At 44.7% G+C, this 57,671-nt stretch carries 58 protein-coding genes, 3 tRNA genes, 1 other RNA gene, 2 pseudogenes and 1 riboswitch (2 of these 65 cut by a window edge); of the genes and pseudogenes, 21 read left to right on the forward strand and 43 right to left on the reverse strand.

The window, feature by feature from the left end; genetic code table 11:
• The 7 genes in view from Q502_RS02370 to hpt are tightly spaced (at most 1 nt apart) and all read right to left on the reverse strand, a layout consistent with a single transcriptional unit that may run on beyond the window.
• A protein-coding gene (locus Q502_RS02370) for an ATP-binding protein (RefSeq protein ID WP_243392215.1) crosses the window boundary here: on the reverse strand, positions 1-234 show its start. It extends 2,481 nt beyond the left edge of the window; only the first 234 of its 2,715 coding nucleotides appear in the window; the start codon lies at positions 232-234; the stop codon falls past the left edge of the window.
• Positions 231-680: a Mut7-C RNAse domain-containing protein gene (locus Q502_RS02375; protein ID WP_099828779.1), complete on the reverse strand. Its 450-nt coding sequence runs from the start codon at positions 678-680 to the stop codon at positions 231-233. The genes Q502_RS02370 and Q502_RS02375 overlap by 4 nt, the downstream gene beginning before the upstream one ends.
• The gene (rsmD, locus tag Q502_RS02380) at positions 677-1,234 is read right to left on the reverse strand and encodes a 16S rRNA (guanine(966)-N(2))-methyltransferase RsmD (RefSeq protein WP_099828780.1); all 558 of its coding nucleotides are present in this window, start codon (positions 1,232-1,234) and stop codon (positions 677-679) included. The genes Q502_RS02375 and rsmD overlap by 4 nt, the downstream gene beginning before the upstream one ends.
• A 1-nt stretch (position 1,235) precedes the next feature.
• On the reverse strand, positions 1,236-3,593 hold the full coding sequence (recG, locus tag Q502_RS02385) for an ATP-dependent DNA helicase RecG (RefSeq protein WP_099828781.1): 2,358 nt from the start codon (positions 3,591-3,593) through the stop codon (positions 1,236-1,238).
• Positions 3,593-4,489 (reverse strand): DegV family protein, encoded by an 897-nt coding sequence (locus Q502_RS02390; protein WP_099828782.1) that lies wholly within the window; start codon positions 4,487-4,489, stop codon positions 3,593-3,595. The genes recG and Q502_RS02390 overlap by 1 nt, the downstream gene beginning before the upstream one ends.
• Positions 4,486-4,797, reverse strand: a complete 312-nt coding sequence (locus Q502_RS02395) for a hypothetical protein (protein ID WP_099828783.1) — start codon at positions 4,795-4,797, stop codon at positions 4,486-4,488. The genes Q502_RS02390 and Q502_RS02395 overlap by 4 nt, the downstream gene beginning before the upstream one ends.
• Positions 4,797-5,330 (reverse strand): hypoxanthine phosphoribosyltransferase, encoded by a 534-nt coding sequence (gene hpt / locus Q502_RS02400; RefSeq protein ID WP_099828784.1) that lies wholly within the window; start codon positions 5,328-5,330, stop codon positions 4,797-4,799. The genes Q502_RS02395 and hpt overlap by 1 nt, the downstream gene beginning before the upstream one ends.
• Before the next feature lie 171 nt (positions 5,331-5,501).
• On the opposite strand from hpt, the gene trmB reads away from it, so the two are divergent.
• Complete coding sequence (trmB, locus tag Q502_RS02405) at positions 5,502-6,443, forward strand: tRNA (guanosine(46)-N7)-methyltransferase TrmB (protein ID WP_099828785.1); 942 nt, start codon at positions 5,502-5,504, stop codon at positions 6,441-6,443.
• A 118-nt stretch (positions 6,444-6,561) separates the two neighbouring features.
• On the opposite strand, the gene fabF is transcribed toward trmB, so the two are convergent.
• From fabF to fabK, 4 genes are read right to left on the reverse strand one after another with little or no spacing between them, the layout of a single operon-like run.
• On the reverse strand, positions 6,562-7,785 hold the full coding sequence (fabF, locus tag Q502_RS02410) for a beta-ketoacyl-ACP synthase II (protein WP_099828786.1): 1,224 nt from the start codon (positions 7,783-7,785) through the stop codon (positions 6,562-6,564).
• A 1-nt stretch (position 7,786) separates the two neighbouring features.
• On the reverse strand, positions 7,787-8,035 hold the full coding sequence (acpP, locus tag Q502_RS02415) for an acyl carrier protein (protein ID WP_099828787.1): 249 nt from the start codon (positions 8,033-8,035) through the stop codon (positions 7,787-7,789).
• Between the two features lie 27 nt (positions 8,036-8,062).
• Positions 8,063-8,998: an ACP S-malonyltransferase gene (gene fabD, locus Q502_RS02420; RefSeq protein ID WP_099828788.1), complete on the reverse strand. Its 936-nt coding sequence runs from the start codon at positions 8,996-8,998 to the stop codon at positions 8,063-8,065.
• A complete protein-coding gene (fabK, locus tag Q502_RS02425) occupies positions 8,992-9,945 on the reverse strand; it encodes an enoyl-[acyl-carrier-protein] reductase FabK (RefSeq protein WP_099828789.1) in 954 nt (317 codons plus the stop codon). The genes fabD and fabK overlap by 7 nt, the downstream gene beginning before the upstream one ends.
• A gap of 132 nt (positions 9,946-10,077) precedes the next feature.
• On the opposite strand from fabK, the gene fabZ reads away from it, so the two are divergent.
• Complete coding sequence (fabZ, locus tag Q502_RS02430; RefSeq protein WP_099828790.1) at positions 10,078-10,485, forward strand: 3-hydroxyacyl-ACP dehydratase FabZ; 408 nt, start codon at positions 10,078-10,080, stop codon at positions 10,483-10,485.
• Positions 10,486-10,594: 109 nt separating this feature from the next.
• On the opposite strand, the pseudogene Q502_RS02435 reads toward fabZ, so the two are convergent.
• Positions 10,595-11,991, reverse strand: a pseudogene (locus Q502_RS02435) (Do family serine endopeptidase).
• A gap of 123 nt (positions 11,992-12,114) precedes the next feature.
• Between Q502_RS02435 and Q502_RS02440 the strand changes: the two are divergent.
• Positions 12,115-13,389: an SLC13 family permease gene (locus Q502_RS02440; protein WP_099828792.1), complete on the forward strand. Its 1,275-nt coding sequence runs from the start codon at positions 12,115-12,117 to the stop codon at positions 13,387-13,389.
• Here Q502_RS02440 and Q502_RS02445 read toward each other — a convergent pair.
• From Q502_RS02445 to Q502_RS02475, 7 genes are all read right to left on the reverse strand, one after another.
• Positions 13,321-15,063, reverse strand: a complete 1,743-nt coding sequence (locus Q502_RS02445; protein ID WP_099828793.1) for a YgiQ family radical SAM protein — start codon at positions 15,061-15,063, stop codon at positions 13,321-13,323. The genes Q502_RS02440 and Q502_RS02445 overlap by 69 nt on opposite strands.
• Before the next feature lie 20 nt (positions 15,064-15,083).
• An RNA gene (gene rnpB, locus Q502_RS02450) (RNase P RNA component class A) lies at positions 15,084-15,412 on the reverse strand.
• Between the two features lie 4 nt (positions 15,413-15,416).
• The gene (locus Q502_RS02455) at positions 15,417-16,322 is read right to left on the reverse strand and encodes a TIGR01212 family radical SAM protein (protein WP_099828794.1); all 906 of its coding nucleotides are present in this window, start codon (positions 16,320-16,322) and stop codon (positions 15,417-15,419) included.
• Positions 16,312-16,821 carry a hypothetical protein gene (locus Q502_RS02460; RefSeq protein ID WP_099828795.1) on the reverse strand — a complete coding sequence of 170 codons (510 nt, stop codon included), beginning with the start codon at positions 16,819-16,821 and terminating at the stop codon, positions 16,312-16,314. The genes Q502_RS02455 and Q502_RS02460 overlap by 11 nt, the downstream gene beginning before the upstream one ends.
• A complete protein-coding gene (gene folK / locus Q502_RS02465) occupies positions 16,818-17,348 on the reverse strand; it encodes a 2-amino-4-hydroxy-6-hydroxymethyldihydropteridine diphosphokinase (protein WP_099828796.1) in 531 nt (176 codons plus the stop codon). Before folK ends, Q502_RS02460 begins: the two co-directional genes overlap by 4 nt.
• The gene (locus tag Q502_RS02470) at positions 17,338-18,684 is read right to left on the reverse strand and encodes a radical SAM protein (protein WP_099828797.1); all 1,347 of its coding nucleotides are present in this window, start codon (positions 18,682-18,684) and stop codon (positions 17,338-17,340) included. The genes folK and Q502_RS02470 overlap by 11 nt, the downstream gene beginning before the upstream one ends.
• Positions 18,650-19,447, reverse strand: coding sequence for a type III pantothenate kinase (locus Q502_RS02475; RefSeq protein ID WP_099828798.1), 798 nt, complete (start codon positions 19,445-19,447; stop codon positions 18,650-18,652). The genes Q502_RS02470 and Q502_RS02475 overlap by 35 nt, the downstream gene beginning before the upstream one ends.
• Before the next feature lie 172 nt (positions 19,448-19,619).
• On the opposite strand from Q502_RS02475, the gene Q502_RS02480 reads away from it, so the two are divergent.
• From Q502_RS02480 to Q502_RS02490, 3 genes are all read left to right on the forward strand, one after another.
• Positions 19,620-19,695: transfer RNA gene (locus Q502_RS02480), tRNA-Lys, on the forward strand.
• Positions 19,696-19,780 (forward strand) — tRNA-Leu (locus tag Q502_RS02485).
• Between the two features lie 18 nt (positions 19,781-19,798).
• A tRNA-Gly gene (locus tag Q502_RS02490) sits at positions 19,799-19,873 on the forward strand.
• Positions 19,874-20,063: 190 nt separating this feature from the next.
• On the opposite strand, the gene guaA is transcribed toward Q502_RS02490, so the two are convergent.
• The 14 genes and pseudogenes from guaA to Q502_RS02560 all read right to left on the reverse strand — a co-directional run bounded on the left by guaA (position 20,064) and on the right by Q502_RS02560 (position 31,439).
• Positions 20,064-21,569 carry a glutamine-hydrolyzing GMP synthase gene (gene guaA, locus Q502_RS02495; protein ID WP_099828799.1) on the reverse strand — a complete coding sequence of 502 codons (1,506 nt, stop codon included), beginning with the start codon at positions 21,567-21,569 and terminating at the stop codon, positions 20,064-20,066.
• 31 nt (positions 21,570-21,600) lie between these two features.
• A riboswitch (purine riboswitch) is annotated at positions 21,601-21,699 on the reverse strand.
• A 38-nt stretch (positions 21,700-21,737) separates the two neighbouring features.
• Positions 21,738-22,565 (reverse strand): hypothetical protein, encoded by an 828-nt coding sequence (locus Q502_RS02500; protein ID WP_099828800.1) that lies wholly within the window; start codon positions 22,563-22,565, stop codon positions 21,738-21,740.
• A 4-nt stretch (positions 22,566-22,569) separates the two neighbouring features.
• Positions 22,570-23,715, reverse strand: a complete 1,146-nt coding sequence (tgt, locus tag Q502_RS02505) for a tRNA guanosine(34) transglycosylase Tgt (RefSeq protein ID WP_099828801.1) — start codon at positions 23,713-23,715, stop codon at positions 22,570-22,572.
• On the reverse strand, positions 23,708-24,337 hold the full coding sequence (locus Q502_RS02510; protein WP_099828802.1) for a cyclodeaminase/cyclohydrolase family protein: 630 nt from the start codon (positions 24,335-24,337) through the stop codon (positions 23,708-23,710). Before Q502_RS02510 ends, tgt begins: the two co-directional genes overlap by 8 nt.
• A gap of 1 nt (position 24,338) precedes the next feature.
• Complete coding sequence (gene deoC / locus Q502_RS02515) at positions 24,339-25,088, reverse strand: deoxyribose-phosphate aldolase (protein ID WP_099828803.1); 750 nt, start codon at positions 25,086-25,088, stop codon at positions 24,339-24,341.
• A gap of 36 nt (positions 25,089-25,124) precedes the next feature.
• A complete protein-coding gene (locus Q502_RS02520) occupies positions 25,125-25,673 on the reverse strand; it encodes an HDIG domain-containing metalloprotein (RefSeq protein ID WP_099828804.1) in 549 nt (182 codons plus the stop codon).
• A 40-nt stretch (positions 25,674-25,713) separates the two neighbouring features.
• A pseudogene (gene radC, locus Q502_RS02525) lies at positions 25,714-26,349 on the reverse strand (DNA repair protein RadC); the annotation flags it as partial.
• A gap of 1 nt (position 26,350) precedes the next feature.
• A complete protein-coding gene (locus Q502_RS02530; protein ID WP_099828806.1) occupies positions 26,351-26,914 on the reverse strand; it encodes a nucleoside triphosphate pyrophosphatase in 564 nt (187 codons plus the stop codon).
• The gene (locus Q502_RS02535; protein WP_099828807.1) at positions 26,902-27,411 is read right to left on the reverse strand and encodes a Gx transporter family protein; all 510 of its coding nucleotides are present in this window, start codon (positions 27,409-27,411) and stop codon (positions 26,902-26,904) included. Before Q502_RS02535 ends, Q502_RS02530 begins: the two co-directional genes overlap by 13 nt.
• Before the next feature lie 106 nt (positions 27,412-27,517).
• Positions 27,518-27,868, reverse strand: coding sequence for a NusG domain II-containing protein (locus Q502_RS02540; RefSeq protein ID WP_099828808.1), 351 nt, complete (start codon positions 27,866-27,868; stop codon positions 27,518-27,520).
• On the reverse strand, positions 27,865-28,905 hold the full coding sequence (locus Q502_RS02545) for an FAD:protein FMN transferase (protein WP_099828809.1): 1,041 nt from the start codon (positions 28,903-28,905) through the stop codon (positions 27,865-27,867). Before Q502_RS02545 ends, Q502_RS02540 begins: the two co-directional genes overlap by 4 nt.
• Positions 28,875-29,870: an AmmeMemoRadiSam system radical SAM enzyme gene (gene amrS / locus Q502_RS02550; RefSeq protein ID WP_099828810.1), complete on the reverse strand. Its 996-nt coding sequence runs from the start codon at positions 29,868-29,870 to the stop codon at positions 28,875-28,877. The genes Q502_RS02545 and amrS overlap by 31 nt, the downstream gene beginning before the upstream one ends.
• A gap of 21 nt (positions 29,871-29,891) precedes the next feature.
• Complete coding sequence (gene amrA, locus Q502_RS02555) at positions 29,892-30,407, reverse strand: AmmeMemoRadiSam system protein A (RefSeq protein WP_099828811.1); 516 nt, start codon at positions 30,405-30,407, stop codon at positions 29,892-29,894.
• Positions 30,408-30,416: 9 nt separating this feature from the next.
• On the reverse strand, positions 30,417-31,439 hold the full coding sequence (locus Q502_RS02560; RefSeq protein ID WP_099828812.1) for a 6-phosphofructokinase: 1,023 nt from the start codon (positions 31,437-31,439) through the stop codon (positions 30,417-30,419).
• A gap of 100 nt (positions 31,440-31,539) precedes the next feature.
• On the opposite strand from Q502_RS02560, the gene rnr reads away from it, so the two are divergent.
• Positions 31,540-33,753: a ribonuclease R gene (gene rnr, locus Q502_RS02565; RefSeq protein WP_099828813.1), complete on the forward strand. Its 2,214-nt coding sequence runs from the start codon at positions 31,540-31,542 to the stop codon at positions 33,751-33,753.
• Here the strand turns inward: rnr and Q502_RS02570 are convergent.
• Complete coding sequence (locus Q502_RS02570; protein ID WP_099828814.1) at positions 33,750-34,247, reverse strand: ferritin family protein; 498 nt, start codon at positions 34,245-34,247, stop codon at positions 33,750-33,752. The two genes, rnr and Q502_RS02570, sit on opposite strands and share 4 nt — an antisense overlap.
• A 151-nt stretch (positions 34,248-34,398) precedes the next feature.
• Here Q502_RS02570 and Q502_RS02575 point away from each other — a divergent pair, with 151 nt between their 5' ends.
• From Q502_RS02575 to Q502_RS02590, 4 genes are all read left to right on the forward strand, one after another.
• On the forward strand, positions 34,399-35,469 hold the full coding sequence (locus Q502_RS02575) for a lipopolysaccharide assembly protein LapB (RefSeq protein ID WP_099828815.1): 1,071 nt from the start codon (positions 34,399-34,401) through the stop codon (positions 35,467-35,469).
• Positions 35,454-36,224, forward strand: coding sequence for an A24 family peptidase (locus tag Q502_RS02580; RefSeq protein WP_099829013.1), 771 nt, complete (start codon positions 35,454-35,456; stop codon positions 36,222-36,224). The genes Q502_RS02575 and Q502_RS02580 overlap by 16 nt, the downstream gene beginning before the upstream one ends.
• Complete coding sequence (locus Q502_RS02585) at positions 36,221-36,907, forward strand: RNase H family protein (RefSeq protein WP_099828816.1); 687 nt, start codon at positions 36,221-36,223, stop codon at positions 36,905-36,907. The genes Q502_RS02580 and Q502_RS02585 overlap by 4 nt, the downstream gene beginning before the upstream one ends.
• A 348-nt stretch (positions 36,908-37,255) precedes the next feature.
• Complete coding sequence (locus Q502_RS02590; protein WP_099828817.1) at positions 37,256-38,050, forward strand: M55 family metallopeptidase; 795 nt, start codon at positions 37,256-37,258, stop codon at positions 38,048-38,050.
• 39 nt (positions 38,051-38,089) lie between these two features.
• Here Q502_RS02590 and Q502_RS02595 read toward each other — a convergent pair whose 3' ends face one another.
• The gene (locus tag Q502_RS02595; RefSeq protein WP_099828818.1) at positions 38,090-38,671 is read right to left on the reverse strand and encodes an N-acetyltransferase; all 582 of its coding nucleotides are present in this window, start codon (positions 38,669-38,671) and stop codon (positions 38,090-38,092) included.
• Between the two features lie 110 nt (positions 38,672-38,781).
• Here Q502_RS02595 and Q502_RS02600 point away from each other — a divergent pair, with 110 nt between their 5' ends.
• Positions 38,782-39,681: a GGDEF domain-containing protein gene (locus Q502_RS02600; RefSeq protein WP_165775322.1), complete on the forward strand. Its 900-nt coding sequence runs from the start codon at positions 38,782-38,784 to the stop codon at positions 39,679-39,681.
• Here Q502_RS02600 and Q502_RS02605 read toward each other — a convergent pair whose 3' ends face one another.
• The 5 genes from Q502_RS02605 to Q502_RS02630 all read right to left on the reverse strand — a co-directional run bounded on the left by Q502_RS02605 (position 39,682) and on the right by Q502_RS02630 (position 47,406).
• The gene (locus tag Q502_RS02605) at positions 39,682-41,820 is read right to left on the reverse strand and encodes a hypothetical protein (RefSeq protein ID WP_099828820.1); all 2,139 of its coding nucleotides are present in this window, start codon (positions 41,818-41,820) and stop codon (positions 39,682-39,684) included.
• A 1-nt stretch (position 41,821) separates the two neighbouring features.
• Positions 41,822-44,065, reverse strand: a complete 2,244-nt coding sequence (locus tag Q502_RS02610; RefSeq protein ID WP_099829014.1) for a WD40 repeat domain-containing protein — start codon at positions 44,063-44,065, stop codon at positions 41,822-41,824.
• A 66-nt stretch (positions 44,066-44,131) separates the two neighbouring features.
• Complete coding sequence (locus Q502_RS02615; protein ID WP_243392226.1) at positions 44,132-44,482, reverse strand: VOC family protein; 351 nt, start codon at positions 44,480-44,482, stop codon at positions 44,132-44,134.
• Between the two features lie 493 nt (positions 44,483-44,975).
• The gene (locus Q502_RS02625) at positions 44,976-46,241 is read right to left on the reverse strand and encodes an NAD(P)/FAD-dependent oxidoreductase (RefSeq protein ID WP_099828823.1); all 1,266 of its coding nucleotides are present in this window, start codon (positions 46,239-46,241) and stop codon (positions 44,976-44,978) included.
• A 43-nt stretch (positions 46,242-46,284) separates the two neighbouring features.
• The gene (locus Q502_RS02630) at positions 46,285-47,406 is read right to left on the reverse strand and encodes an Ldh family oxidoreductase (RefSeq protein ID WP_099828824.1); all 1,122 of its coding nucleotides are present in this window, start codon (positions 47,404-47,406) and stop codon (positions 46,285-46,287) included.
• Positions 47,407-47,665: 259 nt separating this feature from the next.
• On the opposite strand from Q502_RS02630, the gene Q502_RS02635 reads away from it, so the two are divergent.
• Positions 47,666-48,253 (forward strand): flavin reductase family protein, encoded by a 588-nt coding sequence (locus Q502_RS02635; RefSeq protein ID WP_243392216.1) that lies wholly within the window; start codon positions 47,666-47,668, stop codon positions 48,251-48,253.
• A gap of 19 nt (positions 48,254-48,272) precedes the next feature.
• Here Q502_RS02635 and Q502_RS02640 read toward each other — a convergent pair whose 3' ends face one another.
• Positions 48,273-49,982 carry a C69 family dipeptidase gene (locus Q502_RS02640; protein WP_347708248.1) on the reverse strand — a complete coding sequence of 570 codons (1,710 nt, stop codon included), beginning with the start codon at positions 49,980-49,982 and terminating at the stop codon, positions 48,273-48,275.
• 231 nt (positions 49,983-50,213) lie between these two features.
• Between Q502_RS02640 and corA the strand changes: the two genes are divergently transcribed.
• Positions 50,214-51,278, forward strand: a complete 1,065-nt coding sequence (gene corA, locus Q502_RS02645) for a magnesium/cobalt transporter CorA (RefSeq protein ID WP_099828826.1) — start codon at positions 50,214-50,216, stop codon at positions 51,276-51,278.
• A 184-nt stretch (positions 51,279-51,462) separates the two neighbouring features.
• Here corA and Q502_RS02650 read toward each other — a convergent pair whose 3' ends face one another.
• Both Q502_RS02650 and Q502_RS02655 read right to left on the reverse strand, forming a co-directional pair.
• Positions 51,463-53,145, reverse strand: a complete 1,683-nt coding sequence (locus Q502_RS02650; RefSeq protein WP_099828827.1) for an HD domain-containing phosphohydrolase — start codon at positions 53,143-53,145, stop codon at positions 51,463-51,465.
• A gap of 328 nt (positions 53,146-53,473) precedes the next feature.
• Positions 53,474-53,989 (reverse strand): cob(I)yrinic acid a,c-diamide adenosyltransferase, encoded by a 516-nt coding sequence (locus Q502_RS02655; RefSeq protein WP_099828828.1) that lies wholly within the window; start codon positions 53,987-53,989, stop codon positions 53,474-53,476.
• A gap of 248 nt (positions 53,990-54,237) precedes the next feature.
• Here Q502_RS02655 and Q502_RS02660 point away from each other — a divergent pair, with 248 nt between their 5' ends.
• The 7 genes from Q502_RS02660 to lpdA form a co-directional block, all read left to right on the forward strand.
• Positions 54,238-54,477: a sulfurtransferase TusA family protein gene (locus Q502_RS02660; protein WP_099828829.1), complete on the forward strand. Its 240-nt coding sequence runs from the start codon at positions 54,238-54,240 to the stop codon at positions 54,475-54,477.
• 18 nt (positions 54,478-54,495) lie between these two features.
• Positions 54,496-55,485, forward strand: coding sequence for a YeeE/YedE family protein (locus tag Q502_RS02665; RefSeq protein WP_099828830.1), 990 nt, complete (start codon positions 54,496-54,498; stop codon positions 55,483-55,485).
• 10 nt (positions 55,486-55,495) lie between these two features.
• Entirely contained in the window at positions 55,496-55,852 is a 357-nt protein-coding gene (locus Q502_RS02670; protein ID WP_099828831.1) for a DsrE/DsrF/TusD sulfur relay family protein, read from the forward strand.
• A gap of 8 nt (positions 55,853-55,860) precedes the next feature.
• Positions 55,861-56,217 (forward strand): intracellular sulfur oxidation protein, encoded by a 357-nt coding sequence (locus Q502_RS02675; RefSeq protein WP_099828832.1) that lies wholly within the window; start codon positions 55,861-55,863, stop codon positions 56,215-56,217.
• Positions 56,218-56,227: 10 nt separating this feature from the next.
• Positions 56,228-56,491: a sulfurtransferase complex subunit TusB gene (gene tusB, locus Q502_RS02680; RefSeq protein ID WP_099828833.1), complete on the forward strand. Its 264-nt coding sequence runs from the start codon at positions 56,228-56,230 to the stop codon at positions 56,489-56,491.
• 70 nt (positions 56,492-56,561) lie between these two features.
• Positions 56,562-57,140: a sulfurtransferase TusA family protein gene (locus Q502_RS02685; RefSeq protein WP_099828834.1), complete on the forward strand. Its 579-nt coding sequence runs from the start codon at positions 56,562-56,564 to the stop codon at positions 57,138-57,140.
• Positions 57,133-57,671: the 5' end (the start) of a dihydrolipoyl dehydrogenase gene (gene lpdA, locus Q502_RS02690; RefSeq protein ID WP_099828835.1), read on the forward strand. Its footprint extends 823 nt past the window's final position; 539 of the gene's 1,362 nt are visible here — the first part of the coding sequence; it begins with the start codon at positions 57,133-57,135; its stop codon lies beyond the right edge, outside the window. The genes Q502_RS02685 and lpdA overlap by 8 nt, the downstream gene beginning before the upstream one ends.

A 57,671-nucleotide genomic window follows, 5' to 3' on the forward strand; every position in this document is an offset into this window, starting at 1 on the left:
CTCGAACACATCAGCTTTGTTTAGTTCTCTCAGAAAGGGATTCTTATTCAATCCAATTTCCCTTCCTGTACGGGTGAATCCTTCTCTGAAATTCACTTCCTTGAAGACATCCCGGTACTTCTCCAGAATAAAGAGTGATGGTTCCGATGAGATTTCCAGCGCTATTCTTTTCAGTATTCTCTGGATTATCTCATCAGAAGATGTTTCAAACCCCGTTCCTCTCAGTTCAATCACCACTTCTCGACAATCTCTATTATCATTCTCATGTGCTCAACATGACTTCCCTTCCAGTAGATATGACCGCAATTCTTGCACTTTGAGAAGTTCTCTTTTGTAAGTAGTATGTAGTCCGGTACTCCGCAAAGATCTTCAAGAGAGGCTATTTCTAGCTCGCCGTTGCATTTTGAACATCTGCTGAGGAAATCGATATCTTTGTGACTTATCCTGAACCTGTGAACGACCGACTTCAGTTGCGACTTCCAGTTCTCCGATTTGATAAGGTAACATCTGATCCTGAATCTCATTGCAATTTCGAGAGCTTTCCTGCTCTTGGTAAGAAATACGTCTCGATTGCTGACAGCTCCTTCAATCTCATTTCTTGAGCATATCTCGGTGTCGAAGCCAAGAAACCGGAGCTTCTTCGCCAGCTTTGTAAGAGAGTCTTCAACTAGGAACTTCATTTCTTCACCATGATCGAGAATACTATCCCTGCATATTCTCTTTGATCGATAAGCCTAAACAGAGTACCGGTTCTTGCAAGAGAATCGCTTTCTCTCTTTGAAGTTTCGACTATCAGGAGACTTCTAGAGTTTAGAACGACAGAGTTTTGTTCTAGCAATTCAATAAGAGGTTTGGTATATTGTTCATCAAAAGGGGGATCTGCAAAGATAATATCAAATTCAACACCCTTTCTTACGAGGGAAGGGATGGCTCTGCGGAAGTCGGAGCAGACTATTTTCAAGTCCGCTGAAGGATCAAGTCCATTCTTGCTTTCGAGAATTGATTGACATGCCTTCTTTGATGAATCAACTGATGTTACATCTATTGCGCCTCTACTCAATGCTTCAAAAGAAATTATTCCGCTTCCTGAGAAGAGATCAAGAAAGGTCTTCGAGCTCACGTCCACTATATCGAAAAGGGCCTTTCTGGCGGACTGAGGTGTATATCTTGTACTCCTCCTTGGAGGAGTCTTTATAGATCGTCTAGCCCACTTCCCTCCGGTTATGACCAACATACTATCCAACCTCTATCAATCTTACTCTTTCCGAGTATAGCCTCTGCATTTCGATTCTGAGAGCTCCATGCTCCAGAAGATCGGGGTCTCTTTCAATAGTTTCCTGAGCATCTTCCCTGGCTTTGAAAAGGAGATCTTGATCATCGACAATGTCGCCGAGAAGAAATTGAGGCATTCCGTGCTGCCTCAAACCAACGAACTCACCGGGGCCTCGAAGTCTAAGATCGAGCTCAGCAACATCAAATCCACTTGCGGTCGAAGCAAACTCTCTCAACCTCGAGAGCGCTTCGCCCGAAATCGCCCGGTTCATTAGCATGACGCAAATCGACTTGAGATTGCTTCTTCCTACACGTCCTCTGAGCTGGTGAAGTTGCGCCATTCCAAATCTTTCGGGGTGTTCAATAACCATAACGGTTGCCGTAGGTATATCAATTCCTACCTCAACAACAGTTGTGGAAACAAGAATCATGCTCTTCTTTGATTTGAATCTCTGCATAATCTCTTGCTTTTCGGTGTCGGTTAGTCTTCCATGGAGCAGTTCCACTCCTGCACCAGGGAAGACTTTCTCTCTTAGCCTTGCCGCTTCATCTGTTGCATTTTTCAGGTCTACTTGCTCTGACTCTTCTACGAGAGGATAAATGAAGAAAATCTGATGACCCATCTTTATTTCCTCCGAAATGAATGAATAGAGATGATCTATCCTGCTTCGGGCAAGCAGTATCGTTCGTACTGGCGATCTTCCTTTTGGCATCGTATGAATTGTTGATACGTCAAGATCACCGTATACCGTCAAGGCAAGTGTTCTGGGGATAGGGGTCGCAGTCATGACAAGACTATCAAGAAGTCTCCCCTTTGAAGTCAATGTTTCACGTTGCTTAACTCCGAATCTGTGCTGTTCGTCGACCACAACAAGACCAAGGCTTCTGAACTCCACACCCTCCTGAATTAGGGAATGGGTTCCAACCACTACGTCTATCTCTCCCTTTGTCAATCTGGTTCTGATACTCTCCTGATCAGTCTTCTTGAGTGAACCAGTCAACAGTGCGACGTCGATACCTAGCGGTTCAAGATCCTTCTTCAACTTTTCGAAGTGCTGCATTGCCAAGACAGACGTTGGAACCATCAAGGCGCTCTGATATCCAGCTTCATAGTTGTCTGTGATTGCCAGTTCGGCTACAAGTGTCTTTCCAGAGCCCACATCTCCCTGAAGCAACCTGCTCATTGGCGAGGTGGCCCTCATATCATCTCTTATCTCTCTGAAAGCCTTTACCTGATCTTCTGTTAACTCAAAGGGCAGTGACTCTACAAGTCTTTCGGCGAGAATCCCGGCGATTTCCTTAGGTAGGCCTTGGTATTTACACCTTATCTGTCTTCTACGAGAAAGAACTGCTATCTCAAATAAGAAAAACTCTTCATATGCAAGCGTTTCGCGAGCCTTTCTTGCTTCGAACATGCTCTTGGGAAAATGTATCGCAGTGAATGAATGCTTTCTTTCGAGGAGCTGCCTTCTTTCTTTGATCTTCAGAGGGATAAGGTTTTCTAGGGATCTCACAACACCAAGATTGCGCTTGGTTATTTTCCTCATCATTTTCATAGAGATTCCTGAAGTAAGGGAGTAGACGGGCAGAATCTCCCCCGAGACTTCGCCATTCACTTCTTCGATTTCCGGAGAGTTCATCTCCAGAGGACCAAATGGGGTCTTCTTTGCCAATCCGTGAATGAGATACTCTTTGTCTTTCTTGAGCTTTTGTAGAATGTAGTCCTGATTGAACCATTTGAGAAGCAGTTGACCGAAGCCATCGCCTGCGACTGCAGAGATTATCGTGTAGCCTGAAACCTTCTTAACTGAGAAGTTAAGTATTCTCGCCCTTACACTTACCTTGGAATCAGCTGAAAGTGACGAAATCGGGAGAATCACCCTTCGGTCTTCGTAGTCTCTCGGAAAGTAATAGATCAGATCACCAATTGTTTCGATATCCATTCTCTTAAGAATTTTGGATCTTGCTTCACCGACTGAGTAAGCATACTTTATGGGTGTTGAGGGTGACACGGGCCTTCCTAGTAGCGCCTCGATTTCGTCAACAGTTCGCAGAAGGAAAATCCTTCTCAACTTTGCTACCATTTCGAGTCCATTTATTAGTCTCTTTTTCCTTCTATCTTGACTGAGCGCTTCGCTTTTCGAGAAGTAGGAGACGAATTTGGACAAGTATTCGTTGAGTAAGGGAAATCGGGAAAACTCCTCTTTGTTTGTCTGAGATACGATTCGCTTCAGTTCAGAGAAGAGAACTTCATTGTCTCTTCCTGAGAGCGAAGCTTCGAAAAGCATTTCACATTCGTCAAGGACTTGCTCAAAAAGCATTACTTTCTTTCTTTCTCCCCGTAACACGCCAGGCCAAAGACTGCGGGTCCGCTATGGCAGGCTATTGTTGGCCAGATTCTTCCGGCAACAAGTTCAATCTCATTTCTTTGGATGCCTAAATTCTCTTCGATCAACTCGACGGTTTTTTCGGTTGTTTCTTTCGCAATATCCGAGTACTCCTCGCTCCCGTAGATAGAGTACAAAACAACTGATTCTCTCCTTCTCTCGAGAAACTCAAGGACGTTTGAAACCATCTGCTCCTGCAACTTCTTCATACCTCTAAGCTTCGCCACAGGACTAATATATCCTTCTTCATCCACTGAAAGAATCGGCTTGATGTTGAGCAAGGTTCCGGCTAGCCCCTGTGCTTTTCCTATTCTTCCGTTCTTTATCAAGTATTTCAGCGTGGGAACGCTGAATTCCATGAACGTATCTTGAATTATCTCCGGCACTCTCGATATTGCCTCATCGATCTCCAACCCTCGTTCTATTAACTCAATAAGTTTCTTAGCGATCAAATAAGCTCCAATAGAGACTTTTCTGGTATCAACAACTGTGACTTCTAGCCCCTCCACCATTTTGGAGGCCATAACGCAAGTATCATACAGACCCGACATCTTCGATGAGAAATGAATATCAAGTAGCTTCGTGTAACCTTTTGACTTTATGTCATTGTAGTAATCAAGAACCTGTCCGAGTGGCGGTTGAGCTGTGTGAAACTCTCTGGAGCTTTCGACGATATTGTAGAAAACATTCTCCATGAAGTCAAACTCGTCGTTATATTCCTTATCATCAATAATGATTTTCATTCCCATGAAAAAGAGTTTATGCTCCTCAACGAAACTTCTCGTTGGCGCACAACCTGAATCAACGGATACCGCAATCAATTCGTTCACCTTCCTTCGGCGAAAATCTGTTCTTGGTCGTCTCCGTTATCTATTCTCACGCACCATCTACCATCGACAAAATCAGTCTCTAGTGAATAGCCGTTAAGTTCCACAGCAAGTGGTCTGCCATTATCTATGCTGAACTGAAGAAGTCTTTCGGCAGAAACCCTTACTCCCCTCTTTACAGAAGCCTCAAGCATTAACTGCGTGTTTTTGCGATTTGAGTTCACAACACTCAGTGCAAAAAAAGAAGTTATCATACAGATACTCAGAAGTAAGACAGAGAGAACAAGTGTAACAATGTTGCCTCTTCTCATCAATCACCTTTCAAATAACCTACGTAAGGTAGATTTCTGTATACTTCATCATAGTCAAGTCCATATCCAACAATGAACTGATCGCCTATTCTTTCGCCGGTAAAGTCTATCCCAACACCATGATCGTGAATAGTCTTTTCAAAGAGCGAGACCAGTTTCACGTCTGCCGGTTTCTGCTTCCAGATATAGTTTATTATGTATCTCAAAGTTCCTCCGGTGTCAACTATGTCTTCAACAAGAAGAACGTAACGGTCCGTAACAGATTCATCCACCCATGTCTTCACACGAATTCTTCCCGTAGTGGAGACTCCTGAATAACTGGAAACATGAACGAAATTATAGCGCACCTTTAACTCAAGTCTCTTTAGGAGATCGCTATAGAAATGAACTGAGCCCTTCAGAATGCAGACAGCCGTTATCTCTTCAGTAATCGAGGAGTAGTAACTGTTGATTTCTTCTGCAAGTCTACTAACAATTCTCTCAAGGGCCTCTTCTGAGTAAAGAACCGCGATCTTAGCAGGATCAAAGAGCATTTCCTTCACCTCCGGCAGTCATGATAATTATACCATCGCAGAAAGACTATAAAACTATCAATTCTTCTGAAGCATTAAGTGGAAATGCGAGGTTGAGTAGGTTACAATCCTTCTTGTGAAGTTGCACGGATTTCTTGGCTAATCTTTTTGCCTACAGAATGGGGCGATTGTATGGATCAGCATTTTCTGATTAATTACCTCGACGCTTCCGAACATGAGCTTCCTCTAGATTTGCCGACAGTCTTTGGGAGGGAAAGCGAAACATACCTGGAAGTGGGGTTTGGTAGTGGCGAGTTCCTTGTTCAGAAAGCGATTGATAATTCTGCAAAAGATTTCCTGGGAGTTGAGTTGTCTGTAATAAGCACAGAGAAACTTCTTAAATCGCTTAAGAGAGAGCTTGTAGAAAACGTCCGAGTGCTTCTGACGGATGCATCTTTCTGTTTAAATAACGTAATTCCTAAGGATTCACTGTCCGGTGTTTATATGAATTTCCCCTGTCCGTGGCCAAAGAAAAGACATTCAAATCGGCGGCTGAACGACCCCAATTTCGTTTTGAAGATTGGGCGGGTTCTAAAAAAAGGGGGTTTCTTTCAGCTCTACTCCGATTCGAAGGAATTCATCTCTGAGATGAGCTCAAGCGTAGACCTAACTGGTCTCTTCGATTCGGTCACAGTCGAAATAAATCCAACGGCCGGAGTGGGAACTAGATACGAGAGAAAATGGCTGGCTATGCAGAGGGAGATATTCAGACTCATCTGTAGAAGAAACAGCAAAGCAGTGAACTGTGAAGAGGATGTGGTTAACTTGTCGCATTTGTGGGTGAAGAACATCGACAAGTCCCAGCTTAATAGAGTTGCAGGGCGGTCGTTTTCTAGTGATGAGATGTTTGTCAAGTTCATGGGGGTCTACAGAAAGCTTGATAATGAGGTCTTTCTAATTGAGACTCTTTCGGTTGACAGAGGCTATTCTCAAAGATTCTATATAAGTCTTTCCAAAAGGGAAGAAGTTTGGCTGATTCAACTAGATAGTCAAGCGAAACCTTTTAGGACCAGAGCGGTAAAATTCGCCTTTAGAATGCTCTCTCGGATACTTGGTGACGAAAGTCGAGCTTAATAGTGAGGCGCATTTTTGGGAAGTTCTGCTTTTCTTAATAGAGTAGGAAGCGCTTTCATTGAACGGGGCAAATCATAGTTATGGCGGGGCGCAGAAGCGCCCCGCCCGATTAAGATAGTTAGAGCTTCTTGAATAGCAAAGAAGCGTTATGGCCTCCAAAGCCAAATGAGTTTTTTAGGGCGTAGTTGATTTTCCTATCAACTCCTGAATTTGGTGTGTAGTTCAGATTGCATTCAGGATCGGGGATAGAGTAATTAATCGTTGGTGGAACGAAAGAGTTCTGAATTGCAAGAAGAGTTGCTACAGATTCAATTGCTCCTGCGGCTCCCAGGGCATGTCCGACCATTGACTTTGTGGAACTTATGTTGAGCCCATCACTACTCCCAAATAGACGCTTTATGGCTCGTGTCTCCGTCAAGTCGTTTAAGGGCGTAGAAGTGCCGTGAGCGTTAATATAGTCAACTTCTGATGGGTCAACTTCGGCTTCTTCAAGAGCCATTTTCATAGCTCTGTAAGCTCCATCACCAGATTCCTCGGGTGAAGTGATATGAAACGCATCATCGGTTGAACCGTATCCGGCGATTTCCCCGTAGATCTTTGCTCCACGCTTCAAAGCATGCCCGTATTCCTCGATGATCAGTGTTGCGGATCCTTCGGCCATAACAAATCCATCGCGTTCGCGATCAAACGGTCTTGAAGCATTTTCAGGATTTCCGCGTGATAGGGCGGTCATATTCGAGAAGCCGGCAAGAGCAAGGGGCGTGATCGTGGCTTCAGAACCGCCGGTCATCGCGATATCGATTATCCCATTTCTTATAAGCCTCGTTGCTTCACCAATCGCATTTGTGCCAGAAGCGCAAGCTGTGGACACAGTGAAGTTTGTACCCTTGAACTTGAAACGTACGGCGAGAAGTCCTGGTGCCATATTCGCGATAGTCATGGGAATCAGGAAAGGGCTGATTCTCGAGGGGCCTTTTTCCAACAAGACGGAGTGCTGGTCCTCAATGACATCCATTCCGCCTAGACCTACACCATAGACCACCCCAGCCCTTTCGGGATTAGGAATCTTTCCGTCCAGACCGGAATCATCATACGCCTGGCAAGCACTAGCAACAGCCATCTGAACAAATCTTGCGTTTCTTTTTGCTTCTTTTTTGCCCATAAATGCAACAGGATCGAAGTCTTTTACCTGACCAGCAACCTTTGATCCAAACTGAGTGACATCAAAAGTGTCAATCCAGTCAATACCAGATCTACCAGATTTCAGCGACTCCCAAAACTCCGATAGGTTCTTTCCTATTGAACAAATTACACCCATTCCAGTTATTACGACTCTTCTCATCCTATCTCTCTTCCAGTTTGATTATGAATTTCACAACGTCATCGATGGTCTTGAAGCTTGCGGTCTGACTGTCGCTGATCTGGATATCGAATTTGTCTTCAAGTTCCATTACAAGATCTACCAAGTCAAGAGAGTCAGCTCCAAGATCTTCTATGAATCTTGAACTTCCGACGATTTCTCCAGCTTCAATACTCAGATTCTCTGCTACGATCGAAATCACTCTTTCCTGTACAGTAGACGTCTTTTCCATTGAACTCACCTCTCATTTCAAAGTATTTTAGTTAACGATTTCCTGGAATTCTCTTATTACTTCAAGGCTTTCGCAATCTGTTGTGCTAATCGAAACGTTTCTATCAATCTTCTTCATAAATCCGCTAAGAACCTTTCCGGGTCCTACTTCAATGAATCTGTCCGAGCCAAGTTGTATCATTCTTCTTATTGATTGTTCCCATTTAACTGGCTTATATGCCTGGGAGATTATGAGTTCTTTGATTTCCTCTGGATCTTCGGGGAAGAAGTCGCCAGTGACGTTTGAGATCACGGGGATTTTAGGAGGACTCACCTTGACGTCCTTCAGAAAGTCCCGCAAGACATCGCCTACTGGCTGTAAGAATCGACTGTGAAAAGGTGCGCTGACGGAAAGCTCAACGCACTTTCTAGCACCTGCTTCCAGTGCCATTGAAGTTACCAAACGCACTTTTTCTGTAGTTCCCGAAACCACAACCTGGCCTGGACAGTTGTAATTGGCAACGATAACTTCTTCTTCAGAAGAGATTTCCAGGCAGATTTTCTCTACGGCCTCATTGGGTAAACCTATGATTGCCGCCATTATTCCTTCACCGGGTGGAATTGCTTCTTGCATCGCTATTCCCCTCAACCTGACAAGTCGAAGAGCATCAGCGTACTCAAGTGATCCCGCAACAGTAAGCGCACTGAATTCTCCAAGAGATAGACCCGCTACAATATCGGGTTTAGCACCCCTTTCCGAGAGGAAATCCGAAAGAGCGATGCTGACAGAGAGAATAGCCGGCTGAGCATTCTGTGTAAGAGTCAACTCACTTTCCGGACCTTCAAGCATCAATCTTAACATATCAAATCCAAGCATTCGGCCCGAGAGCCCAATGAATTCTCGTATTATGGCGCTTTCCTCGAACAGTGTCTTTCCCATTCCAACGTACTGACTCCCCTGACCGGGAAATATCCATGCTACCATCTCTTGATCCCTCCCAAAACTTCGATGACCTCTTCGGCTTCCCCGATGATTTCTTCCAACAACTCACTTACGCTTTTGATGTCTCTGATCAATCCACTAGATTGACCGGCCATGAGCGAGCCAAAATTGAGATCACCTTCTCTTGCGGCTCTTTTAAGGCCGCCAATCGCCACTCTTTCAATTGCCTCGACTCCGTTACCTTGTCTTTCAAGTTCTTCAATCTTCCTAGTCAATTTATTTCGGAAGGCTCTGACAGGATGTCCGGTTGAGATCCCTGTAACGACTGTATCAAGCTCGTTTGATGAAAGAACTCTTTCTTTGTAATTATGGTGTGCCGAACACTCCGTCGTGCAAATGAACCTTGTTCCCATCTGGATTCCGCTTGCCCCTAGAGCAAGAGCTGCTACGAGCCCTCTTCCATCAGCGATTCCGCCGGCAGCAATAACAGGGATCTTTACTACGGATGCAACGGCCGCCACCAGAACCATTGTTGTCACCTTTCCGATATGGCCACCGGCTTCCATTCCTTCGGCAATTACTGCGTCAGCACCTTGTTTTTCGAGCCTTCGTGCAAGTGCCGTTGAAGCAACAACCGGGATTACTTTAGTCCCAGAAGACTTGAGCCTTTCAATAATGCGTGATGGGCTTCCTGCACCTGTCGTTACCACTGGTACCTTCTCTCGGCAGACAACTTCTATTTGATCTTCGATGTTCTGAGAGAGAAGCATAATATTTACGCCAAAAGGTTTTGATGTGATCTCTTTTGTTCTTCGGATTTCAGTCTGTAACTCTTCCGCCGAAAGGCTTCCGCCAGCAATAATCCCTAACCCGCCAGCATTTGAAACAGCCCCTGCCAAGCCGTTGTCTGAAATCCAGGCCATTCCTCCCTGGAATATTGGATACTTTATTCCTAATAGTTCAGTTAGTGTTCTTCTTTGTCTCGTCAATGTCGTTCCTCCTGGCACGGAAATGCTGATAAAGAGTCAGCAACACTATACCAGGGCCCAAGGAGACCAATAAAGTATGGATTTCGGACGCTTTGCGGTCTTATTGACCGGAAACGCTACAGGAGGAGAGCTTTGAAAGACAAGGAGTATGTTCAAGAGAGAATTCCTCACAGAGACCCTTTTCTGTTAGTGGACGGTGTAACATCTATTGGAGAAACGGAGGCTAAAGCTTACAGAGATATCCTTGAAGATGATCCCGTTTTCAGAGGCCACTTTCCCGGGTGCCCAATCTACCCGGGAGTACTAATAATTGAGGGTCTAGCACAAACGGCGGGAATTCTTCTTCTAAAGCCTGGGACAACCCCTTTGTTCGTAGGAATAGAAAAAGCACGGTTCAAGACCATAGTTAAACCTCCATGCAGACTTGAATACTCAATCAGACTGATTGGAAGAAAGATGAATCTTGCCAAAATAGATGCTACAGCTTTTGTAGATGGCAAACTTTCTGTCAAGGCAGTTCTACTTGTCACTTCGCTATAACAATGATTTTGGAAAGAAAAAACCCCTGTGCTATAATTTAGGCGTTGATCCTGCACAGGGGACTAAAGGGGGTAAGCCGTCACCTTCGAAGGGTGACGGCATTTCCATTTTAGAACTGGAAAGAAGCAACGAATCTTACGCCGCTTCTATAGACGAAGAAAGCCACGTAATCTCCCTCTCTTATGCTATCAACAGCTTCTTCAAAAGCACTTACATTATCAATAGCCACCTGATTTCCATTTATGCTTAAACGGGTTATTATGTCGTCTTTCCCTATGCCCAGCCTGTATACTATTCCTTCTGTGCTTACACTCCTAACGATTATCCCTCTGAACTCTTGAGAAAGGCCGAGACGCTCTCTGTCTTCAGGAGTTATCTCGGAAACCGAGAGGCCTAAAGAGCTCTCGAAAGCTTTTGGCTCTTCACTCTCTTCCTGTGAAGAAGTACTTTCTTGAGAAAGGGTCCCAAGGACTGCAGTTACAACAATCCTCTCTCCGAACCTGTCGATCGTGATTCTAACTTGAGAACCAGCAGGGTAGTTGAGTACAGCTGCTCTAAGCTCAGAGGAGTTTGAGATCTCAAGATTTTCGAATCCGACTATTACGTCTTGTGGCCTAATTCCCGCCTTGTCAGCAGCTGAGTCAGGTACGACATCGGTTATTAAGGCGCCTTTATCAACTTTGAGACCCAACGATCGAGAGATTGCCTCAGTGACGGAGTCCATGTACACTCCCAGATAAGCCCTCTGAACCGATCCCGTTTCGATTATCGAATCAACGAATCTCATAGCAACGTTGATCGGTATTGCGAAGCCAAGAGAAGTCCCAACGTCGGGAGATATAATGGCTGTGTTGATTCCGATAACCTGACCATAAATGTTGAGGAGTGGACCTCCACTATTACCGGGGTTGATTGCTGCATCAGTCTGGATAAGATTCGAATAGACTCCGTTACCGTCGGGTTTCGGTAGCTGCCTGCCGACAGCGCTGATCACGCCGAGGGTAACTGTGTGTTTTAGACCAAAAGGATTGCCTATCGCAATTGCCCATTCGCCTATCCTAAGAGAGTCGGAGTCACCGACTTCAACAATGGGAAGATCGGCACCGTCCGGTTCGATCTTTATCACGGCAATGTCTAGTTCGGCGTCTCCTCCAATATACTTTGCCGGATAGACGTTGCCGTCGAGAAGAGATACCGATATCTTGTCTGCTCCAGCGACAACATGTTCGTTAGTGAAATATAGCCATCTTTACTGAAGATGAACCCGGACCCAACGCCGGTCACCTTCTGATCGGGAATTTCACCAAAAAAACGCCTGAAGAATTCCTCGAAACCGTAAGGATCTCTGATGGAATATTTCCTTGTCGCCTCAACGTCTACTTTGACAACTGCTGGTCCTGCTGCTTCAACTACGTTAATAACTGGGCTCTCGTAGCCTTCATTAACCAGGGCCAGAGAAGCCACTGATAACATAACTACAACAAGTACTACAGAAACCTTCTTCATAACTCTGACCTCCTTCTTCGAGTTGGCTACTCCGGTATCAATTTGACTGAAAATTTTTGTCCATTGTTCAAGGAATTGGTTGGTGATATACTGTTATAGTTCATTTTCGAGAGGTGACTCGAAATGCAGTGGTTGTTCGTTCTAGTTGTTTTTGTTCTGGCTTACATTCTCATAATATCTGGTAAATTCAATAGATCTACCGTTGCGTTTGCAGCAGGTATAATCATACTTCTTTCTAAAGTAATACCTAACTTCGATATGAAGGAAATTGGTTTTCTTGTAGACTTCAATACGATAGGCATTCTTATCGGAATGATGATAGTGGTCGGCACTCTTAGGACAACAGGGTTCTTCGAGTTTGTGGCTGTTCATGTTGTGAGGATTTCGAAGGGAAATGTTAGAGCATTATTAGTCTTCTTTATGGTTACAATTGCGCTTTTCTCTGCCTTTCTAGACAACGTCACTACTATACTTCTCTTTGCCCCGATAATATTTCTTGTTGCGGATTCTCTGGAAGTCTCCCCCAGAAACTTCCTGCTTGCGGGTGTCCTCGCCGCAAACGTTGGAGGAACGGCAACGCTGATTGGAGATCCGCCCAATATCCTTGTCGGTTCAGCGAGTGGATTCGGATTTATGGATTTCATAAGGATAGATGGCCCTATTACTCTCATTGCACTGCTAATTACTGTCGTCTTTCTTGACAGAAGGGTTTTCAAGAGTTATAGATTGATGGGAGACAAACTTCAGCGGCTTGCAAGTATGGATCCCAACAAGGCTATAGTCTCAAAATCCTCACTGTACAAGTCGCTGACCGTGTTTTTTGGAATAATAGCAGGATTCCTTCTGCACGACTTGATAGGAGTTGAGCCATCTTTGATTGCCCTCGGCGGTGCTGCTGCTGCGATGATCCTTAGCGGTAAGAGTTTTTCAAGTCTGTCTGAGGATATCGAATGGGACACGATCTTTTTCTTCATGGGGTTGTTTGTGCTTGCGTCGGCACTCCAACAAGTAGGTATTACGTCATCTATTTCCGATCTACTTGGTTCTCTTTCGGGCAACAGGATCATTCTCTTTCTAACACTTTACTGGTTATCTGCACTCATGAGCGGTTTTATCGGTGCGGTGCCGGCTGTAACATTTATGATTCCCGTTATTGAGGGGATGACTGCAAAATACGGAGTTCCCATGGATGTTTGGTGGGTGATATCGATCTCAGCGTGTTTTGGGGGGAGTTTCTCAATTGCGGGCGCCGCAGCCAATATGGTTGGTGTCGGACTGATAGAAAAGCATTCAAGGGAAAAGCTGAGTTATTCGGATTTCTTGAAGTTTTCAATGCCGTTGACGATCATGACCCTTGCTGCCGGTACTGCGTATATCCTTGTGAGGTTTTCCTTCTAGGGTTCGTCTTTCAGTTAAAACCTCTTTTTGTGCTTTTCTAGAACCTGAGGACTTTTCTACAAAGATTGAGTCGCCATTTTCTGAAGTCATCTCAGTGTAATACATAGCCGTGGAGAGTGTCGAAGGTGAAGGAGTGAAAATCTGGACTTGCTCAGGATTATAGCGCATTTTCTCTCGAATAAATCTCTTTAGTTCTTCCATGTCCCGAATCGTGCACCCTGGGTGGGCCGCGATGAAGTAACCAACAACGAAGTTTTTTCTGTCTGATAGCCGATCAACTTCTTCAAGAAAGCTAGTCAGCATCTTATTCGAGGGTTTGCACATGTGTTCAAGCACATGATCGACTGTGTGCTCTGGAGCTATCTTCAGCTGCCCCGAGACGTGGTTTTTCATTAGTTCCTTCAGAAATTCCTTCCCGTATCTTTTATCACCTAGAATGAGATCATATCTGATGCCCGAGGAGACGAATACATGTTTTACTCCAGGAATTTCTCTCGCTCTTTTTAGAAGAGACAAATATCTTGAATGATCAGGTTCCAAAGAGCCGCATACCTCCGGGAAGAGGCATCTCTTGGTTCGGCAGGCTCCAGCCTTCAGCTTAACCAAACACTCGTAGCCGTACATGTTCGCCGTTGGTCCACCTATGTCAGTTACGGTTCCTCTGAAATTACCATCTCTTGTGAGAGAAACGACTTCGTCAAGAATAGATGTCTCACTTCTTGAGACTACTGTCCTTCCCTGATGAAGGGCAATTGCGCAGAAATTGCACTGACCATAGCAACCTCTATGGCTCGTCACTGAATAGCGTACCGTATCAACAGCTTTAACTCTACCTTTGGAGAGAGATACAGGATGCACGGTACGAGTGAAAGGAAGAGAGTAGAATGAGTCCAGCTCCTCTTGAATAACAACTGGCGGTTTGTTCTGAACAACATATCTGTTATCCTGGAGCTGGTAAAGCCGATTCCCTCTTGCGGCATCGGTCTCTTCGTGGATCATTCTGGTGAGCTTGAAGTAATCCTTCTTGTTGCGGACTACAGACTCATGTGATGGGAGTTCCACTCCATCCGGTTTTGCGCTTGACCAGAAAGCTGTACCCTCTACATTGTGAGACACTCTTCCTTGATTAGCAATCTCTCTGGCAATTTCCACAATCGGTTTTTCTCCCATTCCATAAACAAGCAAATCGGCTTTGGAATCAAGGAGAATCGACTTCTTTATTCTGTCGCTCCACCAATCAAAATGAGAGAATCTTCTCAGACTAGCTTCTATGCCTCCAATAACTACAATTGTGTCTTTAAATGCCTGCCTAATTAGGTTAGCATAGACCGTCACTGCCCTATCGGGTCTCTTTCCCCCGATCCCTCCTGGTGTGTAATCATCGCTCTTTCTCTTCTTCCCGGTTGAAGTATAGTTTGCAACCATCGAATCGGCATTCCCAGAGGTCACACCAAAGAAGAGTCTTGGTCTTCCCAGCGCTCTGATCTCTGTGGTTGTTCTCCAGTCGGGTTGTGAGATAACACCAATTCTCCACCCATCAGATTCAAGGACCCTGGCTATCATTGCAGTTCCAAAGGAAGGATGATCAACAAAAGCATCCCCCGTTACAAGGATCACATCGAGAACGTTCCAGTTTCTTTCTACCATCTCTTCGGTCGTCATTGGTATATTCATAAGGCACTCCAAAAAGAAAAACGGGAAGCGAAACCGTAAGCCGGATTCTGTTACTGTGACCATCTATCTGGGAGCCATGTTACCATAGCCCTCTTGCATCCTACCCGAAAGGGATTTGGTGGGCATCCTCAGACCCTTTCTGCTTGGACTTGCTCCAGACGGGGGTTACCAGGCCTGCCGGTCGCCCGACAGCCGGTGAGCTCTTACCTTCACCTTTCCATCCTTGCCCTAAGGCGGTCTTCTTTTCTATGGCCCTTTCCGGAGATCACTCTCCCTGGGTATTACCCAGCGCCCCTGCCCATGGAGTCCGGACTTTCCTCGGAATTTCCGCGGTCACACGTTTCGCTTCCCGATTAGATTGCCAAGGCCTTAATGCCCTGATATCTACCTTCAATTATCATCTTTCTCTCGATCATATTCAAGAGCTTGATCTTCGACATTCCCCAGTTACCGAAGAGAGTACCTTCGATCGGCGGATCGGAGACGAGTCTGTGGATTATTACGTTTTCGTTCAAATGCTCAAGAAAGAGAATGACTCTCTCCACAAATTGCTCTGCAGTACCTAGGTCCACTTTTCCCTTCTTATACATTCTCGCTAGCTCAGTGCCTTCAACAATGTACAGAGAGTGAATCTTAACTCCTTCGATACCAAGTACTGAGATCAACCTTGCCGCTTCGCAGACATCCTCTTCGGTATCCCAAGGCAGATTGGCTATCACGTGAGTGACTACCTCAATACCTCTCTTTCTCGCTCTCAATGAAGAATCGACAAATTGTGCAAGCGTATGTCCTCTATTAATAGCTTTCAGAGTGTTTGGATTAATGCTCTGAAGACCGAGTTCAAGAATAACGTCAACTTCTTCGGAGAACTCCTCCAGAAGATCCAGTACTTCTTCCGACACAAGATCCGGTCTTGTCGAAATGTCCAGTATTACTACATCTTCAATGAGAGCCTCTCTGTACACTGTTCTCAGTCTTTCAGTTGGTGCGTACGTATTCGAGTTGGCCTGAAAGTATGCCATGAACTTTCCAATTCCCTTTTTTCTAAGAAGAGATATTCTTTGAAAGAGCTGTTCCCTCAAAGAAAGACTGGAGTCAACAGAGAACCCGCTTCCCGAAGGATCGCAGTATATGCAACCTCCAATTCCATTGACTTTATGAGGACATGAAAAACCGGCATCAAGTGGGACTCTATGAACATACTCGCCGTACTTAAGCCTCAGGTGAGTCTTCAGATCTTTGTAGGGCTTATGATTCAACGGATCTCACCAGACTCTTTTCGAACTCTTTGAAGGCATCAACTGCAGAGTTTACCTCCTCTTTGGAACTACCTATGAACAAATACAGCCACTTTCCCGAGAACCACGTCTTCACAAATCCTCCATCGATCTTCCCCGAAAATTCTCCATAGATCCACGGTATCGCACTTACGAGCGCTCTGAATTCATTTGAAATTTCTCTAATCAGCGAATACCAGAGACTTGTGGTCCCTGAAGCGGTCTCGAATTTCGCTATATATATGCTGAGCTCCTTCGTTCCTTTTGCGAATTCTTTATGAAGAAGAAGAGAGTCTTCATTAAGAGTAAAGCCTAATAGTCTGCCTCCAACACTTGTAGTCGTTGAAATGTCCATGTAGCCACTCATAGTGAATCCTGCGAACCTACCAGGTACCAGGTCAACTCTGGAGCTTCCACAGGAAGAAACCAGAATTACCAGAAACAATAGCGCTACGATGAAACGGGATTGTTTGCCTCTCATTTCTTCACCTCCCGGTCGATTAATTCTCTGAAGCGTCTGGCTTTCAAGAAGGGCTTAGGCCAACTCTCCTGTCCCAGCCTCTCTAAATGATCCGAAAAGAGAGTGCCGTCTCTCGGGTCCTTAAGCTCCCTATCAATTTCAAGCAAGGGGACCAGAACGAACTTCCTATTAATTATATCGCTATGAGGAACTGTAAGCTCTACTGTCTGGAGAACCGTTTTTCCGTGAAGCAAGATATCGATATCAATCTCCCTCGGACTCCATCTGAATCTTTGAACTCTGCCAACAGCATTTTCAATGAACTTAATATCTCTTATGAGTAACCTGACATCTCCTGAGTAACGGAACTTGCCGACACAGTTCAGGAAATCATCCTGCTCTGTGTTTCCGTACGGTTGTGTAGTGTATACTGACGAGACCTCTAAAAGGGGCAATCCCAATTCGATGAGCTTTGTGAAAGCTTCCGCGATGTAATTCAGTCTGTTGTCGATATTGCTACCAAATGCGAGAAATAGATCACTCTCCACTCAACTTCCTCCGTAATGACCACGCCGCTTCTTTTAGTCTCTGCACAGTGTCCAACGAGAATCCCTGCTTCCACCAGTGCGGAATGATCGAGTTGTCAAGAAGTAGTGGGTCAATATCTTCAGCAAATGAACCTCTTTCAATTAGTTCTTTCCATTGCAGAGTTCCTGGTATAGGCGTGAATTCGTTAAGACTTGGGGACAGGCCTAACTCTTCACAGATTCTCAGTGAGTCCAGTACATCTTCTTCGCTCTGTCCAGGTAGATTCAGCATGATGTAGGCGCTAATCTCCTTGTAGGTGAATCCGGCCTTTGAGAGGTTATCGACGGCTCTGTAGATATCGTTAAGAAAAACTTTCCCCCCTGTGGAAGTTTGCAAGGCTCGATCTGAAGTCTCCAGTCCGATTTTAATCGTCTTGAAGTTATTAGCGTACATCAAATCTGCGGTTTCCCTGTCTACAAATCGCGCGTGCACTCCATTAGGCAGGTGAAACCTTGTTCTTATGCTACGATGTTCGATTTCTTTCATAAGTGTCTTGAAACCGCCACCAACAAGAATCGCGTCATCAAAAAAGACAATGTCTGAGAGATTCGATGATTTAACCAGGTACTCGATATGCTCTGCAGTCTTTGTCGGATCTCTTCTTAAGAAATGGCGCCATAGATAACTACTTGCGCAGTAAACGCATCTGAAAGGGCACCCTAGACTGGTTATTACAACAGCATAATGCGGAGATTCGTAGGCCGAGTAATCGGGACTAAGCTCATCAAACCAATCAGACTGAACAGATTTGTTTATTCCGAGGAATAGCAGAGCCTTCTCTATAGGCTTCATTCCCGTTCCGGGACAGACCAAATCTGCCCCTGCATTCCTTTTTGCGTGTTCCGGAAGCAGCGTTGCGTAGACCCCACCAAGCACAATAGGTATTGACGGCAACTCTTGGCGAACAACCCTTATTGTGTCGCTCACTCCATAATGCCAGTACGTCATCATAGAAGTAACGAAGACACCGTCAACGTGGTCTAGTTGTTGCAGTTTGCTCCTGAATACTTCTTCAGGAAAACCGAACCTCTTGAACCTTCTTGGGATGGAAGCTATACAGTCTGGTTTTGGAACAACGGTTTCCACGAACTTCCCGGTTCCGAAGTATTTTTCACCTGAACCGGAGGAATATGAGAGAAGGTCCGAATCGTATCGATCAAGACAGTCAACTAAGACCGGTTCAACTCCAAGGGTTTTCAGAGCAGAAGATATGTACAATAACCCCAAAGGCTTTAGCCAGTAATCGTAGGCTGATACATCTTCAATCCAAGGATTGATCAGTAATATTCTTTTCAAATGACTTCACTCGATTGTAATAGGATCTTATTCCCTTCAAGGTTAGATAAGGGTCGTCCATTTCTATGAACCCATCTTCAGTAATGAAGAGACGTGCTTTTCCACCCGTTCCAACGATTTTCGGCTTGACATCAAACTGCTTCTCGATTTCGCTAATAATTCCCTGCAGAGCGAAATACGTTCCGTTTACTATACCGATTCTAAGGTTGTCCTCAGTACTCGTTCCGAAGTAGTGGTCTTCAAAGAAGAGCTCGACTTCCGGCAGCTTTGCAGTCCTGGAGAAGAGAGCAGACATCGCCGTTTCAGGTCCAGGAAGAATTGCGCCACCTGCAAATGCGCCATCCATAACAATATCTATGGTAATTGCAGTCCCAACATCGACAACGATTACGTTGGCTCCGTAACATTCCTTCGCGCCCATTACGTTTGCCAGTCTATCGGCACCAATTTCCGAAGGGTTGTCTGTTTCCAGATCGACAGAAACAAACCTATCGGCCTTGACAAACATGGCCGGTTCCAACAGATATTTTCTGGCGAAGTAATCAATTGTTGAGTTTAGTCTTGGAACAACGCTTGCCACACAAAGCCCTTTTATACTCGAAAGTGAAGCTTGTTCGTACCTCAAGAGTCCTTCAAGAATGACGAATAGTTCATCTTCCGTCTCGAGCCTCAAAGAAGGAAGCCTCCATACAGCCTCTATTTTGCTCCCACTGTCGAGACCAAAAACGGTCGTCGTGTTTCCCACGTCAGCAAGTAACAGCATTCTATACCTCCTAGCTAGATAGTAACATCTCATTTGGACTCTTTGTACTAGCATTGGTTCTGGCCAATCCTTGCTGTTTCACATTATCTTAATAATTCTCTCCACTTGATAGGCAGATGATGTGATGATATAATCTTTCTGCCAGCGCAGGCTGGAGACTGTAAGTGGGAGCGACTCGCTAGCTCAGCAGGTAGAGCACCTGACTTTTAATCAGGGGGTCGCGGGTTCGAATCCCGCGCGAGTCACCAGCGAGAGTGGCGAAATTGGCAGACGCGCTGGACTTAGGATCCAGTGGGGAGACCTGTGAGGGTTCAAGTCCCTCCTCTCGCACCAGAGAATGATTCTCTTCATGCGGATGTAGCTCAGTGGTAGAGCACCTGCTTGCCAAGCAGGGGGTCGCGGGTTCGAACCCCGTCTTCCGCTCCAGGAAGACGCCTGAAGGCGTCTTCTTTTTTATACGATCTTATCTTTCTGTTCCCGGATATCTATTCGGTCATTGAAAGAGCAGAAAGCGCTTTCTCGTAAGAAAAACTGGAAAGCAAACCTACCTCAATGAGGGTGCTTTGAGCACCACTGGTTTTCTGAATAGCTGTCCGGCTGGGTTACCGTCTTCTTCTCACTCCCATTCGATGGTTGCAGGAGGTTTGTCAGTTATGTCGAAAACGACCCTTCCGACTTCCTTCACCCGAGACGTAATCCTTGAAGAGACTTCTCTAAGAAGGTTATGAGGAAGCGCATGCCAGGAAGCAGTCATGCCTTCATGGCTATCTACGGCTCTAAGTGCAACTACGGAACCATATGATCTCTTGTCACCTTTAACCCCGACGCTTGAAATTGAGAGCAGCACCGCAAAGGACTGCCAGATCCTTTCTATTTCGCCCGATTCTTCAAGCACTTCGAGAAAGATAGAGTCAACTTCCTTTAATATTCTTGCCCTTTCGGCTGTTACTTCGCCGATTATCCTCACCCCTAGGCCGGGTCCAGGAAAGGGTTGTCTGTTAATCAGGGTTTCATCTATGCCGAGAGATCTACCAAGATTCCTTACTTCATCTTTGAAGAGTTCTCTTATTGGCTCGAGGAGCGTCAGTTTCATATTCTCAGGCAGACCACCAACATTGTGGTGACTCTTGATCTTCTCCGCACTTCTGGAGGATGCGCCGGATTCAATGACATCAGAGTAGATCGTTCCCTGCAGAAGAAAGTCTGCACTCAGTTTATTTGCTTCTCTTTCGAAGACCTTGACGAATGTCTCTCCTATCGCTCTCCTCTTGTCCTCGGGATCAACAATCCCTTTTAGTGCAAAGAAAAACTCTTGGGACGCATCAACAGTTATAACGTTCATACCGAGACTCTTCAGAGTTCCTGGGACTTCAAGTTCCTCGTTCTTTCTCATCAAGCCATGATTTACGAAGATTCCGATGAAGTCGTCGCCTATTGCTCTGGTTGTCAATGCTGCAGCTACAGTCGAATCAACCCCTCCAGAAAGCCCGCCAACAACCTTTTTCCCTTCAACGGTTCTTCGGATCTCTCCAATCTTCTCATTCGCGAAATCAGAGATCTTCCAATCCCGAGAAGCTCCGCATATGCCAAGTACAAACTTTTCTATCAACTCCTTTCCATATTGAGTTTGATGAACCTCTGGATGAAATTGAAAGGCCAAGTCTCTACCGTTCGTGAATCCGGCAATCGTTCCATTTCTGCTTCGGGCAATGACTGAACAACTCTCAGGTAGACTGGTTACTTCGTCTCCATGACTCATCCAAACTTCTATCTCACTAGGGATTCCACGAAGATGATTAGTGTCGACAGATATCGCAGTGAGGCCATACTCGCCACGAATTCCGCGTGAGACAAACCCTCCCATTCGTTTTGCCAGCAGGTGCATTCCGTAGCATATTCCGAGGATAGGCACGGAGAGTTCATGTAGTTGTTCAGGGACATCAGCAGAGCCTTCTTCATAGACGCTTTGCGGGCCGCCAGAAAGAACAACGCCTCTTATGCTGTTGTCGAATGTGAAGCAGTCCGGAGTTGTTACGGTGCAAAGAACACCGATTTCTCGTATTCGTCGAGCGAGAAGGAGCGTGTATTGAGATCCGTAGTCAAGAACAATAATCCTGTCCATTTTGCCTCCGAAAGAAAAAACCCCCAGGCGGGGTAGTATTAATGCACGCCGTAGAAAGAAGGTTATGGCCTTCTGTAGAAACTCCCGCGCCGATTCGCGGGATTATACGGGTAAATGGATTCTATCACCTCGGAAAACGCTAGGTACTAAGGATTAGTAAATAAAGAATCACCACCGGCCAAGAAGCCCCACACTCCAGGTTCTCTCGAAACTAATAGATTCGATCTTATTAGTGAGGTTAGTACCAATTCCGGATGTAATAAGCATGTCTCCAACCCTAACCTCGATTCCTCCTCCGACAAGAAAATCCATGTTTCCGAGAAGATCCGCGTTCATCGAGACTCCTGCTCGAGCCGAAAAAAGACTGTTGTATGTATACTGTGTCGAAAGGCCAAAATACTTGATTTCCAATCCCTCTCTTGTTCCCAATTCAAGTCCTATCATGAAAGGGTCAGGAACAAATCGTATTCCTGCCAGAAGATCGATCGAATTTGCGGATGAACCGCTATTCCAAATAGAACTACTGAAGGCTACTACGTAGTCCAGGATCTCGTAAGCCTTTCCAGTAATACCACCCTTGATTGCGACACCGTAGTTTGTTGTTGTTGCGGTGGACATGTTTATTTGTAGATCTACGCCATAGGCAGTTAGGGGCCCAAGTTCGCCAGATATCATGTAGCTGAGAGACCTAATACTTGACGTTTTGCCAATATCCATATAGTACTGAAGCATTCCAGCCATTCCGTCATCGGAGTCCTCAAATAACTGAACGTATAGTCCACGCTCATTTGATGAAGGGGAAGCGGTTGTGGTGAGTTCAACAAAGCTCGATGAAAATGCTGAATTGAGTACTCCATAGAGATCTGATGGACTTCCAAATCCCGAACTATACCCTTTTGCCAGTATGCCATTTCCTCCTGTTTGAAGCGAGAATGGATTCAATGCCGCAGTAACCACACCAAGAGATACGACCACTAAAATCAAGAGCTTCTTCATCTTATCACCCCATACGTTCTTCAGAAGTCTTTGGATTAACTGCTTGAATAAGGCCGGTTTCTAGGCAGTAGTTTTTGAATTCAGCCAGTCTATCTTCAAGTATAGCCTCTCGGATCTTCTTCACGAACTGCATAAGAAAGCTGATGTTATGGTAACTCAACAGAGTCTTTCCAAGTATCTCATCCCTCGTAAAAAGGTGATGAATGTACGCTTTACTGTATGTTGAACAGACTTTGCATTGACAAAATGGATCAACAGGAGATCTGTCCAACTTGTTTCTCGCCGATTTCAGGTTAACTCTTCCCCGCGATGTAAGAGCTGCCCCGTGCCTTCCTAGCCTTGTGGGGAGAACACTGTCGAACATGTCAACGCCGTTTTCGACAGCAACCATTATCAGTTCGGGTGTCCCGACTCCCATTAGATATCTAGGCCGATCCTCCGGTAGAAACTCGACAGAGCTTGAAAGCACCCTCTCGGTAGTCTCAAAATCCTCTCCGACGCTCAACCCGCCTAGTGCAAACCCGTCAAAATCCATGGCGGTTATTTGAGAAGCGCTTTCTTCTCTTAAGTCGTTGAAGAACCCTCCCTGAACTACACCGAAAAAGGACTGCTTACTGTTCCTTCTATGTGCGATCAAAAATCTCTTTGCCCAAGCCGTTGTTCTATTCACGGAATTCCTTACGTATTCCTTTGTTGCACTTGGTTCAGTACACTCATCAAAAGCCATTGCAATGTCTGATCCAACAGCTTCTTGTATCTCCATCGAAAGCTCTGGAGTAACGAAAAGACTCCTCCCATCAAGCGGTGAGCGAAACTTAACTCCTTCATCGCTCACCTTTTTGTCTTTTAGCGAGAAAACCTGGAACCCCCCGCTATCCGTTAGGATTGAATGACCCCAAGACATGAACTTGTGAAGTCCACCGAAATCTCGTAGAATATCGAGCCCCGGGCGCAAGAACAAATGAAAAGCGTTGCCAAGTATTATTCTTGCTTCGAGTTCATGGAGCTGGTCTTGCCATATTCCCTTAACTGTTCCATTGGTCCCAACCGGCATAAACACTGGCGTATCAAACTCTCCGTGAGGAGTACTAATAATGCCGGTTCTTGCCTTTGATTCGGTGCTAGATGCTCTGATGCTCAGCTCAACCATTTCGCTTCCCGATTATCTCGATGATTTTCTCGTAGGAAGCGTTTATCTGTTTTTCCAACTGCTTCATTTCTTCATTTACCCACGAGCCATAATCAGGGTCTTTAAGAGATTTCATGTTTATCATTACGTTGGCTTTAGCTATTTTGTAAACCGCATGAAGAAGGTGAGCGGCACTTTCTGCGTCCGAAAGCACATTTGAGTTCCCCCACTTGGCAAGTCGTTCGACGTTGAAAATGATATTCTTGCAGCGTCTGGCGAGATCAAAAGGCACTTCTATTGCTGTTTTCAAAGCCTGCTGAACCTTCATCTCCCTGCTATTCTTTTCATCATCTGTGGCCTTTGACATCTTATAGGCTGACATCACCTGGTCGAACGCCTGGATATCGCGGTTCATAAGATCACATAGGTAGTTGCTTTCTGACTCAAAGACTTCTAAAGCGGACTCCATATGACCTTCAACATCTTCGTATCCCTTCTTGCCAATGGTCAAGTTCGCAACCATAGACCCTAATGACGCTGCGAGAGCAGCTACGACCGCACCTACTGCTCCGCCTCCTGGAGTTGCAGATTTCTCAGCAACTTTCTTCAAGAAGTCTTTAACTGGTAGTGTGCAGAAATCCATTTTAATAACCCCCCCAATTATCATTTGATTCTCCAGTCACTATCTTTATACCAGAACTTGTACCTATCCTGTTTGCGCCGGCGACTATCATTTTGAGAGCATCTTCTCTTGACTTGACACCTCCGGAGGCCTTTACTCTGCATTTGTCACCGACCACAAATTTCATAAGCGAAACATCTTCTATAGTTGCTCCACCTGAGGAGAAACCGGTAGAAGTCTTCACGAAAGCGGAACCTGCCTCTCTCGAAATAACGCAGCCAGCGATCTTCTCTTCTACGGTCAACAAACAAGTTTCCAAAATCACCTTAACAGGTTTTCCATGAGCCGATTCTACCACTTTAACTATGTCATCAAAAACGGTTTCGTACTCTCCAGCCTTCAGAAGGCCCACGTTGATCACCATGTCAAACTCGTCTGCCCCATTGTCAGAGGCCCATGAAGCTTCGAAAACTTTTGCTTCACTTGACATCTGTCCCAAAGGAAATCCCACAACAACCGTCTTTTTTACATCACTTTCTGCGAGCAACTTAGTTGCCAAAGGAATGTATCCGCTATTCACACAGACACTCCAGAACTCATAACGCATAGCTTCTTCACAAAGCTTTCTTACCATTTCTGGTGTTGCGTCGGCCTTCAGAAGAGTATGGTCGATGAATCTCGAGACATTTAGTTTATCGGGCAGTTCTCTAACAACAGGGGAGTATTCTTCCTTGTATCTCCTGATTTCGTTCCTAACTGATTCTTTAATCATCGCATCACCTTTCCTTCTCTCACTCTTTTTGAAATCTCAAAGCTCCAAATCATTTGAAATTCCCTGCATAGCTCTTAAGGAAAGAGAGAGAAACTCCGGAAGGGAAATTCCAAATTCTGAACAACTTGCCATTTGCTCCCTGCTTGCGCCCTTAGCAAACGACTTCTCCTTGAATCTGTTCAAGAGGAATTCGACATCAATATCGACAAGTTGGGTTCCTTTTCTGATAAGGACGGCAGCTACTATGAACCCTGTCACAGGGTCGGCTGCATAAATGGCTTTCTCAATAAGTGACTCCCTCTCCTTCTTATCACAGTGCGCTAGAATAGCATCTTTCACTTCGTTGGGAAGATCCTTTCCTTCAAGCATCTGCACGGACTTGTTACCGTGTTCATTGAAATTATCCTTTGTGAATTCGTAGTCAAGATCATGGAGAAGCCCTGCCATAGCCCAAACATCTCTATCCTGTTCCAGCTTTTCAGCCAGAGCTTTCATTACCGCCTCAGTAGCAAGTACGTGCTTAATTAGATTCTTTGAATGTATGTTGTTTCTTATAAGAAGCATTGCCTCTTCTCTCGAAATCATTATGCGCCACCTCCGCTGTGAAGACCTTTCCTGCTGCAAAACTATAGTATCTGCCGCTTCCTATTATAACGTGATCCAGCATCTTAATTCCGAGAGTTTCTCCAGCGTTTCTAATCCTAGAGGTAATGCCTTCGTCCTCTTTGCTGGGAGATGGATCACCGGAGGGGTGATTATGGACGAGGATTATTGCTGCGGCAGTTCTGCTGATGGCGGGTTTGTAGACCTCTCTGGGATGAAGAAGGGAAGAATCCAGAATTCCTATGCTCACAGTGTTGAGACCTCTGTAGTTCAGTTTGGTATCTAAAGAAATCACTCTTACTGTCTCCCTATCCATGAAGGCCATATCATGGCAAAGACAGTAGACACCCTCCGGTTCGTCAAGACGTACCCTTGTATTTTCCGACATTTCTCTGAAGATTCTCTGCCCTAGTTCAAGAGAGGCTTTCAGACACACGGCTTTTGCTGTGCCGAGGCCTTTGATATTCATGAGTTCAGATACCTCAGCAGAAAGAAGCGCAGTCAACGAACCATAGTAGTTGAGAAGCTCTTCACTCATCTGAATTACACCTTTGCCTTTGCTTCCTGTTCTCAGCAGAATTGCTATTAGTTCACTATTGGTGAGAGAGCCGGCACCGTATTCTATCAGTTTCTCCCTTGGCATCAATTGGGTGTCCATTTTATTCTACCCCCCGCGAATGAAGCTCCTGCCATAGCCTTCCAACTGGTAATCCCATCACATTGTAAAAGTCTCCTGAGATGCATTTCACGAAGAGTGCGCCGTAATCCTGTATTCCGTATGCGCCGGCTTTGTCCAGAGAGATGCCGCTTTCCGCATACTCTCGCAAAACTCTCTCAGGTACTTCTCTGAAAGTGACTTCGGTCTCTTCAATAAACTCGAAGGCGATCTTCTCGGAAACTACTGACAGTGATGTGTATACTGAGTGAGTTTTTCCTGTAAGGGACGAAAGCATCCTGAACGCCTCATCAACAGAACTTGGTTTTCCAAGCACAAATCCATCTAGCACAACTACTGTATCTGCTCCCACAACTATTGAATCGGGACGTCTGAGATAGACGTTTTGGGCCTTTCTGTGAGATAGCTCCGAAAGCTCAGCTTCGGAGTATCTCTCAGAGAGATTCTCTTCAACTCCTTCGGGAGGGACGATCTCAAAGGGGATTCTTAGTAGCCGAAAGAGCTCTTTTCTTCTGGGAGAAGATGAACCTAATATCAGTCTTGCCAAAGAGTATCACCAATCCTTCGAATGACTTCAAATGCAATATAAGCATTGATTACTGCCGATATCGATCCAAGAAGCAACATGTAAGGGTAAAGAAAAACGATCTCAAAGCTTTTCACAACTATCGTTGAAGCAACCAGCAATTGAGTGAAATTATTGACAGAAGCACCGACAAGGCTGATTCCTATCAAGCCGAATTTCTCTGTTTTGCTAAGTAGCCACATAACTGAGGCCGATGTAGAAGCTCCCGAAATCCCCATCAAGAATCCAGGTGTTGCTAGTCTTCCTGTTAAGAGGCTGCCTATGAAGGTTTTCCCAATAGAAATGGCGATAACGTCTTTGAATGGCATTCCTGATAGAGCTAATAACAAGACAAGATTTGAGAAGCCCCATCTTCCGCCTGGAACTGGCAAAGGAAAAGGTATGAGGGTTTCTAGAAGATAAAGTACAGAACCTATCGCTATTAACATCGATAGTGTGGTTACTCTTCTTGCCTCCATTACTACTCCATCTTCGTGACAGGTGACAAACCCGCGCCGAAATTTTTCTGCGGACAAATTTGCCGGTTGCACAAGGGATTTCACCTAGATATTTTGAAAAAAAGCCTCACTGCGTTATCACATCGATGTCGCTTATGCCTGAAGGAATTCTTATGATTATCTTGTTTGGAACGCATACAATCGGTATATTCGGCTTGTCTATCGCACCCTGTGAAACACATAGTTTTTCTGGGCAATCGGAATCTACAACTGAGATCCTTCCGCCTTCCACTTTGACTAGCATTCCAACATCAAGATAAACTTGTTGGTCTTCCTTAAGGTTCATGGTTCTTATCAGATTCCCATCAAAATAGATCTCAGCTACATGAGAGGAGGTTCCCCTTGGGAACAAAAGAATCACAATCACTGCTAACAGTGACACAACAAGCGCGAAGTCGTATTTTGTGAATAACTTCATCGCTCCTGATAAACTTCAAAACCCGGTGACTTAAAAGTACTCATATCTTCCATTACGAGAAGAACGAGTGCTCCAAATCTCGGCAAGAATGTTACTCCCGGCTCCATACCAATCACAAAGGCGGCAGTTGCATATGCATCTGCAAGCATGGCGCTTCTGCCAATAACGGTTGCGCTAATAACTCCGTTGCGGGATGGGTATCCAGTCTCTGGATCGAGAATGTGGTGGTAACGTACGTTGTCTTCCACAAAAAATCTTTCATAGTCCCCAGAAGTAGCAACTGCACCATCATATAGATAGATATACTCGATAACGTCTTGGACACTCTCCCCTCTCGGATCTCTCACACCGATTATCCACGGCCTGCTTCCGTACTTCGGACCGATTACCCCAATGTCTCCGCCAGCATCAATGAAGCCAGTCGCTCCCTCGTCGAGCGCTTTGATCTTCGCAATAGCCATATCTACTGCGTATCCCTTTGCAATCGCTCCAAGATCCATCATTGCACCGTCCGACAGCGAGACATATCCTGTCTTCTCATCGAACGTGATCCTGGAGAATCCGGTGGAACGTAGAGCGGCTTCGATTTCATCTTCTGAAGGAATTCTTCTCAACGAAGACTCATCGTCAAAACCCCACAGTCTGGTTAGCGAATAAAGTGTAGGATCGAATGCACCGGATGTGTTTCTCGAGATCTCAAGAGCGGACTTAATAAGGAAACTTGTTTCTTTGTCGATGTCATGAAGCTCTCCACTTCTGTTTAGCTCGGCAATTATGCCATTGGTTCGGCTACCGAATTTTTCGTCAATTCGCTTGATCTCGCTTAAGGCGGCTTCTGCCAGAGCAACAGGAGACATTTTCGAGGATGAAACTCTTATGGTAACATAAGTCCCAAGAAGGTATTCGGTTCTGTCGTAGTACTCAACAGGTTTCTGTCGAAAGAAAACGAAAATCAGCAGAACCATCGCAGAGATAAAAAGCAACGCATAGGCTACAGTACGGCTTCTCAGGAGACTACTGGAATCTCTTCCTGGCACTTATTGCACCTTCCTTTTTCATCTATGCCGATTACTGAACTTCGCATTCCCTTCCTCTCAATCAGAAGATTTCCACAGTGAGGGCATGACGTATCGGAGAGACCGGGAAGACTAATGTTCCCAACATAGACATATCTCAAGTATTCTTTTGCAACATCTGCAAGCCTTACCAGCGACTCTGGAGAAGTGGGCGGGATCTCACTCCTGTAGTTAGGATAATATCTGTTTATGTGAAGGGGAATGTCTTTCGAAAGCTCTGAAATCCATTTTGCCTCTTCTCTCATTTCTTCAGTGGAATCATTCTTACCAGGAATTATTAATGTTGTCAATTCCAAATGCGTTCCTACCTTTTTTGCCGTCTCTATTGATCTTAGAACATTTCTCTTCTCTGTGCCAATTTCATTGATGTAGAAGTCATCGTTCCAACCCTTTAAATCGATATTCATTGCTCTAACCGACTGTGAAAGGAGATCCATTGGCTCCTCTTCAATCACACCGTTTGTAACAAGCACACTGTAAATTCCTTCCTTTGCCGCCGCTCTCGAGGTGTCAAGAATGAACTCGAAAGAGACTATTGGTTCATTATACGTGAATGCGATGCCCCTAGACTCCCTTTCAAGGGCTATCTGAATCAGCTGCTGAGGCATCACACGCTTCACTGTTTTCGGTCTCTCTTTGGAGATTTCCCAGTTCTGACAGAAATTGCACTTAAGATTGCACCCCCACGAACCTACCGACAGTATTGTCTCTCCCGGATAGAAATGGTACAGAGGTTTCTTCTCGATTGGATCTATTGCTATCGAAGTAAGCTGACCGTAATTCAGCGAATACAACATTCCGTCAACGTTCTTCCTTACACCACAGAAGCCAACCTGATTTGGCTTAATCACACAACGCATAGGACAGAGTAGGCACTGAAGAGCGTCTTCTTCACCATATTCGTCAAAATACACGGCCGATTTCAAAACAACCACCTCTTATCGTTGTCAGTAATACCTTTCAACCGCGAACCTGAATATCCTGTAGTCCTCGGATTCCCTGATGCCTGCTTTACGTAATGCTATTCTCAACTGTTGCTGAACAGTTTCGACGCCTTCCAGATCGGGTAGAAGGACACCCTTTCTGTTTCCAAGGGTGACAATAACCCCAAACATCTTTGGATTCAGTTCTGCGACAGTTGTCTCTTCAGGTAGTCCCAGAATGTCCACCGTTATATCCAGACAAGGCAATTCGCCCACGCTAATTGGTGAGAACCGAGGATCTCTAGTCGATGCTGAAATCGCATTGTTTATTATCTCAAGAGCCACGTTTTCTTCGGTGGGATATATCGTTCCTATGCACCCTCTAAGCGAGCCGTCACGAGTATGGATTGATACGAAACATCCGGCCCTTCTGGCAGTCAATTCCTCAGAAACCCATTCGGGCACAGGAATTACTGAACGCTGCTGCAAATATTCCTCCAGCGCATATTTTGCAACTCTTACAGGCTCGGAATTTGGCAACACTGTCCCTCAGTCGAAGAAGATCTGAGACAACTTGTAGTATTCAAAAGGCACAAGCTTCTTCGTGGCTATTCCATACTCAAGAGGTATAGAGATAATGTCATTGCCCCTAAGTGCAACCATTCTTCCAAAATCACCTTTCATAACAAGCTCCATTGCATGTACTCCATATCTAGTTCCGAGAATTCGGTCGAAAGCAGTTGGAGTACCTCCTCTCAGAAGATGTCCAAGAACTACTGATCTTGTGTCGTAACCGGTCCTCTCAGAAATGATGTTTGCCATATAATGGGCGATTCCTCCCAGTTTGATATGCCCGAAAGCATCGATCTTACTTTCATCGCCCACAACGTTCTCAAGTTCTGTTGGTTTGAACCCTTCGGCAACAGCAACAATCATATAACCATAGCGATCCATCCTGTTCTTCACATAGTCAAGGATTTCATCTATTGTCATCGGGTATTCGGGAATAAGTATAAGATGAGCCCCAGCAGCCATTCCTGCTTCTAGAGTAACCCATCCTGCTTCGCGCCCCATTAGCTCCACGATGATTATCCTTCCGTGAGACTTCGCGGTTGAATGCAGCCTGTCAATAGCATCTGCTCCAACATTAACAGCCGTCTGATACCCGAAAGTATAATCTGTATTTGCAACGTCGTTGTCAATTGTTTTTGGAACCCCAATCGTTTTGTATCCCATAGAGGAAAGCTTTGCGGCGACACTTAACGTATCGTCTCCACCGATGCCGATAATTACGTCCAGTCCCAACTTCTTAATGTTTTCCTCCATCTTGGTTCTCATATCTTCCGACTTAAAGGGGTTTGTCCTGGATGTTCCGAGAATAGTACCGCCAAGGATGTGAATTCCTTCAACATCGTTATCGGTAAGCTTCATGCTTTCTCCATTGACCAGCCCTTTCCAACCGTGCATCAAGCCGATTATTTCTACGCTTTCTGGAGCAGATTTGACAATTCCTCTAATAACCGCATTCAACCCTGGGCAGTCCCCGCCGCCAGTCAGTATCCCAATTCGCATTACTAACCTCCTGTAAGTTCTAATAATGCTGACGCATAGACTGTATAATTATAACATGAAGTGACGCAATCTTGTCTGACGACAGAGAGGGAAGAGGCTTATGAAGCTAAGTTTGAAAACATTGAGAGAACATGTGACATCTCCGGAATACTCACCAACTACGTTGAGAGGTCTTGCTGCCAAGCTAGAGCTAAGCGATAATGAAAGCAGGGCATTGCTCAAGAAATATCTTCAGCAATTGGTTGATTCATCGGTAATCGTTAAGGATTCCAAGGGAAGATACATCTCTCCTGGTGAGAAAACGGTGGTAGGGACAGTAGAGTTTGCTAGAAGGAACATGGGAGCCTTTATAACTATTGAAGACGGAGAAGATATCTTCATACCGTCGGAGGATACCGGCTTCTCAATTCATGGAGACACTGTCTTCGTAGAGATAACCGGCAGATTCAGAGAGATAAGAAAAGGAAGGATAGTCAAAGTCATAAAACGGAATAAGGAAAAGGTAGTAGGTACCTTCAAGACAAGGGGAATAATGGCCTTCGTAGTAGCCGATGACATCCGAATAAAGAACGACTTCTACATTCCACCAGAAGGATTCAACGGAGCAAAACCAGACGACAAAGTTCTTGTGAGGATTACCAAATATCCGTCACCGGGGAGAAATCCCGAAGGAGTAGTAGAGCGAGTTCTCGGAGATGCGCTAAGTCCAGAGGTAGACCTCTTAACGGTCATATACAAGCAGGGTCTGCCGGAGCCCGGATATTTTCCCGAAGAAGTTAAGACTCAGGCCGCTAAGATGTCAAGGAAGATTAGCTCGAGAGAGATAAAAGAAAGAGAGGATCTCCGGAGTGAACTGGTATTCACAATCGATGGCGATGATGCGATGGACTTCGACGACGCGATTTCTCTTAGAAGGAATTCCGAAGGGAATTATATGTTAGGAATTCACATAGCCGATGTCTCATACTATGTTCGCGAAGGGACGCAGATCGATTCCGAAGCCTATTCAAGAGGAACGTCTGTGTATTTGCTTGATACGGTTATTCCGATGCTCCCATTTGAGTTGTCAAACGATATTTGTTCGCTGAGACCAGAAGAAGACAGGTTGACTCTTTCTCTTTTGATTGAAATAGATCAGAGAGGACGGGTGATTGCCTCCGAGATTAAGAATTCCGTGATCAATTCAAGGAGAAGACTTACTTACTCGGAGGTAAATGGATTTCTTAATGGAGAAGCCTCTGCCGAAACGATGGAAAAGCTTAGGCCTGTTGCCGAGTCTTTGAGATTATCACATGAGTTGGCTCAGAAAATCAGAGATCTCAGAAAGAAGCGGGGCTCGGTCATGGACATTTCTTCGAGAGAAGTCAAGATCATTTTTGATGAAGAAGGCAGAGTAGCAGATATCCTGCCTCAGACCCGCGGGATTTCTGAGTGGATTATTGAAGAGTTTATGATACTGGCCAACGAGACAGTGGCCGAGATTTTCAACAGTAGAGGATTACCATTTGTTTACAGGATTCATGAAGAGCCTGATCCTGAGTCGATGATGCAATTGAAGAACTATCTCGAAGCTCTTGGCATGAAGGTAAAAATCCCTAGAAATGTTCATCCTAAAGCTCTTCAACAGATACTTGAGAAGACAAAGGATCATCCTCTCCACACTTCGATAGAGAGAGTTCTTGTAAGAGGTATGAAGCGAGCGGTATATTCCAGTAGGAATATCGGGCATTTTGGGCTGGCCTCAGAAGCATACACTCACTTCACTTCGCCTATAAGAAGATATCCAGATTTAATTGTGCACAGGCTCCTGAAGAAACTGGTGAATAACTCCGGGAGAGACCTCATTGAGGAATCAAAGGATCTTGAAGAAGTTCTTCCCAAAATTGCTTCTTGGGCTTCTAAGAGAGAGAGAGTTGCGAATGAAGCTGAATGGGATTTGCTAGACATGAAAAAGGTCGAGTATATCGCTAACAGAATCGGTGACACCTTTGACGGCGTTATAACAGGTGTCACGAAGTTTGGGATTTTCGTAGAGCTTACGGAGAAGATGATATCAGGTCTAATCCATATTTCAACTCTAGATGATTATTACGATTTCATAGAAAACCAGAACATTCTAGTTGGAAGGAAGAGTAAGAGGATTTTCAGAATCGGCGATCAGTTGAGAGTTCAAGTTGTAAGGGCAGACAAGACTACAATGGAGATAGATTTCAGCATAGCAAAAGAGAAGGAATCAAGAAACAACAAAAAGAAAACCGTATCATCAAACAAGTCCAGAACGAAGGAACACAACGGGAAGAAGAGAAAAAACTAGTACAGAGGCTCAAATCCTTGGGTGTTCCAGTATTCCTTCATAAGAGACTCATAGAGACTGAGAAGAGCCTGCTTGTGATTTTGTTCCCATTTTGAGAGCGTACTGAATAATCTCTTGATTTCGGCTTTCGAAGATTCCTCTGATTTTTGATTATAGAAGTCTTCGAAGTCTTTCTCTATAAGATAAGCTATTCTAAGCGCGGATAAGTCTCCAGCTAGGGAGTCAACAGAAATGCCTTTCAGCTCAAGAGCCTCCCTCGAAGAGAATGTGTCCCTATCTTCGATTTCTGTGAAAGAGATTTCATCTCCTCTAGAGACTCCTTCGAACATTGCGGCGATGAAAGATACGTGATCCATTTCCATTTCCGCCAGTTCAGCGAACAATTCCCTAACTTCCGGAACGTGAATTTCCCTGGCTCTTTCTCTATAGAACTTTGCACCCTCTCTCTCTCGGGCCAAAGCATACTTCAATATAGCCAACTCTTCATTTCCCATATTGTGCCTCCTTAAGTTCTATTAAGACATTCACAAGTATTATCTCATTACTTTTCACTTCAACCAAGATATGCTTGATGTTCGGAAAGTCACTCTTATAGTGATCAAACGTGGTATATTTTCTACAAAAGACTCAGAGAAGAGGTGCCACATGGAGATTATTCGCCTCAAGTATGGGGAAAATACTTTTGCAATAACCGAGACATTGCCTTTTTCAATTGCTATTCTTGATCAAATATACGACGGAGACATTTATCTTGCAATTGATGATTTGAAGGGTAGCAAGATAGAAGGAGATCTCATTTGCATAAAGAATCTAGCCAACTTGTTCGATGATATAATCACACCTGAGAATTACGCGCCAATCGAGGTTGAGGAGTTCAAGGAATACCTCAGGGAGACTGACTTGACAATAAAATCATTTCCCAGGGGGACATTCTCTGGTTTTCAGGACAAGGTGCTAGCAATTGCAGATAGAGGCGATTACGAAAGCGCTCAGCAGTTTCTAGATATGCTTTTGGAAGCAAGTGTGGACAAAGCAACCGTTTGCGAGCTCAAAGGAACGGTCTTTCTTGAATCTGGAAACGAAGATGAAGGTATCAACTGGCTGCAGCGAGCCTTGAAGATCGACCCCTCATTAGTTACAGCGTACTCTTTTCTAGGTCAAACCTTTTATAACAGAGGGGAGTTCAATGAGGCTGCGGCATACTGGGAGAAGGAAATCGCTTTGTCGCCAGATCACCTCGTCACATATTTCATGCTCACCGATGCTTACATAAATGCGGGGCGCATGGAGGAAGCCTTGAACGTTCTCAAGAGCCTTTCTGAAAGAGATCCTGACAGCATTCTTACAAAAGTAGAAATGGCAGAGCTTTACGGTAAAATGGGCAATAGCGAAATGAGGAAGAAGATGGAAGAAGAAGTACTTAGCGCAAGACCAGTTTACATAAATGATATGGAGCCTTGGGCAAAGGTACAGTTCAAACACTCGAATTTCGACGTAGTCGAAGAATCTGCGAAGAAGTTTCTGAATGATGACCCCGACAGGCCGGAACTTAAGATGCTTCTTGTGGTTACTTTCATGAAGAAAGGGAAGTGTTCTGAAGCAAAGCGCCTTCTTGAGGGCTTTGAAAGTGAACAGGTATGGTATTACTACGGAAAGAAGGAGCTTTTTGACGAATATCTTACTGAGGAAGAGAGAAGACGGTGTGGAATAATCTAGTTCTGAGAGTTCCTGCATTCTTCGTGTTTGGGCTCATATTCGGGAGCTTCTCCAATGCTCTGATATTCAGGATTCCTTCAAAAGAATACTCTATAGTAAGACCAAGAAGAAGTATCTGCCCTGGCTGCAAACATGAGCTCTCATGGAAAGACAATATTCCATTGATCAGCTATATTCTATTGGGGGGAAGATGTAGGTACTGCGGTAAACCTATTTCTATAAGATACCCCATTGTTGAGCTTCTTACAGCATCCCTCTATGCGATAAATGCTTTGGTTTTCTCTCTTACGATGGCAACGGCCTTGTCTGTTTTGACCACGGGGCTGATTGTCTCTTCTTTCATTGATCTAGATTATTATATGATTCCTGATTCGGGAGTAATCATGGTAGGAATCGGTGCCTTCGCATGGTCAACACTAGAAGGAAGGTTTCCTGAGAACATATTGCACGCTCTTCTTGTCACAGGTGCAATGGTTGCATTCTTTCTTATTGCAAATCTCGTCAGGAAGGACAGTTTTGGCTTCGGAGATGTTGAGTTACTTGCTGCACTTTCGTTGGGAACGGGTATCATTGGATCTCTCTACACGATTATGATAGCTTCTTTCTCTGCTCTCATAGTCTATGCAGTTACAGCTGCAGCAAAAGGAAGGCACTTTGATAGAAAGGCTCAACTTCCGTTTGGCCCATTTATTGCAATCGGAGGCTACTCTACGCTACTCTTTCTGGATTTTATCGAGGCGCTGTACAGAGTATGAGAATTGGGAAGTGGACTGCCAATTTGAGAGTTGCTGCTTCTGGATTTGCAGAGTTTCTGAAGAATGAGGGACTGAACTATTCCATGGGTACTCTTGGAGAGTACTTTGTGGAATTGAAGAATGGCAAGGGTTTCAAGCTTTACACTAACCGGTCAGGTAACATCCGTCTGATTATGCCCTCAAGTTTTCCGGAAGAACTAGCGGAGCGACTGCTGTTTCTTTGGGAAGAATACAATGGCAGAGTCTATGAAGGAACTCATGTCTTTGTTGACGGGAGCTTCAAGGATAACATTGCGGGATACGGAGTGGTAGTAGTTACTGAAGGTCGAATTGAAAAGAAGATGAAGGGGTGTGCCAAGAAGAACCCGGAAATGAGGAATGTAGTGGGGGAGATCGAAGCAGTAATAGAAGGATTGTCCTACTGCCTGAAAAGGAGCTACAAAAAGGCGACTATTCATTACGATTATGAAGGATTGAGAAGCTGGTTAACAGGAGAATGGGAAGCGAAAAACGATCTTACGAGAAGGTATTCAGAACTTGCCCGCGATATGTCGAATAGAATAATAATCGAATGGGAGAAGGTAAAGGCGCATACCGGAAATACATTCAACGAGATTGCGGATAAGCTTGCCAAGGAAGCAGTTGATGAGTGTGATTATGATCATCTCACTCGAAGGAAGTGAGTGGCATCTGCAAAGCTATCGAAATCTTCGTTCCAGAGAAGGTTTTTTCGATCTGCTAATACGAGTAGACCTTGAAGACTTGTATGACCTCTCTAGGAATGTGATGATTAGGTGAGCGTTTATTCACTTGCGCTGATACCGATGACCGTGAATCGGGCTCGGGTATACGTATTTTTGTTGCTTTAAGTCTTCTCTGAAACCGCTGAGGCAAATTTTGACTCTTGTTTTTGTTTCTTCTATATGGAGGAGCAAAAAACTCTGAGAGGGCTGCGTTACGAAGAGCGCTTTTGATAACATTGACGGTCAACTGAAGGAAATATCATACAAGTCAATCGAGGAGGAACGACTGTGAAAGTGTACATAAGTGCCGATATTGAAGGAACAGCTGGAATTGTTGACTGGGATGAAGCAAAAAAGGGTCACAAAGACTACGAATACTTCAGCAAGCAGATGACGGCTGAAGTGAGGGCGGCGGTTCAAGGGGCGTTGAAGGCAGGAGCCTCGGAAGTTGTCGTGAGAGATGCCCACGGAAGTGCGAGAAACATCGATCCTTCTGCTCTGCCTTCAGAGGTTCGGATTATTAGAGGATGGGCGAGAGATCCTTTGATGATGATGCAGGGCATAAACGAGGGTTTTGGAGCTGCTGTGTTTACTGGATATCATTCGCCTTCCGGGATGGGTATGAACCCTCTTTCTCATACCATGTCTGGAGAAATATACTATCTGAAGATCAACGGTGAGTTGATGAGTGAATTCTTGATTAACGCAATGTCGGCTTCCTACTATGAAGTACCTGTAGTCTTCGTAAGTGGCGACGAAGGAGTCTCAAAGATTGCTGAAGAATCAGTGAAGGGTATAATTACGGTCCCGACCAACAGAGGAAGCGGTTCTTCGGTTGACTCCATTCATCCAGAAAAGGCACTAAAGCTGATTGAGGAAGGTGTATACAATGCAGTTAGGAAACAAGAAGCCGTTCCTCTGGAATTGCCGGCAGAATTTAACGTGGAGATAGCTTATATTGACCATAGAGTGGCTCACAAACTCTCTTTCTTCCCTGGGGTCAGCAGAAGAGATGACAGAACTCTAGCCTTCGAAGAAAAGAACTATTATGAGGTCCTTAGAAAGTTGCTGTTTTTGCTGTAAGTGTTCTCTCTAGCACTACACAGGTTATGACGTGCTAGATTAGCGAATCGATAGACTTGGTCTTTTAAGCCGAACACTTGTCTCTAGTGGATATTCAGGAGGCAATTCGGTTTCCGGCCTGAAACCACATTTAGCGTATATAGACAATGCCTTTCTGTTTCTTCGAGACACATCAAGGACAACCTCAAACCCTGTTTTGTCAAGAGAATCAAGAATCACACGCCCATAACCCATACTTCGGAATTCTCTTTTGACGGAGATCATACCCAGATATCTCTGACAAGTACGGATGCTCATGCTCATAGCTTTCTGTAAGACTCGATACTCTTTGAATAGTCTTAATCCGAAAGGACCAAAAGGAAAATTCCTAAGCTCAGGTTTTTCAGAAACCAATTCATTCATTGTTTCTGGAGAGTAAAGAGCAAATATTGCAACTGGTTCCTCATTAATTGCACAAAGTGTTATGTGGCTGTGGTTTATCGGGCTATTCATTGAAGCAAGAGACACAATCCCATCTATAGCTCTTTTCCCAAAAGCCATTTCGAAGTGAGAGGGATCTGTGTCGTAAATGAGCGGAGCAATGAAATCCGTATCGCTCAGTTCACCCAATCTGAAATGCATCATCGTCTTCACAAGTGAATTCTATACTTCTAAAAGAAGTTCTTCAACTGTATGCTGGCATGGAATTGCATTTGATAAAATTGGTTTTAGCTGGGCGCTTAAGGAGGCTTATGAATACTAAAGAGAGGAAACCAGATGAGAGTTTGAAGATTGCAGAACGTCTGCTTGGCGGATTCCCTGAACCTTCGGCAATTCTTTCCATCAAGGGTAAGATTGTCGTTAAAAACACAAGGTGGGAAGGGCTAGTTGCCGCTTACTACTGTGAAATGAGTTTCATAAGAAATGATGAATTCGATTTTCAAAGCTTTCTTTCTCTGTTGGATGGCCCGGCAACCAGCAGATTCAGAGCAGTTATGGACGGTCATGAAGCCAATGAGTACTTCTCGCTAGAAGATGAAGGCCAACGTGGAGGTTTTTCATTGACGATTAGCATCTCTTCTTTGGGTATATCGGAAGAGCTGTCTTACTTGATTTCCATTAGGGATAACAACGAATCCAGTTGTCTTATGAATGCGCTGAAAGATATGGCCTTTTCCGATCCACTCTCGGGATTTGGAAACGAGAGCTCCATGCATTCCTTTCTGACCGAAAGGATTTTTCTTTCGAAACAAGAAGGCTCCTCATTCCATGTGATCTGTATCTTCCTCTCTGGGATAAAAGAAATCACTGCGATGTTTGGAAAGAAGACGTCGGATGGGTTTTTGCACAGATTCTGCCGGAGGCTCGCCAAAGAATCATCTGAAGAAAGGCTCTTCAGAATCATGGAGGATGTTTTCATAATCGCAATGGATTCCGGTGAAAGGTACACTGTTTCTTCTATGGTGTCTTCACTTGTTTCAAGTCTTGAGAGACCTGTTTTCATAGGCGATACAGAGATATTGCCCTCGGTGTTGATAGGAGTCTGTCAGTTCCCAGTAGATGGAGAAAGCTCGGATTCCCTCTTGAGCAATTGCTTTTCAGCCGCGTTTAACGCAAAGAGGAAAAATCTGAAGTGGAGCTTCTATTGTTGATCAGTGGAGATAGAAAACAACCGCATCAAACTCTCCTCTATTGGAACCCACATCGCCATCATTGGAAGCCGAATAACCCGCTACAGCAAATCCGTCGCCGCAACTCGCGATCGAAAGACCCACATCTTCCATGTCTCCGCCCAGGAAGGTTTGCCAAAGCAGTCTTCCATTGTTATCAAGCTGCAGAATCCAGAAATCGCTGTGGGTTAACCCGGTCTTTCTCAACGATGAACTCTCATGACCAGTTGAACTGACATTCGACTCAGAGAAACCCACCGCCTGAACTCCTCCGGAAGGTGTCAAATAGAAATCCTTTATTACATCGTTGCCGTCACCACCGAATGTTTTTGTCCACAGGACTTCTCCTTCGGTTGAGACCTTAACAACATAACCATCATAATCTGGACTCTGCCTGTGAGAGAAGGTCCCATTAGTGGAGTTAGTAGAGCCACTGATAAAGATGTCGCCAGAAGGGTCTACCTTCACAGAAGAAGGAGAAACCTCGGTTTCTCCTGCCAGCACGCGTGACCAAATCAGGTTTCCTTCTCTTGAAACCTTCAGGACAAGAGTTGATGAGAATTCTATAGTGATTTCATTAACCGTCAGTTTACTCCCTGAATTTCCCTCTGCGTCTCCGTCATCTGATGTGGTCTCTGCAACAATAACAATGTCACCATTAGGATCAAGATCAAAAGCTACTGCCCTATCGAAAGAGCTGCCACCAAACGATTTCCGCCAAACCTCTTTTCCAAAGTTATCTAGCTTCAAGAGCACCACATCGCTTTTGATACCATCAAGTGAAGAATTAGTTCCCAAAAGAAAGTATACATCTTCAGACTCTATCACCGAAGCAGCTTCACATAATGGCCCGTGGATCTGGAACCTCCAACTCTCATTGGCAAATCTGTCAAGTTTGATCGCAATTAGAGTAGATGATTCTCCGATCTTCATTCCCGATGATCCATGCACTCTACCTGAAACAAGAAACCCGCCGTCAGAAGTAGCGATTACATCACTGAACTCAGTCCAACCCAGATCGAATCTCTTCTGCCAGGCAAGGTACCCATTTCCATCTAGTCGCACAATCCACCCATCTCTTGAAGGGCTGCCGGGTGTTGCATTAGTTAGTGTGAAACTTTCCGATGATCCTGCTAGAATCAAACTTCCATCGGATAATGCCCTCACCCTTGTGAAGATATCCCTTGATTCGCTACCCATAATCCTTTTCCACAATAAGCCTGGTATTGTCTTTGTTGAGAATGACCAGATAGGACTCTTTACTGAACCGCCCTTTCCGTCATCTGCGACAACCTGCCAGAAATACCTCACCCCGTCTTCAAGAGGGGGTAGCGAATAGTGATTCTCCGTTATGTTCTCGACCAGTTTTTCCAGCTCCGCACTCCCAAAAAACAGATCGTACGACAGAGGGTCTCCGTCCGGGTCAGCACATTTCCACGAAAGAACGAGATCACTGAAAAAGTCTTCGATCCCATCTTCAGGAAAAGGGAAAAAAGGCTCTAGAGGCCATTGATTTTTGTCCATAATGATTATGCTGAAGGTTTCACAGTGCCACTGTTTCAACTCATCTATCGCTTTAATGGTTACTCTATGCGCTGAAGGGGCTTCGGTAAATGTAGCAGTGTAACTGTATTTGTAATCCTTTATGAAACCTACTCCACTCACCAACTCGTATTTCACATTGCCGGACTCTGAAATAGTGACCTCTCTCAAGTCGATTTCGAGGGTTTCGCCTTCAAGAAGCTTCTTGTTATCTATTCTTAGTAATGGTGGTTGAAGCGAGTTCTCTATTAAGACTTCAATCGGAATGACTGCCGTTAAGGTATCCGATTGAACAACGATTTCAACATTATCTTTGGGGAGGTTGAGTTGCCTTGAATCAATCAAAAGCAAATCGTCAACTATTTTACCGTTTCCGCCAACCACCGAAAAAGAGAGGCTATTTCCGTTACTTTTCACGAGATCTGTAAGTGAAAGCGAAAGCTGTTCTCCGAACTTGATCCTGATTGCTTCAGTCTGAAGCAACTCGAAATCTTGTGTCTGTCGTCTCAGCAGCCCGAGACCAAGAACGGCTGCCAGGGCAGCAGAGCTTACCAAAATTATGAAAAGCATCCTTTTCATGTCAAAGTCTTACCTTACGTCTCTTCTTCTTTGAGGAGTGTGTAATCTTGAGAAGGAAACCCATGGTTATTGCCAAAATTGGGATTAACCAAGCCCAGGATGTAATCGAAGCTTTCTTATCCTCAGGAGGAGCCATAAGCGTGAAACTCGCTTGAGTAGAGTTCCCTTCAACGTCATTAACAGTAACAATGTATTCTCCGTATCCATTTACAATAATATACATTTCCCTTTCTCTTTCGTTTACCGGGTAAGCCTTTCCAGAAACGACAACCTCTTTCACATTTACGTCATCTCTGACCGTGAAAGTCAGTATTCTTTCATTGTCGGAAGCGGCAAACTGGACTGGATCGCCATAAATATCAGGATACCCTGTTGAAACTGGATTCACAGAGAGGTACATCTTCTCTAGCCATCCGTAACCTGTAACAAAGTAGCAACTCTCGCCTTCTTCAGTTGCCTGCACCTCTTGGCCCTGTCTGAGGCTCTCATGATCCTCGGAAACCCAGAATCTTCTCGGTTCTGCTTCAATAGCAAAGGTTGCGGCACTCTTGTTCCCTTCACAGTCAAAAGCATAAACGGTATAAACACCCGTTCCTTGAACTTCAGTCTTTATTTCTTCTGAAGCAGAATTGACTTCGAGTGTTGAGACTGTGAGATCTGGTGAGACGATTTCGACGGTAGTTACGGTAGCGTTATCCGAAACGGAAAACTCAAGATACTTGGTTTCCCCTAGCGAGACTCTCTGCACTCCTTCACCTTCTATTAGGGGAGGTTCAACGTCCGGAGCAGATCTGGAGAATGAGTCCTTGTCGAGCCACTCGCCGTTCACTAGGAAGGCTGTCTCTCTTGAATCATCTATGATAACCCTGTCACCCCTTTGATAAACTCCGATATCTTTGACAACGTACATTACTATCTCTTCAAAGCGCACCGTAAGAGTTCTTTCGTCGTAGAGCCCCGAACTATCGTAAGCTCTTATAATATAGTCACCGGCGCCATCTGGCTCAAAGACAACTTCCCTGTCCGCTCCAATTGCGACTTGCTCTCCATTTACTGTCACTTGCGTCACGGATTGAGAGACAGAAAAACCGACAAAGGCTTCCTCTATGGTGATGTTCTGAATCGAAGGGCCGTAAATCTTTGGCAATTTGTCAAGTTGGAGAAGAAGCGAGTTGATCTGCTTTGCTACTTCCGATGGTTTTGCTCCTTCATTTGTGCTTACTCGATCAAGTGCCTTTGAAGAAGAAACCCAATTTCCAAGAGCATTGTAAGAGAAATACTCTCCGTCTCCAAAGCCTATAAGAGTCCCTATTGCTGAGCCTTTTTCGATATCCCATATCTTAATAGTCCCGTCTGTGGAAGAAGAATATAGGGCATAACCATCACTCGACAGAACAATCTCCGTTACGTCCCAGTTATGACCCGTAATCATATTTACCAGGCTGAGTGACGGAAGAGAAAGAAGTTTTATCGTTCTGTCACAAGAAGCCGTGTAGACCACAGCATCTTCGACTAGTATCTTCGTGACTCGCGCGTTGTGGGCTCTTGAAGTCTTAAGTGGAGACCACGTTTTTACATCGTAGGATTTCAAGTGACCGGCTTCGGAGCCCAGAATTAGAATCGTCCTCTCCCGATCCATGGAGACGGCAGTGAGAGATCCAACCTCGGCTCTGATAACCTTTACTTGTTGACCTGTTGAAGTATCCCAGATTCTTAGGGTCCCATCCTCTGAAGCGGAGTAAAGACGATTCTGTTCGGGCCAATCGACTATCGAGTGCACCGGTCCAGAGTGGCCTCTTAGAGTCCTTATGAAAGAGAGAGAAGAAAGCGACCAAACTTTCACCGTTGCATCAGAACTGCATGAATATAGTGTTTTACTATCATCTGTTACTATCAAGTCATTCACAGCACTTGTATGACTGCTAAGGACTTTGATCTTATTGCCAGTCTTGAGATCCCATACGATGATCATTCCATCATCATAACCGGCAATTCCCATCTTTCCGTCAGGCGAAACGGCTACTGAAGTAACCCAAGCGCTGTTCAGTAAGAGGTTGTTTAGGAGCCTTCCATCTAGAAGACTCCAAACTTTGACCGTATTATCGATATAACCCGAAACCAACTTCTCTCCGTCGGAACTGACAGCAACTGAAGTAACACTGAATGCCTTGCCATCAGGCAAGTAGTCTATACCAACCGCAATGAGAGAACAAAGCAAAATAACAAAGAGTGTAACTTTTCTCAAATCTATCACCCTGACTGGAGTTCTCAAACAATTCTACCATTCATGACCGATAAGAAACAGCTTGGACTATTCTTCAAGAAATCTCTGAATCTCTAATCGATGGCCGTCCGGATCGCTTGTGAAGAAGTGATAGATATTGAACTCCTCATTAACTATCGGGTCGGTGCAAACTACTCCAGCACTGATCAATTTCCTGTGAAATTCATCAACATTTTCGGTCAATAACGTTATTATCGGATCGCCTTTTCTGGAACGATCATGAAGATGATTGCAGAACCCGAGCATGCCGCCTCCCGGGGTTGAAAAGATCAAGCATTTCCCCTGATCTTTAAACAAGTCCAGACCGATTAGGTCTTTATAGAATGTTCTCGCAGAGCCGAGATTACTTGTTCCAAAGAAGACTATGGAGTTTATCACCTTCAAGAACTATCCCTCCCTTTTAAAGTAAAGGCCCGATCTTTGATCGGACCCTTCCGGTTGATCTTTCATACATTATCGGGTGCTATGAGGAGAAGTCGCACTTAAAAGGGTGTTGGTGTGCTTTGCTCTGGCGTTGCCGTCTTTCACGTAACAGTACAATCTTTCATCTCGGCTTTTCAACTTTGAGACCTTTCGATGAGACAAGTAGTTCAGGAAATATGTATATTTTCAGTTGCGGAATAGTTGCAAATGCTTTACCGGCATCGATTTCTCGGTCAAGCGGTTAGCCTTTCAAGAGTCGCAATCACTTTCGAAAAGCAAAAAGAGATAGAGAAAGAAGCGATCTTTGGTACAACGAAAGAAGGCTCATTCTTTGCTTCTGACTCAACTACACTAAATTTGGTGCTGAAACAAATCGCAAGCACAGTCGAGTTGATCGTCTTCAGAAGTAACTTACTGTGGTAAAAGCAAACCGCGCCTCAAAACCTCCTTATTTGAGGGAAGAACCCAGTAGTCTCCCGTGGCCTGTGGCATAGGTTATCGATCTAGTGTGTCCGCTGCAGTCACCGATGAACTTCAAATTGCTGTATCTGCCGTTGTCTATCTTATTTGAGTAGAACTTGACCTCAACAGCATACATCAGATTGTCAGGATAAGAGATACCGGGAATAACCTCGCTCAGTTTCTCAATAAACTCAGTGATGGAAACGGAAATTCTCCTTGGCAAGACTAGGTTGATGTCGCCAAGAATGAAATCTCTTTCGGGCAATGTAGGCTTGACTCTTCCCAGCCTCTTGGTTCTCTTGCTTTGGATGAAGTCTTCATAAGTCTGCGAAATGACTTTCCTACCTCCGGCAAGAATGTTGCTTAACCTACTTATATATGAGCCATAACCAATCGGATCGTGAAAAGGTTCCGTGAACCGTGTTGTACATAGAATGGCGAAGTTTGTGTTTTCGGAGCTTCCATCAGAATTTGAATGACCGTTAACCGTTACGAAGTCGTCGTAATTCTCTAGCACAACCTTTCCCGAGGGGTTGTTACAGAAGGTTCTTACAGTGTAGCCTGTTTTGGTCTTCAATCTGACTTTGAACTCGTACATTTCGTTGTTGATCTCTTCCACTACATGATCAGGCAGCTCGAATCTCACTCCAATATCCACAGTATTACTGGACACAACGATCTCAGGATATCGAGCGGTAACCTTTTTTATCAGAGCATGACCACTCCTTCCTACTGCAATAACCACGTAATCAAACTCGGCCTCAAATCTCTCTCCTTGAAGAACTATCTTGGAGTCTTCGATATTTATTCCGTCGACTCTGGAGTCAAAATGGAAGTGGATGTTCTTTCTATTCGAAAACTCATCGAAGATCCTTGTCAATACTGAACCGAGTTTATCCGTACCTATGTGCCAGAATTTCGAGTTAACGGGCTCAAAACCTTTCTCATAGAAGAGATTAAAGAAACGCGACTTTCTATCAAAAGAGATACCGGTCTTGACTTGGAGGCTGTCGTCTGAGTCCAGTTTTCCCAAATAGTAATCAACTACTTCTTTTTGAACAGAAATAGGTATTTCCATGTCGCCGCCCATGGTATCGGAAACGAAAATCTTACCGTCGGACCTGATACCGCTTATGCTTGAACCGAAAATGTCTTTGGAACGTTCCAGGATATGAATCTCATGGTTTTCACCCAATATCTCGCTTATGAACCCTATTGATGCCGCACCAAATCCAACTACTCCGATTTTCATGAAATGAGTCCCTGAAAGGACATTTCACCTCCCGGTAATTGTATTATTCCCAGCTAAACTTATACTCATATAGCCCCAATTCATCACGAAGCTGTACTAGCTGCTTTCTTAGAACCGCATTCAAAGGGGCCCCTTTATCTTTTCTCGATTGCCATGCAATGTATTCCTTTTCTCCGGCAGTATAGATTCGTTCTTGATTGGGAGCCTTCCTTGATGCCCTTAGCTCTCTAAGAATATCGCCTGCCGTCTTCTTGAACTCTGCTATTGGACTGAATGGTTCGATGTTGATCGCAATGAAGAAGTGACCGATTGGGATGGGTTGCTTTTCCTGTGCTGGTCCAAATCCTGATAACATCTTCAAGAAACTGCCCGCTTGCAGTGCCGCAGATAAAATCTCAACGACAGTTGCATAGCCATATCCCTTGTATCCTCCTGTCTCCTCACCTATTCCTCCTAGAGGGGTTAAGGCTGCCTTTCCCTTTGTCAGGTCAATAAGGATTTCCTGAGTGTCCGTCCTCGGTTTGCCGTCGAAACCAATAACCCACCCTTCAGGAATCTCCTTTCCTGCACGAGCATAGACCTCTATCTTTCCCCTTTGAGCCACAGACGTTGCACAATCAAGGACGAAAGGAAACTCTTCGTCTGTGGGTATTCCGAAGGTCAGCGGATTGGTTCCTAGCATGTTTTCTACCCCGAAGGTTGGAGCAATTGACGGACGAGCATTTGTGCCGGTTATTCCAATCATGCCCTCATTGATTGCCATCATTGGATAATAGCCGGCTATCCCGTAGTGCGTTGAATTGCGCGCTGCAACCATGCCCATTCCATAAGCTTTTGCCTTTTCGATAGCAAGCTTCATGGATCGATAAGCAATCACATGCCCCATTCCATTGTGCCCATCTACTACAGCCGTAGTGGGACTTTCTCTAACGATCTCGAAGTCTGTTACTGGATTCTGAACTCCATCCCTGATTCGATCGACATATATAGGCTTCAATCTACCTACGCCGTGTGAATCGATACCTCTCTTGTCCGATGCAATAAGAACATTAGCACAAATTCCGGCATCTTCATCCGGAACTCCAACGCCAACAAAGACATCTTTCATAAAGGTTTCAAGAGTATCAAAGTCGACCCAGATAACATCATCATATATGTTTCCCACAAAATCGCCTCCTTGTCTTTCTTCTCAGTTAATTATACATTCTGACAAAACTATGTACAGTTTCGGTCATTAAGAGATTCATCACATCATCTGAAGGTCTTCTTCTATTTCGATTTTCTTCTCATGCAAAGCCGGCTTTTGAATGCATATCGGCTACTTGCTTTTCGGAGGTGCAATCGAGTAGAATGGATTGATAGCAGATTTCCCGCATTTGGTGATAGGTTGTTTGCAGTGTTATCTTCTGACGAAGGAACGGTGAGTGTGGTTGAAGGACAGAATTGGACCGGGAATATACCTGTACCCAATGCCTCTTGTAGTTATAGGTACGATGAATGAAGAAAGACCTAATTATACGACTGTCGCGTTTTGTGGGGTAGTGGAGGTTCAGCCGCCGATGCTTCAGATTTCTTTGGCGAAGACTAGATTGAGTTGCAATAATATTGAAGAATCTGGATGCTTTAGTGTAAATGTGCCCTCTCTTGATATGCTTAGAGGGGTAGATTATATGGGGATCTACTCCGGAAAGACAACCGACAAGTCGGAGCTTTTCAATACTTTCATGGGAGAGACCGTGGGAGCTCCGATGATCAGTGAAGCACCACTCAATATGGAATGCAAACTTATCGAGAGTTTCGAGTTCGGTGGAATGCATGTAACTTTTGTAGGTGAAGTTGTTCAGACATACTGCGCCGAGTCATGTCTGGTTGATGGACTCCCGGATATCAAGAAGATCAGTCCGGTTGTCTTTTCAGTATATGACAATTCATATTGGTCCATAGGTATGCATCTCGGTAAGGCATGGAACATAGGTGTGAAATACACCCCTCCAAGAGATGGAACAGAATAGTTCGGAGGGGTGGTAAGTTTCATTTCCTGTCGTAGGAAGTTGGCCCTTCAGGCCAATTGGTCTGATCCAGCCATTCTTGTGGATACCCAACAGGTTGAGCCATGTTCCCTTTTTCGCTTATGAACCCATCGTTGTATCTTACTATCAAGTATTCCGAAAAATCCCACCATGCCCTAATGATCTCTTCGGAGTTTCTTGCGCAGAACTTCGTCAAATACTCTGAAACCTCTTGCGGACCGTTAGAAGTCATAGCGGCAACATATGCCTCAACTTCTTGAAGACGACAAAGAGAAAGAGTCTCATATTTTTCTTGCATTAATCTGATATCCTCGTGCATGTAACTGTATTTCATAGAAGCCCAGTTCGAAACGAAGTTGAATGCCCACCACGCACTGTTCCTACTGAACTCCGAAGTGTCGCACACTTCCAAAGAATCAGGAAGAGCATTCACCCCTGCGTAGAATGGAATGAAACAAGTGTCTGCGGGCTTGTCGAGCCCTATCCACATCAACCCTCCTATTGGATCGGGAAGCCAGTCCCTTCCCTGGCAAACGAAAGTATAACCGCAATACGTAACCGATACGGGTCTTTCCCAAGCTCCGTCAAGTTTACGGGAGGGATCCCCTACATCTCCCTGGCCATCATATGGACCATAGAATCTGTCAGGATTACCAAATGGGCCGGCGGCAATTCCTTTTGTGAGGTCGAACTCCGTTCCTTCATAGTGATCTCTGTAAAGGTTCATTACATCTCTTGCAGAAAGCTTCTTGTCGGGTTTCACAGAGAAGGGATACTCTCTTGTGAATCCATCCTCAACCCATGGGGAGAAGTTCATGCTGGGAGCAATCAGAGAGAACAAGCGCCACACTCTTCTCAAAGAGTAATAGGGATGGTTGTACTCGCCTAGACTAACAGTCCTCAGCCAGTCAAGAAGCCCCTCTTCTGGGTTCCACCAGCCGTGTTTCTCAGCAATATCGTGAAGAGTTTTCCCAAAGAGTATATCGGGATCTTCAGGATCGATTTCCCTTATTCGAAACTGATTAGCGGCCACAAAAACCTCTCCATCGGGAACTCTCTTTGCTACCCATAATCCTCCAGTGCCCTCAGGCGAAGGAGCCATCTCGATAATCCAAGCTTCGTTTGGGTCAGCAACCGGAAGGGTCTCTCCTGTGCCGTAGTAGCCATATTCTTCAATGAGGAAACCAATCAGGTCAACTGCTTCACGTGCAGTTTTGCAACGCTCGAGAGCAACGCGAGAAAGCTCAGAGGAATAGAATATCCTTCTGCCTGGCTCAGGTCCGATCTGTATCTTTGCTCCATCAGTGCATTCTCCGAACATCAACTGATGTTCGTTCATGATTCCGTATGATCCGTCAAAGTAAGCATAAGTATGTAATACTTGGGGAATCATTCCGATAGGAATCGATGGAGGATATTGCGGTGTATCATAGGCCGATGCTCTTGCAGATACAATTCGCGGATAGATGAAGCTGTTGTACTGAGGAAACTCCCCAATTGCGACTGCAGTGCAGTATACAGGTCTGAACGAGCCTGGTTCATGGTCTCTAGCAGGCACGTAGACGATTCTTTGATCGGCAAGGTCGTTGTCGTCTGAATGAGCAACAATCATAGATCCATCGACACTCGCACCCTTTGTCACAATAAGAGTAGTACAGGCAAAGGAAGCTGATGCCAAAGTCAGAACAAGAATTGCACCAAAGACACTCAAGACTTTCAAAGCTATTCACCTCACTTGGTTTGAAAGGCAAGTACTGAATCTTGGTTTCTGCCAACCATCAAATATACTCCTACAGCAGAAGATAAAGGAACTTCTTTTCTTGTCTCTTTTTTGGTAGACTTAGACGGCTTGTAAGAAATCAATTCAGACAGTCAGTGCTAGAATCAAAGGGAAAAAACCCTTTGCAATGAGTGGATGTTTCTGTCATCAAGGAGGTATGCAATGAATCAGAAAGGTCTCTTCAGTAAGAGGAAACCCCCATTGGGTTCAGTTCCGGGAACTCTAAGTATAGATGAAGAATCGCCTTTCCCAAGAATAAGACTTATCGAATTTGATTCGAATTCATTGAGAGAAGAGGTTGTTGATGATTTGACCGGGCTTCAGTCCGTTGTATTAGAGAAAGAGAAGATTCACTGGATCGATGTACAGGGATTGGGAGATGAGTCAACTATTCGGAAGCTTGGTGACATTTTTTCTCTTCATCCGCTTGCACTTGAAGATATCACGAACGTCCCGCAGATCCCCAAAGTTGAAGAGTATGATAACTGTGTCTTTCTATGCCTTCCCATGCTGAGGATGGAAGATGTGAATCTGATTTCGGAGCAGGTGAGTCTCTTCGTAGGCGAAACTTTCGTACTTACATTCCAAGAAAGATACGGAGATGTTCTTGATCCTGTTAGGAATAGGATTCGAAGGAAGGCCCAGATAAGACAAATGAACAACGATTACACAGCTTACGCAATAGTCGATACAATCGTCGATAATTACTTTCCGGTGTTGCAGAATCTCGGAAATGAACTCGAAAACCTTGAAGATCAGTTGGTGGAAACGATGGCAAAAGAGAGTCTTAAAGAGCTTTACTTCATCAAGCACAGACTGGCTCACTTGAAAAGGTTGTTATGGCCTACTAGAGAAGCAATTGGGCGCATTGCTAGAGATGGAAGTCTGTACTTCGGAAGTCGGACTATGCTTTACTTCCGAGATGTCTACGACCATGTGATGCAGTCAATTGATATGCTAGATCTGAGTCGAGACCTCGCGTCAGAGCTTATGAGCCTTTACCTTTCTTCTACAAGCAACAGGTTGAACGAAATCATGAAAGTATTGACTATCATATCGACGATTTTCATCCCTCTCTCTTTTATTGCGAGTCTATACGGAATGAATTTCCATTTCATGCCAGAACTGACTCTAAAGTGGGCATATCCTGTAGTTCTGGTCATAATGGGAGTTGTGGCAACGATCATGTTGTTTCTGGTGCACAAGAAAGGTTGGTTCAGGAAATGACTTCTACATTAAATGTTTTGAGCTTCAGTTAAGTTCTGTCGTAAATATCGCAAGAAGAGTGTTGGAAAAACCACAGAAACGAAGAAATCGGTATGATGTCTCTTTCGGCTGAATCTGAATTCAATTGAGGTTTACCGGAGCTTCTGGTTGAATAAAGCAGAGCTCATCGCTCACTTCCGAAAAATCAGTCAAGGGAAAAGCCTCTGTTGACTAGAGAAAGGCAGCAATCCACCACATCTGCGTCATAAATCCTGCCTGCTCCCTGCGTCAACTCAGTGATTGCGGCAAGTCTTTCATGAGCTGGCCTGTAGGGTCTGTGAGAGACGATCGCTTCAAATACGTCCGCGACCGAAACTATTCTGGTCTCAAATGGGATCTCTCTTCCTTTCAATCCCTGGGGATATCCTGAGCCGTCCAGTCTTTCATGATGTTGACGTACGATGCATGATATTGGCCACGGTAACTCAATTCTCTCAAGCATCCTGAAACCGGCTTCACTGTGGTTCTGAATAAGGGACCATTCATTCTCCGTCAATCTGCCCGGCTTGCTCAGAATTTCTGTTGGCACGGAGATCTTCCCGATGTCGTGCAGAAGAGCACCTTCTCTGACCGAGTCCAGTCGATCTGGGCTGAGCCCCATTTCAATGGCAATTGCAGTAGCAAGTTTGCTGACCCGCCTCTGATGACCGGCCGTGTAGGGATCCCTTACCTCTACCACTGTTGAAAGTGTCTCAATTAAGCTCCTGATAGTTCTTTCCGCAGACTCCGGAATCAAATTCTGATCTTCGTGATCAGCAAATGAATAGATGACTAGCGCTATGTCTGCCCCTTCGTGGGAATCTCTTATCGTTCTCACGAGAGCCGTGACTTGCAAGGTAGAGCCATCTTCTTTATGAATATTTAGAAGCCGTTTTTCACCAATACTTGATTTGAGAAAGGGAATCTCTCTGATTTGATCTCCTGAGTCCCTTATGAATCTGAACACCTTTTCGCCGAGTAATTGCTCTCTCCTTCTTCCAAAAAGCTTCTCGGCAGATTTACTAAAGAAGATTATCCTGCCCTGTTCGTCAGTCGAGAGTGTGGCTTCACTAGATGAATCTAGGATGCACTTTGCAGTGTGAAGCTCCGCTATTGCTCTAGCTTCCGTCGTCTTCTCTCTGTGGATACTGACCAGCTGCCGGTCTGAAAGAAGCCTAATCAGAACTTCTTCGAAGTATTCCCCTTCCGAAAGCGATATAATCTCTTCTCTTCCCGTTTTTGCAACCCTTCTCAACGCCCCAAGAAAAAGGTGATCGGCCTTGCTAATGGGTCTGCCAAGCGGAATGCCTTCCAGTACTGGGAGACGTGCAAGACGGTCTGTTTCGAAAGCAAGGTTCTTCAAAACCGGGACTATTGTCTCACAAGTTCTGTCAAAGGAGAAGATTGCAATGCCTGAAGTCTGTTCTTCAAAACTCTTTTCGAAAACTGTGCTTCGATAATTCTCACCGTCCTGAGAATAATTCCTACTTGAGAACTGCGAGGAACCTTTTCTTGGGATTGCTTCACTGTATGAGGGAATTGTATTTGTCCTTACTTCTGTGACCGTTGGATCAAGATAAACCTTCTTTGCTTTTTTCAGAATCTTCACTTCGCCTTGTTCGTTATTGTCGTGGTGAGAGAGAACGCTCCAGATTCCTCCATTATCATCTACGCAGATATCGTCAGAACCAAAAAGTGTTTCAAAAATCCTTCCAATTACATCTCCAAAGTGCCGTTGCGAAGCAGAGTTTTGAAAGGTGATCTTCCCAAATTCATCAACGAATATGACCGCTTCATCAATAAGGTCAAGGTAAGACCTTTTTAAACCATATGCAGACAAGGTATTCATCCCTCATTCTCATAATAATAAGTTCGAGCGTTGGTTTGAACATCAAGCGCGTTTCGTGGTGCTTCTCTATCACTTTAGATTCTAACACCATTTGCGTTACTTTTGAAATCTCTTTCCAGTGTAATCCTTCATCTTTATCCTACGAGGAATGCAGCGCACGTTTGATTAGTAATTTCGCAAAAGAAAAACTTGATAGGAACACAGAAGGGTCCTCTGAATAATGTCATCGCAGTATTAGAGATCCCTTTGAGTCTCCAAGCAGAATGCGTTCAAATCAAGAGTTATTGCCTGAACCGGCCATAATTGACTTCTTGTCCAGTTGCCTTGCTCAATACTCTATCCCCTTTCTAGCTTCAACTCCCCTATGGTAATAATGCTTGATCTCTCTCATTTCAGTGACGAGGTCTGCCTTCTCAAAAATCTCGGCCGGAGCATTTCTGCCAGTCAGAACAAGTTCGACGTTTGAGGGCTTCATCTCAAAAAGCTTCGTAATATCCTCTACTGTTACCAATCTGTAATGGCAAGCAATGAATATCTCGTCAAGAATAACGAGACCGAACCGTTCACTGCGCAAAACATCTCGGGATCTTGCAAGACCAGTGCGAGCAGCTTCAAGATCCTCTACTTCAGGATTTTCTCTAATGAAGCATTTCCTTCCAAACTGTTCAATGGTTATTCCGTCGATATAATTCGATAGCGCTTGTTCACTGTATTTCATACCCTTTATGAACTGACCGATGAAGACCCTCTCGCCCGCCATACATGCTCTTATCGCAAGACCAATAGCTGCAGTGGTCTTTCCTTTACCATTTCCGGTATAGATATGAATGTAACCCTTTTCCATAGTGACCCCCCGATCGTGAGTTAGTGTTATTCTACTTCGAAAGCAATGAGAGTTTGTGAATGTTTTGCGAACGAGTTGGTAACCAAGTTGGAATGGAATGATAAATTAATCGACATTAGTAGCATTTATGATTCTAGTGAAGTTCCGCTTTTCAAATAGTAGATTTGGCTTGAAATTCATGATGAGCAGCTGCAGAGTTACTAAGTTGACCAATATGTGAAATAAATCACATTACAGGAGGTATGAAAATGGCGAAGTATGAAGTAACTAAGTCTGTTGACGTAAGAGGAGAAGTCTGTCCAGTACCGGATGTTGAAACCAAGAGGGCTCTGAAGAAGATGAAAGCCGGAGAGATACTCGAGGTTTGGATTGACTATGCCATGTCGAAAGAGAGAATTCCCGAGGCAGTCAAGGGAATGGGACACGAAGTTCTCGAAATCGAGGAAGTCGGGAACAGCGAGTGGAAGATCTATATCAAAGTAAAGTGAAAAAAGGGGTGAGATGACATGGCCTGGACGGGTCTATTAGTTGGTCTCGTTTTTGGAATCATTCTTCAAAGAGGCAGAGTGTGTTTCAACTCGGCTTTTAGGGATGTTTTGTTATTTAAGGATAATTACCTTTGGAAACTGGGTTTTCTTGCAGTCGGGTTACAGATGATCACCGTTCTCTTTGTGGCTCAGATGGGCTGGATAAGGATTGCTCCTCCGACGCTTAATCTGTTTGGGAATATTGTTGGTGCCTATGTATTTGGGCTGGGAATGGTTCTCGCCGGTGGATGTGCGTCAGGTGTTACTTATAGGTCCGGAGAGGGAATGACAACCGCAATGATAGCCGCGGTCTTTTACGGTATAGGAGCTATGGCAATGAGAGGAGGAGTATTTTCACCCATAAGGACTTGGGCGGCGCAATTTAACATAACAGTTGATGGGAATTCTTCCGTATATTTTGACAAGGTAGGGCCCACACTCGCGACAGTCCTGAATGTTAATCCCTGGATCCCTGCAGTAATACTAGCAGCTGTCTTACTTTGGTACACGCTTGGCACGAAGACCACGGAGAGAAAGACTAAGTTCAACTGGAAAGTTGCTGCGGTATCTCTCGCTGTTCTTTCTCCCATTGCATGGATAACAAGCGAGGCTGCTGGTCGAAATTACGGACTTGGTATCACCGGTGGTTGGGTCTCGATATTTGACTCCTACATCAGTAATCAGCCACTGAGATGGGATGGGTACGAAATAATCGGAATAATTCTGGGAGCACTCATCGCGTCAGTAATCGCCAAAGAATTCAAGTTGAGGATGCCGAAGAATCCGAAGACTTATCTCGTGGTTATGATAGGTGGAACAATGATGGGAGCAGGAGCTAACCTTGCCGGTGGATGTAATATCGGGCATTTCCTTTCCGGACTTCCAACTCTTGCCATTTCGTCAATAATCGCAAGTGTCTTCCTTATTCTCGGCAACTGGACAATGGCTTACATACTTTACAGAAAGTGAGGCGTCTGATTTGAAGATTACAATCCAGGTTTTTGCACCACCGTATTCATATGAGGATCTTGACACAGCAATTAAGATCGCGGAAGCAGGACTTGATAAAGGCCACGAAGTGACGGTTTTCCTCTTTGCCGATTCAATACTATCCGTTAACAGCAAAGTCAAACCGATAAGGATAGATAGAGACATTCCACGAAAACTCGAATCGCTAATACAAGAGAAGGGTTTGAAAGTGGAGATCTGCGGAATCTGTATGGACTACAGAGGTGTAACCAAGGATATGATTATCGAAGGTTCAAATCCAAGTGGTCTTCCCGAACTGGCTTCATTGATTTACAACAGCGACAGGTTTGTTAACCTGATGGCATGAGGTGCTGTATGGATAAGAAGATACTGTTTGTTGTTTATCAGGCTCCAGCAGGCTCTATTTGGGTCAATGAAGCCTTTAGGACTGCATTTGGAATGTATGGCGAAGATATTGAGCCATCTGTTCTTTTGATGGAAGAGGCAAGTGTTGCTTTTTCAAAGAAGACTAAGCCTGAATGTCTTGGCCTGCTCTCGATCTCCATGTGTTTTAGGTTTATCAAGAGGTACGAGACAGCAGTTTATGGTGTCAAAGAACATGTGGAAAAACTGAAAGTAAATGAAATCGAAGAGAGTTTCAGTGCACAATTAATAGCTGAAGCCGATATCGGAGAGTTCTTCCACAAGTTTGACAATGTAATCTTCATGTGAGGTGTCTGGTATGTATTTAATAGTAGTGAAAAACGGGCCCAATAATTCTGCCGATAGAATCAAGATCAGTGCGGCGAAAGATGGGGACAAGGTTGTCCTAATTCAGGACGGTGTTTTTTGGGGACTAAACGAATTGACCACAAAGGCGGAGGTCTTTGCTATTAAGGACGATGTTGAGGCCAGGGGATACTCAGCTGATGACGTTACCGTGCCTCTGATAACTTATGAAGGCTTCATTGACATAGTTGAGGAATGTGAGAAGTCAATAGGTTAGGCTATTATAGCGTGATGTGGGAGGTGCACTTCGTTCAGACGTGCACCTCTTTCTACGGGAGGGATTTTAGATGCCATTAAAGCTTCCGGATTTGTTTCGCACTTTCTCAAATCAGACAAGAATTGAAATAGTTACGATGCTGATGGACAACTTCCTAACTGCTTCAGAAATTGCGTCGCTACTTCAAATAGATTTGTCAACTGTATACAGACATCTGCAGCAAATGAAGAAGCTTGGGATACTTACTTCAAGACATTTGCATGGCGTTGAGAGATTCGACTTCAGTTCTCCACACATTTTCAGAATGCTTGATGAGGCAATCTCCTTCATAACGGAACTTAAGGGATTCAAGCCAATTTCCTGCTCTGAGGGAATATGCAGTTATTATCTGGGGGGCGAGCTTGATGTCATCGAGCCTGACCAGCTTCTCGATATGAGAGGCGAATCTTGTCCAATTCCGGATATTCAAGCAAGAAAGACTCTGGAAAACATGAATCCTGGAGAGGTACTGATTGTTATTGTAGACTATCCGCTCTCGGGGGAGAGAATTCCTGTGTCTATTCAGAAAGAAGGCCATGAGGTAATCAAAAAGATAGTTGATAAATACGGTGATATAAAGATTTATATAAGGAGGAGAGAAAATGCTTGATGCGGTTGTAATTGGTGGTGGGCCTGGCGGTTATGTTTGTGCAATAAGAATTGCTCAGCTGGGTAAGAGAGTTGCGCTCGTTGAAAAGGAACATCTCGGTGGGACGTGCACAAACTGGGGCTGCATTCCAACAAAAGCGATGCTGACTTCGGCCCATTTGTATACCGAAATAGCTGACAAGTCAAAGAGACTTGGAATCGAAATATCCGATCTTGATTATGATCTGAAGAAAATCATGGCTCACATGAATAGAACGATCACGATGTCTAGAAAAGGGATTGAACACCTCTTGAAGAAAAACGAAGTTGATTTCTTCAATGACACGGCTGTGATTAAGGATGCAAAGCACGTCCTCCTGGAGCAGAGAGGGGAGATTCTGGATACGAATAATATTGTTATCGCAAGTGGATCTGAACCCTCCATGTTTAGGCCATTCAGTGAAGTCGAAGGAATCTGGACAAGCAACGACGTTTTTCGAATGGAAGAAATGCCAGAAAGTCTAGTAATTGTTGGCGGTGGTGTTATAGGAGT

Origin of the sequence: Mesotoga sp. Brook.08.YT.4.2.5.2. (assembly GCF_003351125.1) — a bacterium.
Lineage (GTDB): Bacteria > Thermotogota > Thermotogae > Petrotogales > Kosmotogaceae > Mesotoga.

Coding starts and splice junctions, on each gene's coding strand:
- Q502_RS02375 (WP_099828779.1), bottom strand. CDS start 680: ATGAAGTTCCTAGTTGAAGACTCTCTTACAAAGCTGGCGAAGAAGCTC.
- rsmD (WP_099828780.1), bottom strand. CDS start 1,234: ATGTTGGTCATAACCGGAGGGAAGTGGGCTAGACGATCTATAAAGACT.
- recG (WP_099828781.1), bottom strand. CDS start 3,593: ATGCTTTTTGAGCAAGTCCTTGACGAATGTGAAATGCTTTTCGAAGCT.
- Q502_RS02395 (WP_099828783.1), bottom strand. CDS start 4,797: ATGAGAAGAGGCAACATTGTTACACTTGTTCTCTCTGTCTTACTTCTG.
- hpt (WP_099828784.1), bottom strand. CDS start 5,330: ATGCTCTTTGATCCTGCTAAGATCGCGGTTCTTTACTCAGAAGAGGCC.
- trmB (WP_099828785.1), top strand. CDS start 5,502: ATGGATCAGCATTTTCTGATTAATTACCTCGACGCTTCCGAACATGAG.
- fabF (WP_099828786.1), bottom strand. CDS start 7,785: ATGAGAAGAGTCGTAATAACTGGAATGGGTGTAATTTGTTCAATAGGA.
- acpP (WP_099828787.1), bottom strand. CDS start 8,035: ATGGAAAAGACGTCTACTGTACAGGAAAGAGTGATTTCGATCGTAGCA.
- fabD (WP_099828788.1), bottom strand. CDS start 8,998: ATGGTAGCATGGATATTTCCCGGTCAGGGGAGTCAGTACGTTGGAATG.
- Q502_RS02440 (WP_099828792.1), top strand. CDS start 12,115: ATGCAGTGGTTGTTCGTTCTAGTTGTTTTTGTTCTGGCTTACATTCTC.
- Q502_RS02445 (WP_099828793.1), bottom strand. CDS start 15,063: ATGAATATACCAATGACGACCGAAGAGATGGTAGAAAGAAACTGGAAC.
- Q502_RS02460 (WP_099828795.1), bottom strand. CDS start 16,821: ATGAGAGGCAAACAATCCCGTTTCATCGTAGCGCTATTGTTTCTGGTA.
- Q502_RS02475 (WP_099828798.1), bottom strand. CDS start 19,447: ATGCTGTTACTTGCTGACGTGGGAAACACGACGACCGTTTTTGGTCTC.
- guaA (WP_099828799.1), bottom strand. CDS start 21,569: ATGGACAGGATTATTGTTCTTGACTACGGATCTCAATACACGCTCCTT.
- Q502_RS02500 (WP_099828800.1), bottom strand. CDS start 22,565: ATGAAGAAGCTCTTGATTTTAGTGGTCGTATCTCTTGGTGTGGTTACT.
- tgt (WP_099828801.1), bottom strand. CDS start 23,715: ATGGTTGAGCTGAGCATCAGAGCATCTAGCACCGAATCAAAGGCAAGA.
- Q502_RS02510 (WP_099828802.1), bottom strand. CDS start 24,337: ATGGATTTCTGCACACTACCAGTTAAAGACTTCTTGAAGAAAGTTGCT.
- deoC (WP_099828803.1), bottom strand. CDS start 25,088: ATGATTAAAGAATCAGTTAGGAACGAAATCAGGAGATACAAGGAAGAA.
- Q502_RS02520 (WP_099828804.1), bottom strand. CDS start 25,673: ATGATTTCGAGAGAAGAGGCAATGCTTCTTATAAGAAACAACATACAT.
- Q502_RS02535 (WP_099828807.1), bottom strand. CDS start 27,411: ATGGAGGCAAGAAGAGTAACCACACTATCGATGTTAATAGCGATAGGT.
- Q502_RS02540 (WP_099828808.1), bottom strand. CDS start 27,868: ATGAAGTTATTCACAAAATACGACTTCGCGCTTGTTGTGTCACTGTTA.
- Q502_RS02560 (WP_099828812.1), bottom strand. CDS start 31,439: ATGCGAATTGGGATACTGACTGGCGGCGGGGACTGCCCAGGGTTGAAT.
- rnr (WP_099828813.1), top strand. CDS start 31,540: ATGAAGCTAAGTTTGAAAACATTGAGAGAACATGTGACATCTCCGGAA.
- Q502_RS02570 (WP_099828814.1), bottom strand. CDS start 34,247: ATGGGAAATGAAGAGTTGGCTATATTGAAGTATGCTTTGGCCCGAGAG.
- Q502_RS02575 (WP_099828815.1), top strand. CDS start 34,399: ATGGAGATTATTCGCCTCAAGTATGGGGAAAATACTTTTGCAATAACC.
- Q502_RS02585 (WP_099828816.1), top strand. CDS start 36,221: ATGAGAATTGGGAAGTGGACTGCCAATTTGAGAGTTGCTGCTTCTGGA.
- Q502_RS02595 (WP_099828818.1), bottom strand. CDS start 38,671: ATGCATTTCAGATTGGGTGAACTGAGCGATACGGATTTCATTGCTCCG.
- Q502_RS02600 (WP_165775322.1), top strand. CDS start 38,782: ATGAATACTAAAGAGAGGAAACCAGATGAGAGTTTGAAGATTGCAGAA.
- Q502_RS02605 (WP_099828820.1), bottom strand. CDS start 41,820: ATGAAAAGGATGCTTTTCATAATTTTGGTAAGCTCTGCTGCCCTGGCA.
- Q502_RS02625 (WP_099828823.1), bottom strand. CDS start 46,241: ATGAAAATCGGAGTAGTTGGATTTGGTGCGGCATCAATAGGGTTCATA.
- corA (WP_099828826.1), top strand. CDS start 50,214: ATGAATCAGAAAGGTCTCTTCAGTAAGAGGAAACCCCCATTGGGTTCA.
- Q502_RS02650 (WP_099828827.1), bottom strand. CDS start 53,145: ATGAATACCTTGTCTGCATATGGTTTAAAAAGGTCTTACCTTGACCTT.
- Q502_RS02655 (WP_099828828.1), bottom strand. CDS start 53,989: ATGGAAAAGGGTTACATTCATATCTATACCGGAAATGGTAAAGGAAAG.
- Q502_RS02660 (WP_099828829.1), top strand. CDS start 54,238: ATGGCGAAGTATGAAGTAACTAAGTCTGTTGACGTAAGAGGAGAAGTC.
- Q502_RS02665 (WP_099828830.1), top strand. CDS start 54,496: ATGGCCTGGACGGGTCTATTAGTTGGTCTCGTTTTTGGAATCATTCTT.
- Q502_RS02675 (WP_099828832.1), top strand. CDS start 55,861: ATGGATAAGAAGATACTGTTTGTTGTTTATCAGGCTCCAGCAGGCTCT.
- tusB (WP_099828833.1), top strand. CDS start 56,228: ATGTATTTAATAGTAGTGAAAAACGGGCCCAATAATTCTGCCGATAGA.
- Q502_RS02685 (WP_099828834.1), top strand. CDS start 56,562: ATGCCATTAAAGCTTCCGGATTTGTTTCGCACTTTCTCAAATCAGACA.